Below are 56,052 nucleotides of genomic sequence, written 5' to 3' on the forward strand. Positions count from 1 at the left end.
CTGCGAGCGGGGCGCTCGCGAGGGCCAAGGCGATGATCAACGTCGAGCGATACGCCATGCTCAGTAAGTCGCCCCCTGCCGAACGGGCGCAGCCCGGCGCCCGCATCTTGCTGTGGCCGCCGATCCGCGCCACCCGCATCGTCCGATCACCCGATCCACATCGTCGAGCGGCGACGATAACGTCCCGATTCAGCCCCGCCCAGAGCGTTTCGCTGCGAAGCGGGGCGCAATACGCCCACGCTGCATACGACGCCGCTGGGGAATCGGCTCAACGGTCCGACGGTTGTCCACGTGCAATCCGACATTTCAGCGGCCATGACGCGCTGCACGCGTTGTCGGCGCGCACGACCCGCGCTAGAACTGCCTAAGACGCGCGCTCGCCTATCCGAAGGGCGCCGGCCGCCCGTGACCATGAGGGAACGACGCGAAGCGCATGGAATATTTTCTCCAGCAGCTCATCAACGGCGTCACGCTCGGCTCGATCTACGGGCTCATCGCCATCGGCTACACGATGGTCTACGGCATCATCGGCATGATCAATTTCGCCCATGGCGACGTGTTCATGGTCGGCTCGTTCATGGCGTTGATCGTGTTCCTGGCGCTGCTCGCGCTTGGCGTCACCTTCATGCCGCTCGCGCTGCTGATCGTGCTGATCCTCGCGATGGCGCTCACCTCGCTCTACGGCTGGACGGTGGAGCGCATCGCCTACCGGCCGCTGCGCGGCTCGTTCCGCCTCGCGCCGCTGATCTCGGCCATCGGCATGTCGATCTTCCTGCAGAACATGGTGCAGGTGGCCCAGGGGGCGCGCGTGAAGCCGCTGCCGCCCGTGATCACCGGCGGCTACCAGTTCGGCGCGGCGGACGGCTTCGTCGTCAACGTGTCGAACGTGCAGGTCATCATCGTGGTGACGACCATCGCGCTGATGGTGGCGTTCTCGCTGATCGTCTCCAAGACGCCGCTCGGCCGCGCCCAGCGCGCCTGCGAGCAGGACCGCAAGATGGCCGCGCTGCTCGGCGTCGACGTCGACCGCACCATCTCGCTGACCTTCGTCATGGGCGCGGCGCTCGCCTCGGTCGCAGGGCTCATGTACCTGCTCTATTACGGCGTCATCGACTTCTACATCGGCTTCGTGGCGGGCGTGAAAGCCTTCACCGCCGCCGTGCTCGGGGGCATCGGCTCGCTGCCCGGCGCCATGCTCGGCGGCCTTCTGATCGGCCTGATCGAGACGTTCTGGTCGGCGTATTTCACCGTCGAGTACAAGGACGTCGCGGCGTTCTCGATCCTCGCGATCGTGCTGATCTTCCTGCCCTCCGGTCTGCTCGGACGGCCCGAGGTCGAGAAGGTCTGATGGCGGACCCTCACGCCGGCGCCGGCGCGCCTTCCGTCTTCGCCGTCGCGTTCAAAGACGCGGCTTTCGCGGCGCTGGTCGCGCTCGGCCTCGCAGCCCCCATGCTCGGCCTCGTCACCGTCCAGACCCAGAGCGGCATCGAGCTCGAGCAGCACTGGGGCAAGGTCGCGATCGCGGTAGCGATCGTCTTCGCCGGACGCCTGCTGCTGAACCTCACGCTGTGGCGGCCCGGCCGGAAGAAGTCGCTGGGCTATGTGCCGCCGAAGGTCGAGGCCCGGCTCGCGCGCTTCGCCAAGTACCTCGCGCCGCTCGCCATCCTCGGCGCGGTGGTGATGCCGATGCTGCCCTTCACCGAGCGCTACGCGATCGACCTCGGCATCCTCGTGCTGACCTACGTGATGTTGGGCTGGGGCCTGAACATCGTCGTGGGCCTCGCAGGCCTGCTCGACCTCGGCTACGTCGCGTTCTACGCCGTCGGCGCCTACTCCTACGCCCTGCTCGCGCAGTATTTCGGCCTGTCGTTCTGGGTCTGCCTGCCGCTCGCCGGCATTCTCGCCGCCTTCTGGGGCGTGATCCTCGGCTTCCCCGTGCTGCGGCTGCGCGGCGACTACCTCGCGATCGTGACGCTCGCCTTCGGCGAGATCATCCGCATCGTGCTGCTGAACTGGTACTGGTTCACCGGCGGCCCGAACGGCATCTCCGGCATCCCGCGGCCGAGCTTCTTCGGGCTCGATTTCGACCGCGGCGACGACGGCTTCGCGGCCACCTTCGGCCTGACCTACTCGCCGCTGCACCGGATCGTGTTCCTGTACTATCTGATCCTGGCGCTCGCGCTGCTCACGAACGTCGTCACGATCCGGCTGCGCCGCCTCCCCATCGGCCGCGCCTGGGAGGCGCTGCGCGAGGACGAAATCGCCTGCCGGTCGCTCGGCATCAACACCGTCAACACCAAGCTCACGGCCTTCGCGCTCGGCGCGATGTTCGCGGGTTTCGCCGGCTCGTTCTTCGCGACGAGACAGGGCTTCATCAGCCCCGAAAGCTTCGTGTTCATGGAGAGCGCGCTGATCCTCGCGATCGTCGTGCTGGGCGGCATGGGCTCCCAGTTCGGCGTCGCGGTCGCGGCGGTGGTGATGATCGGCGGCTTCGAGCTGTTCCGCGAGTTCAGCGACTACCGCATGATCACCTTCGGGCTCGTCATGGTGCTGATCATGATCTGGCGCCCGCGCGGCCTGGTCTCGACGCGCAGCCCGTCGGTGTTCCTCAAGGAGAAGAAGGCGATCTCCGGCTCCCTCGTGCAGGAGGGCCACGGATGATCGACGACACGCCCGCCCTGCCGCCGGAGCTGCTGCTGCGGGTCGAACGGTTGACCATGCGCTTCGGCGGCCTGACCGCGGTGAACGACGTCTCGTTCGACGTCCGCCGCGGCGAGATCACCGCGCTCATCGGACCGAACGGCGCCGGCAAGACCACGGTCTTCAACTGCATCACCGGCTTCTACAAGCCCACCGTCGGCCGCCTGACGCTCGCGTCCAAGGAGGGTCCGCTGCTGCTGGAGCGGCTGCGCGACCACCAGATTTCGCGGAAGGCCAACGTCGCTCGCACCTTCCAGAACATCCGCCTGTTCGGCGGCATGACCGCGCTCGAGAACCTGCTGGTCGCCCAGCACGCGCCGCTGATGAAGGCCTCGGGCCTCACGGTGCTCGGCGTGCTCGGGATCGGCGGGTTCAACAAGGCCGAGCGGGCCGCGATCGAGAAGGCCAAGGTCTGGCTCGAGCGCATCGGCCTGATCGACCGCGCCGACGACCCGGCCGCCGACCTGCCCTACGGCGACCAGCGCCGGCTCGAGATCGCGCGCGCCATGTGCACCGAGCCGGTGCTGCTCTGCCTCGACGAACCCGCCGCCGGCCTGAACCCGCGCGAGTCGCTGGAGCTCAACGCCCTGCTGCGCTCGATCCGCGACCAGGACGACACCGCCGTGTTGCTGATCGAGCACGACATGAGCGTGGTGATGGAGATCTCCGACCACGTGGTCGTGCTCGACTACGGCAAGAAGATCTCCGACGGCGCGCCGCTCCACGTCCGCAACGACCCGAAGGTCATCGCCGCCTATCTCGGCGTCGAGGACGAGGAGGTCGAGAAGGTGGAGAGCGAGATCGCGGTGGAGGCGACGTCGTGACGGAGCCCCTGCTCTCGATCCGCGGCGTGACCGCCTACTACGGCGCGATCGCCGCCCTGAAGGGCGTGGACGTCGACGTCGGCGAGGGCGAGATCGTCACGCTGATCGGCGCGAACGGCGCCGGCAAGTCGACGCTGATGATGACGATCTTCGGAGCCCCGCAGGCTCGCGACGGATCGATCGTCTACGACGGGCAGGACATCACCCGAACGCCGACGCACAAGATCGCGCAGCTCAAGATCGCCCAGTCGCCCGAGGGGCGGCGCATCTTCCCGCGCATGAGCGTGATCGAGAACCTCAAGATGGGCGCGGCCGTCACCGGCTACGCCCATTACGAGGCGGACCTCCAGCGCATGTTCGACATCTTCCCGCGGCTGAAGGAGCGCGCGAACCAGCGCGGCGGCACGCTCTCGGGCGGCGAGCAGCAGATGCTCGCCATCGCCCGCGCGCTGATGAGCCGGCCGCGCCTGCTGATGCTCGACGAGCCCTCGCTCGGCCTCGCGCCGCTGATCGCCAAGCAGATATTCGCCGTGATCGCGGAGCTCAACCGCACAGAGGGTCTGACGGTCTTCCTCGTGGAGCAGAACGCCTACCACGCGCTCAAGCTCGCCCACCGCGGCTATGTGATGGTCAACGGCCAGATCACGCTGTCCGGCGCCGGCCGCGAGCTGCTGGAGCGCGAGGAGGTCCGCGCGGCCTATCTGGAGGGCGGGCGCTGATGGCTTCGACGAAGGCGCAGGCTCCCCTCCCCCTTGCGAGGATGGGTTGGGGGTGGGGGTCGTTCAGGATGAGCCGCGGTCTGCGCCGCATCTCGACGCCTGACCTCGCCGCCCTTTCCGGCGCCACCCCCACCCCGGCCCTCCCCGCAAGGGGGAGGGAGAAGGAAGGGCGCACGCCATGGGCCTGATCTGGGAAATCTCGCTTTCCGAATTCCTGTTCGTGACCGTGTTCCTCGGCGGCGGCGCGGCGTGGCTCGCGGGCCGGGCCGTCGCGGGCTCCTGGGAGCCGGCGTGGAAGGTCGCGGCCTGGATGATCCCGCTCGCGGCGGCGGTGCGCTTCATCCATTACGCGCTGTTCAGCGGCAGCCTGCTGACGCTGCACTATTACGTCGTCGACCTTGCGGTCCTCGTCGTTCTGGCGCTCGCCGGGCACCGTGTGCGGCTCGTGCGGCAGATGACGCGGCAGTACGACTGGCTCTACGAGAGCGCCGGTCCCTTCGGCTGGCGCGCCAAGGCCGGCCGATGACAAGATTCCGGCCGGCACTCACGCGATCGCTGCGTGACAGGCCGACGGCGACGCGCAATCAATGGACGGCGCGCGGGCGGCGAGATCCGCGGACGTCCGGAACAGCCTTTCGCATCAGGGGAGAATTCTCATGAAGACGCGTCTTTCGGCCGGTCTGGTGACCGGTCTCGCGCTGGCGCTAGCGACGCCGGCCTATGCGGACGTCACGATCGCGGTCGTGGGTCCGATGACCGGCTCCAACGCCGTCTATGGCGCGCAGATGCGCAACGGCGTCGAGCAGGCTGTCGCCGACATCAACGCCGCCGGCGGCGTCAACGGCGAGAAGCTGGTGCTGAAGGTCGGCGACGACGCCTGCGACCCGAAGCAGGCGGTCAACGTCGCGAACCAGATGGCCGGCGAAGGCGTCAAGTTCGTGGTCGGGCACTACTGCTCGGGCTCGTCGATCCCGGCCTCGGCGGTCTACGCCGAAGAGGACATCATCGAGATTTCGCCGGCCTCGACCAATCCGGTGTTCACCGACAAGCGCGCGGGACCGTCGATCTACCGCATCTGCGGCCGCGACGACCAGCAGGGCGCGGTCGCCGGCAAGTACATCGCCGAGAACTTCAAGGGCAAGAAGGTCGCGATCCTTCACGACAAGTCGGCCTACGGCAAGGGCATCGCCGACGAGACGCTGAAGGCGCTGCAGGCGGCCGGCGGCAAGGAGACCCTCTACGAGGCGATCACCGCGGGCGAGAAGGACTACTCCGCTCTCGTCTCCAAGCTGAAGCAGGCCGGCGTCGAGGTCATCTATCTCGGCGGCTACCACACCGAAGGCGGCCTGCTCGTCCGCCAGTTGCGCGAGCAGGGCGTGAACGCGCCGCTGATCGGCGGCGACGCGCTCGCCACCAGCGACTTCTGGGCGATCACCGGCAAGGCCGGCGAAGGCACCCTGTTCACCTTCCCGCCGGACCAGCGCAAGCTGCCCTCCGCGGCCGAGGTCGTCGCCAAGTTCAAGGCCAAGAACTTCGACCCGCAGGGCTACACGCTCTACAGCTACGCCGCCGTGCAGATCTACGCCGACGCGCTGAAGGCCGCGAAGGCTTCCGACACCGAGAAGGTGCTGGCGGAGATGAACAAGGCCGACTTCAAGACCATCGTCGGCGACGTGAAGTTCGACGAGAAGGGCGATCCGACCGTCGCCGGCTACGTGTTCTACGAGTTCAAGGACGGCTCCTACGTCGAGAAGTGACGTCGGCCGCCTGACCCTGTCGAGGCCCGCCTTCCGAGGCGGGCCTTTTCCTTTGGCCGAGGCTTCGTCCGCCTGCGGGCCGCAAGCGCCATTGCCAAGCGCGGCGAAGCGGGGAGAATGCGCGCCATGTCGCACGCCCCCTCCCGTTCCGCGCTCCTCCTCGTCATCCTCGCCGGCCTCTACGGCGCCGCCGGCGTCGCGCTCGCGGCGGTCGCGGCGCACCGCCTGGACAGTCCCCTGCTTGGCGCCGCGTCGAACTTCCTGATGCTGAACGCCGCCGCGCTCGTCGCGCTGGCGGCGGCGGCCCACGCCTTCGCGGCCGGCGCCCGGCTCGGCGCGCCAGCCTGGGCGATCGCTCTCGGCACGCTGCTGTTCTGCGGCGACCTCACGCTGCGCGCGTTGAACGGCGCGAGCCCTTGGCCCATGGCCGCGCCGACCGGCGGGACGCTGATGATCCTCGGCTGGCTCGGCGTCGCGATCGGCGCGGCTCTCGCCGCCGCCGGCCGGTCGCCGCGGGCGTGAGCGCGGCGACCGTAGCCGTTCTCGGCATCTTCGCCGCGGACCTGACCTTTCGCGCCCGCCGCCTGCCGCAGCTCGGCGAAACGCTGCTCGCCGAAGGGTTCGTCCTCGGGGCCGGCGGCAAGGGCTCGAACCAGGCGATCGCCGCCGCCAAGGCCGGCGCGGGCGCTGCGCTGATCACCCGGATCGGCGCCGACCCCTTCGCGGCGGTCGCGCGCGCGGAATGGGCGGCGACCGGCGTCGACGCCGGCTTCGTCGTCACGGACCGCGCCCGCCCGACCGGCGCGGCCTTCATCTTCGTTCAGTCCGACGGCGGCGAGAACGCCATCATCGTCGAGCCCGGCGCCGGAGGCGCGCTGTCGGCGGAGGACGTGGACGCCGCGCGCGGCGTCATCGCCGGGGCGCGCGTGTTCCTGACCCAGCTCGAACAGCCGATCGAAGCCGCGCGCGCGGGCCTCCGGATCGCCCGCAGAGCCGGCGTCGCGACACTGCTCAATCCCGCGCCCGCCGCGCCGCTCGACGACGACCTGCTGGCGCTGTGCGACTACCTCACGCCCAATGAGAGCGAGGCGCGGGCGCTGACCGGCGTCGCCGTCGTCACCCTCGACGACGCGCGGCGGGCCGGCGACGCCTTGATCGCCCGCGGCGTGGGCTGCGCCGTCGTGACGCTCGGGGCGCGCGGCGCGCTCGTCCATGGGCCGGGCGTCTCCGAGATCGCGCCGGCGCTCGACGCCGGCCCCGTCGTCGAAACCACCGGCGCGGGCGACTGCTTCGCCGGCGCATTCGCCGCAGCGCTCGCCGAAGGCCGCCCGCCGCTGGACGCCGCCCGCTTCGGCTGCGCCGCCGCAGGCCTCTCGGTCACGCGGCCGGGCGCCGGGCGCTCGATGCCGACGCGCGCCGAGATCGACGCGCTGCTCGATCGCAAGCCCCGGCTTGCGCCGAAGCCTGGGCTTGCGCCCTGCGACTGAACGCCGTCTCGTGGCGCAACGTCGATCGACACAGCAGGACCACGCGAGCCATGGCCGAGACCTCTTCCGCGCCGAGCCTTCTCGTCGAGCGCCGGGGCGCCGTCGCGCTGTTCACGCTCAACCGGCCGTCGCGCATCAACGCCTTCACGCCGGAGCTGCTCGCGGCGCTGGCCGCGGCCTTCGACGCGGCGGAGGCCGACGCTACGGTGCGCGCCATCGTGATCACCGGCGCCGGCCGCGGCTTCTGCTCGGGCCAGGACATCGGCCTGATCGCGACGCTCCCGCCCGAGGAGCGCGACGTCGGCCGCATCCTCCGCGAGTTTTACGAGCCGGTGATCGCCAGGATGCGCGCCTCGCCGCTGCCCGTCGTCACCGCCGTGAACGGCGTCGCGGCCGGCGCCGGCGCGAACTTCGCGCTGCTGGCGGACATCGTCGTCGCGGGGCGCTCGGCCGAGTTCGTGGAGGCCTTCGTGAAGATCGGCCTCGTGCCGGACGTCGCCGGCTCCTGGACGCTGCCGCGGCTCGTCGGCGCAGCCCGCGCCAAGGCGCTCGCGCTGCTCGCCGAGCCGATCAAGGCGGAGACGGCGGAGGGCTGGGGGCTGATCTGGAAGGCGGTCGACGACGACCGGCTGCTGGACGAGGCCTTCGCGATCGCCGAACGGCTCGCCGGCCAGTCGGCCAGCGCGACCGCCCTGACCAAGCGCCTGCTGAACGCCTCCCCCGGCAACGACCTCGAGGCCCAGCTCGCCCTCGAGCGGGAGCTGCAGACGGAAGCCGCCGCCTCCCCCGACCACGCCGAGGGCGTCCGCGCCTTCATGGAAAAGAGGCCGCCGGCATGGTCCGAGCGGAGTTGAGCGGCCGCACGCCGGCGTCCGCCTTGCGCCGGCCCGCGCCGCGGGCCTAAACCGAACGCCCTGATTCCCTCTCGTCCGACGGAGCTTCCATGCGCGCCGAGGATCCCCAGCTCGTTCGTCTCGCCGACTATCGCCCGTCGGACTTCCTGATCGACACGGTCGATCTCGACGTGAACCTCGACCCGCACGCGACGCGGGTGACGGCCCGGCTCAAGGTTCGGCCGAACCCGGAGGGGCGCGAAAACGCGGCGCTCGCGCTCGACGGCGATGAGCTGAAGCTGGTCTCGGTCGCGATCGACGGCGCCGAGCTTGAGGCCGACGCGATCGAGGTCTCGCCGGAGCGGCTCAGCATCGCCAACCCGCCGCGCGGACCGTTCGAGCTCACGATCGTCACCAAGATCGATCCCACCGCGAACACGCGGCTGATGGGGCTCTACCGCTCCAATGCCTCCTACACCACGCAGTGCGAGGCCGAGGGCTTCCGCCGCATCACCTACTTCCTCGACCGGCCCGACGTGCTGGCGGTCTACACCACCCGCATCGAAGGCCCGACGGACGAGACTCCGCTGCTGCTGTCGAACGGTAATCTGATGGAGACCGGGCCGGCCGGCCGCGGCCGGAGCTACGCGGTCTGGCACGACCCGCACCCGAAGCCGTCCTATCTGTTCGCGCTGGTCGCGGGCGACCTCGCCAAGGTCTCCGACACCTTCGTCACCCTGTCCGGCCGCACGGTCGCGGTGGAGGTGTTCGTCGAGCACGGCAAGGAAGATCGCGCGCCCTACGCCCTCGACGCCATCAAGCGCTCCATGCGCTGGGACGAGGAGGTGTTCGGCCGGGAGTACGACCTCGACGTCTTCATGGTCGTCGCCGTGTCGCACTTCAACATGGGCGCGATGGAGAACAAGGGCCTCAACGTCTTCAACGACAAGTACGTGCTGGCGTCTCCGGAGACCGCGACCGACGGCGACTACGCCAACATCGAGGCGATCATCGCCCACGAATACTTCCACAACTGGACCGGCAACCGCATCACCTGCCGCGACTGGTTCCAGCTGTGCCTGAAGGAAGGCCTGACCGTGTTCCGCGACCAGGAGTTCACCTCCGACACGCGGTCGCGGCCGGTGAAGCGCATCCAGGACGTCCGGGCCTTGCGCGCCGCGCAGTTCGCCGAGGACTCGGGGCCCCTCGCCCACCCCGTGCGACCGCAAGCCTACGCCGAGATCAACAACTTCTACACGCCGACGGTCTACGAGAAGGGCGCCGAGGTCATCCGCATGCTGAAGGTCCTGATCGGACCGGAGGCGTTCAAGGCCGGCATGGATCTCTACTTCGACCGCCACGACGGCCAGGCCTGCACCATCGAGCAGTTCATCGCCTGCTTCGCGGAGGTCTCCGGCCGCGATCTCGGCCAGTTCATGCTCTGGTACCATCAGGCCGGGACGCCCGAGGTGACGATCCGCACCGCCTACGACGCGGCGGCGAAGACCTTCACGGTGACGGCCGCGCAGCGCGTGCCGGCGACCCCTGGCCAGCCGACCAAGCAGCCCGCCGTCGTCCCGATGGTCACGGGGCTTGTGGGCCCGGACGGCGCGGACATGCCGCTGGTGATAGCCGGCGCGCCCGCCGGCCCCGTGTTCGCGCTGACCGAGGCGGAAACGACGCTGGTGTTCGAGCAGGTTCCCGTCCGCCCAGCGGCCTCGCTGTTCCGCAACTTCTCGGCGCCGGTGAAGCTCTCGACCGACCTCACGGACGACGACCTGCTGTTCCTCGCGAAGTCCGATTCCGATCCGTTCAACCGGTGGCAGGCCGGCCAGACGGTCGCGCTCCGCAACCTCGTCGCCCGGGTCGACGCGCAGCGCGCCGGCGCGCCCGCGCCGGAGGAGCCGCGGCTCGCCGAAGCGGTCGCCCGCGCCTTCGATCCGAGCGAGACCGACCACGCCTTCGCGGCGCAGGTGGCGGCGCTGCCGAGCGAGGGCGACGTCGCCCGCGAGATCGGAGAGGACGTCGACCCCGACGCGATCCACGCCGCCCGCGCGGCGCTGAAGCTCGACCTCGCCCGCCGGCTCGCGGGCCCGCTCGCGGCCGCCTTCGAGCGGCTGGTCGACGAAGGCCCCTATTCGCCGGACGCGGCCTCCGCCAGCCGCCGCGCGCTGAAGATCTCGGCGCTCGACTATCTCGCCGCCGGCGGCGCGCCGGACGGCGTGGCGCGCGCCAAGGCGCTCTACGACGGCGCGACCAACATGACCGATCGCATCATGGCGCTGCAGGTCCTGTCGCTCTCAGCGTCGGACGCGCGCGACGCCGCGCTCGCCGACTTCCACGACCGCTACAAGAGCGATCCGCTGCTGATCGACAAGTGGTTCCTGATCCAGGCCTCCGCGCCGCTGCCGGACACGCTGGACCGGGTCCGCGCGCTGATGACGACGCCCGCCTTCGACATCCGGAACCCCAACCGCGTGCGCTCGCTCGTCGGGGCCTTCGGCTCCGGCAACCCGACGCAGTTCAACCGGGCGGACGGGCTGGGATACGCCTTCGTCGCCGAGGTGGCGCGGGAGCTGAACGGGACGAACCCACAGGTCGCCGCCCGTCTTCTCGGCGCGTTCAAGACCTGGCGGGCGCTGGAGCCGGTCCGTCGCGGCAAGGCCGAGGCCGCGCTTCGGGCAGTCGCCGCCGCTCCCGGCCTGTCGCCGGACGTCGGCGACATCGTCCGGCGCGCGCTTGGATGAATCCATCATTCGGTCAAGTGATTCATCCGACTCACGTTTTTCGTCTGCGCTCTCAAAAGTAATTAACCGGGGGTTAATTCGCACTAGACAGCCACGGCAGGTATTGATTCTAATAGCCAAGTCGAATCGGGCTGTCGGGATTATCTCCGGTCGACGTCATCACTCGTCGATCGGAAGGACACACGCGATGGCGCGCGCCAACGTGGCAGGCATGCCTGCGCGCAGCTTCAGCGTAAAAGGCGTGGCGCGGTCCATCGGCCGCCCCGCCTACCGTCGCCTGCTCTCCGCCGAACCTTTCCTTCGCAAGCTTGTCCCCGCGCTGATCATCGCCTTCCTGCTGATCGTCGGCGTGGGCGCGGTGATGCAGACCATCGACGCCCGCGCCCGCGCCCTGCGCGCCGCCGCGGACGAAATGTCGATGCTGGCGGCCGTCGCAGCCTTCGAGGCGCCGCCGGTCATGGAGCGCGGCGGCGACGTCGGGCGACGCCTCGGAGCCGTGCTCCCCGGCAACGCCGGCGAGCGCGGCCGGCGCTACTACATCTCCGACGAAGGCGGCCGCATCGTCGCCGCCTACGGCGCGCCCGAGGGATCGCTGCCGGCCGACCTCGTCACCCTGCTCGGCGCAGCGCAGCCGCTGACCACCTTCGGCGAGCGCGCCGGCGTGATGACGCTGACGCTGCCGGACGGCGCGCCGGCGCTCGCGACGGTCCGCAATCTCGGCCAGGGCCGGCTCGGCCAGATCGCCATGGTCCAGGACGTCGAGGCGGCGCTGGAGCCCTGGCGTTCGGCTACCGCGAGCTCGGTCGCTCTCTACGCCTCCACCAGCTTCGTGCTGGCGCTGCTCGGCGTCGCCTTTCACTGGCAGTCCGCCCGCGCCCGGCAGGCCGACCAGATCTACGACCACGTCCGCCAGCGCATCGACACGGCGCTCTCGCGCGGCCGCTGCGGCCTGTTCGATTGGGACATCGCCCGCGGCCGCATCTTCTGGTCGCGCTCGCTGTTCGAGCTTCTCGGTTATCCCCCGCGCGACGAGCTGGTGTCGTTCGGCGAGTTCAACGCCCTGATCCATCCCGACGACGGCGACTTCTACGCCCTCGCCGACGAGGTCGCCCGCGGCGTCACCACCAACATCGATCGCATGTTCCGCGTGCGCGACGCCCGCGGCCAGTGGATCTGGCTCCGCGCCCGTGCCGAACTGGTCCGCAACCGCGGCGACGACGGCCCGCGGCTGATCGGCATCTGCGTCGACGTCACCGAGCAGCGAGCGCTGCAGGAGCGCACGGCCACCGCCGACATGCGCCTGCGCGACGCGATCGAGACCATCTCCGAGGCCTTCGTGCTGTGGGACAGCGAAAACCGCCTCGTCATGTGCAACTCGAAGTTCCAGCAGCTCTATGAGCTGCGCGAGGAGGCGATCCTGCCGGGCGCCCACCGCGAGGCGATCATCGCCGCGGGACGGCAGCCGGTGATCCTCAACCACGTGAAGCCGGACGGTCGCACCGAGGAAGGCGCGCGCACCTACGACGCGCAGATCGAGGACGGCCGCTGGCTGCACATCAACGAGCGCCGCACCAAAGACGGCGGCTTCGTCTCGGTCGGCACCGACATCACCTCGCTGAAGCGCCAGGAAGAGCGGCTGATGGAGAGCGAGCGCGCGCTGATGGCGAACGTCGCCGACATGCGCAAGTCGCGCCAGACGCTCGAGGTCCAGGCCCAGCAGCTCGCCGACCTCGCCGAGAAATACGCCGAGCAGAAGAGCCAGGCCGAAAGCGCCTCCAAGGCCAAGTCCGACTTCCTCGCCAACATCTCGCACGAGCTCCGGACGCCGCTGAACGCCATCATCGGCTTCTCCGAGATCATGGAGAGCGGGATGTTCGGGCCGCTGGGCTCCGACAAGTACCATGAGTACTGCCGCGACATCCGCGAGAGCGGCCAGCACCTGCTGGACGTCATCAACGACGTGCTCGACATGTCGAAGATCGAGGCCGGCCGCTTCCGCCTGACGCACGAGACGATCGACATCGACAAGGTCGTGCTGGAGGCCATGCGCGTCATCACGCCCCGCGCCGAGGAGAAGTCCATCGCGCTCAGGGCGGAGGCCGCGACCGGCGTGACGGTCGAGGTCGACCGCCGGGCGCTGAAGCAGATCCTGCTCAACCTGCTCTCGAACGCGGTGAAGTTCACGCCCGCCGGCGGCCGGGTGACGGTGCGCACCCGCGCGGTGGGCGGGGCGCTCAACCTCTACATCGAAGACACCGGCATCGGCATCCCGAAGGACGCGCTGCCGAAGCTCGGGCGGCCGTTCGAGCAGGTGGAGAGCCAGTTCTCCAAGAGCCACAAGGGCTCCGGCCTCGGCCTCGCGATCTCGCGCTCGCTCACCGAACTCCACGGCGGCACGATGCGCATCCGCTCGACCCTGCAGGTCGGCACCGTGGTGCTCGTTCGCCTGCCGGTCCGCGCCGACCGGGCGATCGAGCCCGAAGAGAAGATCGCCTGAAGCCGCATGGAGCGGCCGTGTTCGCGTGAACGCGACCTGCGTTCCACGCTCCGTCGGCGCACGGGCTTGTCCCGAGGGCCCATAAGCCCGACGCGCCCGGATGATCCCGCACCGGCGGAGCGATGGGCTCCCGGACAAGCCCGGAACGACGGCGAGGTTCCTCGCGTCATTCCGGCCGGAAGGGTTCAGCCCCCGGCCAGCACCCGCTTCGCCGCCGCCCGCACCGCCTTCTGCGCGTCCTTCAGAGTGGCCTGCAGCACCGCGAAGTCCGGCGAGTTGGCCGCGCGCGCCAGCCGCAGCTTGAGCCCGGCGGGCGAGTTCTTCGGGTCGAACTGGCCGTCGATGGCGAGCTTCACGATCTGGGTGAGGTCCTGCTGCAGGCGGCCGCCTGCGGTGAGCGCCTCGTAGTCGTCGTCGTCGAGAACGCCGAGACGCCGCGCCTCCGCGAGCGCCGCCAGGGTCGAGGCCCGCAGGATCTCCGGGCGCTCCTGAGCGTGAACGAGCTGCAGCGCCTGCGCGGCGAACTCGACGTCAACGAGCCCGCCCGGCGCGTGCTTCAGGTTCCACGGCCCGCCGCCGCCCTTCTCCTTGTCGAGCAACGCCCGCATCTCGCGGACGTCCGCGAGCGCTTTGGTCCTGTCATGGGGCGCGCAGAGCGCGGTCGCGATCGCGCCCTCGACCTTGCGGCGGAACGCCTTCGGCCCGGCGACGACCCGCGCGCGCGACAGCGCCATGTGCTCCCAGGTCTCCGCCTCCTCCGCCTGATAGGTCTCGAACGCCTTCAGCCGCGTCGCGAGCGGCCCGGCGCGGCCCGAGGGGCGCAGCCGCACGTCCACCTCGTAGAGCACGCCCTCGCTCGTGGGCGCGGAGAGCGCCGAGACGAGGCGCTGCGTCAGCCGCGCGAAATACTGGCTCGCGGCGAGCGGCCTCGGCCCGTCGCTCTCCGTCGCCTCCTCGGGGTGGTCGTAGAGCAGGATCAGGTCGAGGTCGGAGGCCGCCGTCATCTCCTCGCCGCCGAGTTTGCCGAGCGCGACCACCGCGGCCGCGCCGCCGGGGACGCGGCCGTGCGCCTTCCGAAGCTCCGTCTCCACCGCCGCGAACAGCGCCGTCGTCAACGCGTCCGCGATGCGCGAGAACGCGGCCGCGGCCTGCTCCACAGGCACGACACCCGCCGCCACCCGCAAGGCCACCAGCGTCTTGAGCTCCTGCCCCGCGATGCGCGCCCGGTCGAGCAGGTCTTCGTAGGAGCGCGCCTCGGAAAGCGCGTCCGCAATCCGGGCGTCGAGCTCCGCCCGGTCCGGCAGATGGCCGAAGAAGGCCGGGTCCGTCAGCGCGTCGAGCACCCGCGGCCGGCGCGCGAGCGTCTCGCCGAGCTTCGGCGCGGCGCCCAGCACGTCGGCGAGCAGTTCGAGGATGTTCGGGCTGGCGCGGATGAGCGCGAGCAGCGCGACGCCCGACCGCGTGCGCTCCAGAGCCTTGTCGAAGGCGAACAGCGCGGCGTCGGGACGGCCGGATCTCGAGAAGGCCACCAGCATGGCGGGCACGAGTTCGGTCAGGAGTTCCCGGGCGCGGGCGGAGCGCATGGCCTCGTAGCGGCCGTGGTGCCAGCCCCGCACGATGGCGGAGACCGACGACGGCTCCGCATAGCCCAAACCTTTCAGCGTCGCGAGCGTGCCGGGGTCGTCCGCCTCGCCGGTGAAGACCAGGTTGCCGACGTCGGCGGCGAGCGGCGGGGCGTCCTCGAACAGCTTGGCGTAGTGCCTCTGCACCGTCTTGAGGCGCTTCGTCAGCGCCTTCGCGAAAGCGTCGCGGGAAGCGAAGCCCGCGAAGCGGGCGAAGGCCGCAAGCCGCTCCGGGTCCTCCGGCAGGGAGTGGGTCTGCGCGTCGTCGACCATCTGCAGCCGGTGCTCGATCGTCCGCAGGAAGCCGTAGGCCTCGCCCATCTCGTCCCGCGCCGCATCGGTGATCCAGCCGGCCTCGTTAAGCTTCGCGAGGCCCTCGATGGTCCCGCGCGTCTGCAGCTCGGGGTCGCGTCCGCCCGCGACGAGCTGCTGGGTCTGCACGAAGAACTCGATCTCCCGGATTCCGCCGCGGCCGAGCTTGAGGTTGTGGCCCTCCACCGCGATCGCGCCGTGACCCTTGTGGGCGTGGATCTGGCGCTTCATGGCGTGGATGTCGGAGATCGAGGCGTGATCGAGCGAGCGGCGCCAGATGAAGGGCCGCAGCTCCTTCAGGAAGGACCCGCCGGCCGCCCGGTCGCCGGCGACCACGCGGGCCTTGATCATGGCGGCCCGTTCCCAGTTCTGGCCGACCGTCTCGTAGTACGACATGGCCGCGTCGCGGGAGAGCGCGACCGGCGTCGCGCCGGGATCGGGCCGCAGGCGCAGGTCGACGCGCGCGACGTAGCCGTCCGCCGTGCGCTCCTGCAGCAGCTTGGTCATGCTCTGGGTGACCCGGACGAACAGCGTGACCGCTTCCTCGCCCGCGGCCACCGGCGCGACCAGCGGGTCGAAGAACACGACGAGGTCGACGTCGGAGGAGTAGTTCAGCTCGCGCGCGCCGAGCTTGCCCATCCCGAGCACGAACAGCCCGGAGCCCGTCTCGGGATCCGCGATGTCCGGGAGGCGCAGCTTGCTCGAGGCCGCCGCCTCCCGAAGCGCGAAACGCAGCGCAGCGCCAATCGCCGCGTCCGCGACGTCGGACAAGGCGCGGGTGACCTCGGCGCAGCCCCACAGTCCGCCGAGATCGGCGAGCGCGATCAGCAGCGCCGCCTCCGCCCGGCCCCGACGCAGCGTGCGCGCCAGAGCGGCGCGCTCGTCGCCTGACGTGGCGGCCGCCGTGAAGCTTTCGACGATCTCGGTCAGCCGCCGTTCCGGCTCGGCCTCGAACAGCGCCGCGACGCGGTCGGGATCGCGCAGAATCAGGCCCCAGAGGAACGGCGAGCCGTCCGCGACGGCCTCGAGCAGAGCCTGGGCCTGGGCCGAGGACGCCGCCTCCGCGAGCGCCGGCGCGTCGCGCAGCAGCGCGGCGACCGCGGCGCGCGCGGCCTTCGGATCCGCCGGCCTGGTCGCGGGCGCGAGCCTCGCGGCGAGCGCGCGGTCGTCCTGCATAGCTGCGGGCGCGGCCGTCTTGCGTGCGGTCATCGCCTGTCCTCCCTTTCGCGCGACCTTAGCAGCCGGGCGCCCGAGCGAGACATAGCCAAAGGCGTGATTGCGGATGGCGGACGCTACTCCGCGGCCTGGGCGCCGGCGTTCGCCGCGGGCGCGGGCAAGACCGGAGGGGCCGGCGGCGGCAGCGCCTGCGTCTGGATCGGCAGGGTGAGGACGGCCCGCAGGCCCGGTTCGTTGTCGGCCAACGTCAGCGCGCCGCCATGGAGCCGGGCGACCGCGGACACCAGCGCAAGGCCGAGACCGGACCCCGGCCGCGAGCGCGAGGTGTCCAGCCGCACGAATCGCTCGACCGCGCGGGCCTTGTCGGCGTCGGGTATCCCGGGGCCGCGATCGGCGACCACGATGCGCGCGAGGTCGCCGTCGCCGTGGGCGGTCACCCGCACCTCGCCGTTGGAGCCGCCGTAGTTCAGGGCGTTTTCGATCAGGTTCGCCACCGCCTGGCCGATCAGCTCGCGGTTGCCCAGCGCCTGGATCGGCTCCGGCGTCTCGACGAGCAGCGCGACGCCGCGCTCCTCCGCCAGCGGCTCGTAGAGCTCGGCCACGCTGCCCGCGATGTCGGCGAGGTCGACCGCGGCGAGCTGGTCGCGGGCGCCGCCGGATTCGGCGCGGGCGATCAGCAGCAGCGCGTTGAAGATGCCGAGCATCGCGTCGGTGTCGGCGATCACCCGCTCCATCGCCCCCGCCCAGTCGTCCTCGCTCCGGGCGTCGCGCAGAGCGGCCTCGGCGCGGTTGCGCAGCCGGTTCAGCGGCGTCTTGAGGTCGTGGGCGATGTTGTCGGAGACCTCCTTCAGCCCCGCCATCAGCTCGTTGATGCGGTCGAGCATGGCGTTGGTGGCCTGGGCGAGGCGGTCGAACTCGTCGTCGGAGCCGGTGACGGCGAGCCGGCCGGAGAGATCGCCGGCCATGATGCCGCGCACCGTGTCGGTCATGGCGTCGATGCGGTTCAGCACCCGCCGCGCGACGAACACGCCGCCGGCGAGGCCGAGCACGATGACGAGCGCTAGCGACCACTGCACCGCGTTCGCGATGACGCCGGAGAGCCGCTCGCGCTCCTCGGTGTCGCGGCCGACGAGCAGGCGGTAGCCGCCGGGCAGCACGAACACCCGCACGACCGCGGGATAGGGCGCGACCGCGGTCTCGCCCGCGCGCTGGTAGGGCAGCTCCCGCTCGCCCTGCTCCGCGAGCGCCGCGTCCGGCAGGCCCACGACGTTGCCGGCCAGCACGTCGCCGGCGAAGGTGGTGAGGAGATAGAGCGTGCCGGCGCCGCGGTTGGAGCGCTCCTCCACCGTCGCCACCAGCTTGCGGATGCCGCCCTGGCGGTACTGCTCGGCGAGGCCGGTGATCTCGGCGTTGACGGTGGCGTTGAGCTGCGCGGCGATCAGCGCATTCGCGTGCCACGACACATAGGCCAGCACGACGACGGAGAGCGTCGCGAACACGACGAGATAGGCGAGCGCCAGCCGGAAGGCCGTGGTGCGGAGTAGCTTACCGAGCGCCGTCACGTATCACGTACCCCGCTCCGCGCACGGTGTGCAGCAGCGGCTTGTCGAAGCCCTTGTCGATCTTCGAGCGCAGCCGCGAGACGTGCACGTCGATGACGTTGGTCTGCGGGTCGAAATGATAGTCCCAGACGTTCTCGAGCAACATGGTGCGCGTGACGACCTGGCCAGCGTTGCGCATGAGGTACTCCAGCAGCCGGAACTCGCGGGGCTGGAGCACGATTTCCTGGCCGGCGCGCGCGACGGTGTGCGACAGCCGGTCGATCTCGAGATCGCCGACCTTGTACACCGTGTCGCCGGCGCCCGCCGCGCCGCGCCGCGCGAGCGCCTCGACGCGGGCCAGCAGTTCGGCGAAGGCGTAGGGCTTGGTGAGATAGTCGTCGCCGCCGGCGCGAAGCCCGTCGACGCGATCATCGACCTGGCCGAGCGCCGAGAGGATCAGGACCGGCGTCGTCGCGCCCTCGGCGCGCAGCCGGCCGATCAGCGACAGGCCGTCGAGCTTCGGCAGCATGCGGTCGACGACCAGCACGTCGTAGTTCGACGCGGACGCAAAGGCGTAGCCGTCGAGGCCGTCCGCCGCGTGGTCGGCCACATGGCCGGCCTCGGTCAGGGCCTTCACGACATAGGCCGCCGCTTCGCGGTCGTCTTCGACGATCAGGAGCTTCATGGCCGTGGTCATGGCGCGCCTTTCGGGCCGCCGCAAGCGCGTTCGCGAGCGCTGGCCCAGAACCTTGAACGGGGGTGAGAAAAAGGACCCTCCGGAGGAAGAGGGGTCGAGAACCTCCGGAGGGCCTATCGGCGACGAGGGGCGGACGGTCACGGGACACAACCGTCCGCCGGTCGCCTGCGGAAGACCCAAGCGTCGTCGACGGGGGGCGACTGACGCCTCGGGTCCCCGCGTCAGACGCGGGACTTATCCGCGGCCGATCTCGATGGCGACGAAGCGGGTGGCGTCGCCGCGCTTGACGCGGAGCAGCACCGACTTCTTGCCGCCCTTCTGGGCGGCGTCGAGCGAGGCGGTCACGTCGCGCGCGCTGGACACCTCGCGGTCGCCGACCTGCAGGATGAGGTCGCCGGACTCGAGCTTGCCGGCGGCCGAGCCGTCGTCGTCGACGCCGGTGACCACGAGGCCCTTGTCGCCGGAACCCGCGACTTTCGACGCCGGCGTCACCTGGATGCCGAGCTTGACGTTGGCCGAAGGCTCCCCGCTGTCCTCGTCGTCCTGGGTCTTGAGCGACGCCTCCTGGGTCTCGGGCAGCTTGCCGAGCGTGAGCTCGGTCGTCTGCTCGCGGCCGTCGCGCCAGTAGGTGAGCTGAACCTTGGTGCCGGGCGCCATGCCGCCGATCTTGCGCGACAGGTCGCGGGCGGCCTCGACGGTCTCGCCGTTGACCTTGAGGATCGTGTCGCCGGACTTCAGGCCGGCCTGCTCGCCGGGGGTGCCCTTCTGGGCCTCCGCGACCAGCGCGCCTTCCGCCTTCTTGAGGCCGAGGCTGTCGGCGATGTCCTCGGTCACCGGCTGGATCTGCACGCCGATGTAGCCGCGGGCGACCTTGCCTTCCGACTTCAGCTTCTGGACGATGTCGGACGCCACCTCCGACGGGATCGAGAAGGCGATGCCGACGTTGCCGCCGGACGGGGAGTAGATCGCGGTGTTCACGCCGACCACTTCGCCCTTCAGGTTGAAGGTCGGGCCGCCGGAGTTGCCGTGGTTCACGGCGGCGTCGATCTGCAGGAAGTCGTCATAGGGCCCGGCGCCGATGTCGCGGCCGCGGGCCGAGACGATGCCGGCCGTCACCGTGCCGCCGAGGCCGAACGGGTTGCCGACCGCGAGCACCCAGTCGCCGACCTTGGTGTCCTTGGCGCTGTCGAACTTCACGAACGGGAAGTCCTTCTTCGCGCCGTCGATCTTGAGCAGCGCGAGGTCGGTGCGGCTGTCGGTGCCGACCACCTTGGCCTTCAGCGTGTCGCCGCCGTCGGTCAGCACTTCGACGTCCTGGCCGCCCTGCACGACGTGGTTGTTCGTCACGACATAACCGTCGGCCGAGATGAAGAAGCCCGAGCCCTGCGACATGCCGAACTTGCGGGGCGAACGCTTCGGACCGCCCTGGCCTTCGCCCTGCTGTCCGAACTGCTTGAAGAAGCGCTTCAGCGGGTGGTCGTCGGGAAGCTGGTCGAGGCCGGGGATCGAGCCGGGACCGGACTGCGGTCCGCTGTCGTCGCCGCCGGCGACCTTGGTCGGGTCGACGCCCTTCACGCGCACGCTCACCACCGCGGGCTTCACCCGCTCGATGATGCCCGAGAAGCTCGGGAGCGCCGGCGCGGGAGCCGGGTTGATTTCGGTCGATTGCGCGAAGGCCGGCGCGACGGCGGTCGTCAGCGCCTGGCCGCCCAGCGCGCCGGCGACGCCCAACGCCAGCGCGGAAACGAGAAGGGTCTTGCGGCCGCGCATCCGGAAGCCGCGCGGCGTCTTGGTGGTGAAGTCCGGTTCAGTCGACATCGTGAGCGTCTCTCCGCAGAGGTGATCCTGCAGGGCCATATGGGCCTTCGGAGAGAGACATTCAGCCCGTTCGCCTTACGCGATCCTGTCGGGCGGATGAATTGTGCGTAAGCCGTGAAATCGCCTTGATTCAAACGGTCCGCGAGGCGTCGCGGTCTTCGGCGAGCAACACCTCCAGCCGCGCGCGCTCGTCCGCGGTCAAGGCGTCGGCGGGCGCGTCGCGCCGGCGCGAGCGGAGAGCCCAGACCAGATAGCCCGCGAGCCCCACGACCAGCACGCCCGGCGCGAACAGCCAGAGCAGCGCGGTGTCCGTGCGGAAGCGCGGCTTCAGCAGCACGAACTGGCCGTAGCGATCGACAAGGAAATCGAGGACCTGGGCGTCGCTGTCGCCGCCCTTGATCCGCTCCCGCACCAGCAGCCGCAGGTCCTTGGCGAGTTGGGCGTCGCTGTCGTCGATCGACTGGTTCTGGCAGACCATGCAGCGCAGTTCGTAGCTCAGCGCCCGCGCGCGGGACTCGAGCGCCGGGTCGGCGAGCTCCTCGCCCGGCTGCACGGCGACGGCGGGCGACAGGGAGAGCGCGAGGACCAACGCCGTCATCCCGGCCGCAGCGCAGCGGAGAGCCGGGATCGTCTTCCGCACGCGGCGTCCACCAGGCGCCTGCGCCGGACGACGATCCCGGCCCGGCCTCTGGCCGTCCGGGATGACGAGCTTGCTCACCCTCATTCCGCCGGCTGCATCGCAGGCGAAGGCCGCGCGGCCTTGCGCGGCGCTCCGACCCTGAGGCGGCGGTCGGCGAGCGACAGCAGGCCGCCGAAGGCCATCACGATCGAACCGAGCCAGATCAGCGTGACGAGCGGCTTGTAGGAGATCCGCAGGGCGGTCTTGCCGTCGCCGCGCGCCTCGCCCATCGCCGCGTAGAGCTGCGACACGCCGAAGGTGGCGATGCTCGATTCCGTCAGGTCCATCTTGCGCGCGGTGTAGAGCCGGCGCGCCGGCTCCAGCCGGGCGACCTCGACCCCGCCCTCGCGGACCACGAGTTCGGCCGCGGTCGTGCGGTAGTTCGGTCCCGGACGCTGCTCCACGCCCTGGAACGCGATCTGCCGGCCCGCGAAGTCGATCTGCTCACCCGGCCGCATCGCCAGCACGACCTCGCTCGACCACGCGGTGGCGGCCACGACGCCGAGCAACGTGACGCCCATCCCGGCGTGGGCGAAGGCCCCGCCCCAGCTGGACGACGGCAGGCCCTTGGCGCGCCGGAAGCTTTCGGCCAGCGGCGCGCGGAACAGCTTGGTCCGCTCCATGACCTCGGCGAAGGCGCCCACGATCGCGAACAGCGCGAGGCCGACGCCGAGCGCCGCGAGCGTCGGGCCGCCCTGAACGAAGCCCGCGACCAGCACGGTGGCGAGCACCGCGACGCCGACCGCGCCCACCATGCCGCGCGCCGCCCTCGTGGCGTCGCCGCGCTTCCAGGCGAGCAACGGCGCGAACGGCATCACCAGCATGATCGGCAGCATCAGCGGGCCGAAGGTGTTGTTGAAGAACGGCGGCCCGACCGAGATCTTCTCGCCCGTCGCCGCCTCGAGCGCTAGCGGGTAGAGCGTGCCCACGAAGACGGCCGCGGTGGCGGCGGTCAGGAACAGGTTGTTCAGCACCAGCGCGCCCTCGCGCGACACCGGCGCGAAGATGCCGCCCTGCTTCAGCGCCGGCGCCCGGATGGCGTAGAGCGCCAGGCTGCCGCCGACGAAGACCGCGAGGATGATCAGGATCGCCACGCCGCGCGCGGGGTCGACCGCGAAGGCGTGGACCGAGGTCAGCACGCCGGAGCGCACGAGGAAGGTGCCGAGCAGCGACAGCGCGAAGGTCAGCAGCGCGAGCAGGATCGTCCAGACCTTCAGCGCGTCGCGCTTCTCCATCACGACGGCCGAATGCAGCAGCGCGGTGCCGGAGAGCCACGGCATCAGCGAGGCGTTCTCGACCGGATCCCAGAACCAGAACCCGCCCCAGCCGAGCTCGTAATAGGCCCAGTACGAGCCCATCGCGATGCCGAGCGTGAGAAACAGCCAGGCCATCAGCGTCCACGGCCGCACCCAGCGCGCCCAGGCGGCGTCGACCTTGCCCTCGATCAGCGCGGCGACGGCGAAGGAGAACGCCATCGAGAAGCCGACGTAGCCGATGTAGAGCAGCGGCGGATGGATCGCGAGGCCGGGGTCCTGCAGCAGCGGGTTGAGGTCCTGGCCCTCGAGCGGCGACGGATCTACCCGGGTGAAGGGGTTCGACGTCAGCAGCACGAACAGCAGGAACGCGACCCCGATCATGCCCTGCACGCCGAGCACGTCCGCCTTGAGGCGGTCCGGCAGGTTGCGGCCGAAGGCGGCGACCAGCGCGCCGAACAGCGTGAGGATCAGCACCCAGAGCAGCAGCGAGCCCTCGTGGTTCCCCCAGACGCCGGAGATCTTGTAGATCAGCGGCTTCGCCGAATGGGAGTTCTCGATCACGTTCTGGAGCGAGAAGTCCGAGGTGACATAGGCGTGGGTCAGCGCCGCGAAGGACAGGGCGACGAGCGCGAACTGGCCGAGCGCGAGCGGGCTCGCGAGCCCCATCAGCGCAGCGTCGCGGGCGCGGGCGCCCCACACCGGCAGGACGGACTGCAGCAGGGCGAGCGCCAGCGCCAGCACCAGCGCGTAATGGCCGATCTCAGCGATCACTTGGACGCTCCCGTCGCGGCCGCGGGCGTCGGACCCGGCGCCTGGCCCTCATTCCAGAGCCCCTGCGCCTTCAGGCGATCCGCCACGTCCTTCGGCATGTAGTTCTCGTCATGCTTGGCGAGCACGTTGTCGGCCTTGAAGCCGCCCTCTGGCTGCACGAAGCCCTCGGTCACCACGCCCTGCCCCTCGCGGAACAGGTCCGGCAGCAGGCCGGAGTAGGTCACCGTCATGTCGCTGGCGTTGTCGGTCACGACGAAGCGGACCGTGGAGCCCTCGTGGACGATCGAGCCCTGCTTCACGAGGCCGCCGAGCCGGAAGCGCTGGCCGGGCGTCACGTCCATCTTGGCGATCTCGCTCGGGGTGCGGAAGAACACGATGGTGTCGTCGAGCGCATAGAGCACCAGCGCCGTCGCCGCCGAGAGCACGAGGCCGACCAGCGCGAACAGCGCCATCCGGCGGCGCTTGCGGGACGAGCCGCGGCGGCGGGGCGAGGGAAAAGCGGAGGGCGCGGCGTCGATCGTCATCTCGGTACCCTTTACGCGCCTCGGCCTTCGAGACCAAGCCCGAGGGCCAGCGCCTCCAGCCGGGTCTGGGCCTGCGGATCGGCGGCGAACTTCGCCCGCGCCGAAGCCAGCGCCTCGCGCGCTTTGGCCTCGTCGCCCAGCGCTGTGCGCGACCGCACAAGTTTGAGCCATTCGCCGACGTCGCCGCCGTCGGCCGCGAGCCGTTCGCCCAGACGATCGACCATGCCGCGCACCAGCGCCATGCGCTCTTCGGCGGTGCGGGCGACCTGCGCCTCCTCGGGCGACGGCATCGGCAGCGCCGGCGGCGCGGCGAGCCGCTGGAACTCGTCCCTGAGACCCTCGAGATAGGGCGAATCCGCCGGCGCCTGCACGTAGAGCGGCTTCAGCCGGTTCAGCGCCCCGGCGCGGTCGCCGTCCTGCGCCGCGGCGCGGGCGAGATAGACCGCCGCCTTGATCGAGGGCGGCGCGCTCGCGGCCGCACGCTCGAGGGCGGCGCGGGCGTCGTCGGTGACGACGCCGTCGGCCTTGGCCACCAGCGCCTCGCCGAGATTGGCTTCGCGGTCGCCGGAGGGGCCGAGCAGGCGGATCGCCTGGGCGAAGGCCTCCGCCGCGTCGTCATAGCGGCCCAGCCGCATGTAGATCGGGCCCACCACCGACCAGCCGCGGCCGTCGTCGGGGTTTTTCTCCAGCGCCGCTTCGACGCGCGCGACCATATCGGCGACGTTGTTCCTGTCGACGGGCGCCTGCAGCCGCGCCGCCAGCGGGCGGTCCGGAACATCGGGCCGGCCGAGCGCGCCATAGACGCCCAGCGACACGGCTGGGAGCACCACGAGCGCGATCGCCGCGGCGATCCGGCGGCGACGCACGGCGGCGGCGGAATCCTGCGCCGCGCCGGCCTCCTGCGCCGCCGAGGCCGCGAGCAGGCGCCGGGCGACCTCCGCCCGTGCGGCCTCCGACTCCCGGTCCCCGATCAGCCCGCGCGCGTGGTCACGCCCGAGCTCATCGAGCTGGTCGCGGTAGACCGCCACGTCGCCGTCGCCGGCGCCGGCGTCCGCGGCGGCGCGGCGACGCGCGAGCGGCGCGATCGCCACGAGCGCGGCTGCGCCCGTCATGAGCGCCAGTACGATCCAGAGGGCCATCTTCGGGTCCGTTTCTCCCTGTGGGCCACGACATAACGACGCAAGCGGCCCGCGAGAAGCGACATGGGGTCGCGCCACGGCCGTCCCCGCCGTGGAGTCGTCGAGGTTTTCCGCTCCCTTTTAAAATGACTCCGAACGGGGCTGAAGGCGACGAAAGCTCAGGTTAGGATGGCGCGCAGGCTCTCCCCCCGCCGCATCGTCCCGTGGCCCACGCCGTTGACGACAGAGCATTGACCCTTCACTCGCTGATCGCCCGGTTCCGCCCTCCCCTACCGTCTCTTTCGCTGGAGCCCGCTCCTGCCTTGGCCGACGGCTACGACGTCGTCGTGATCGGAGGCGGCGTGCTGGCGCTCGCCATCGCCCGCGCCTGCGCGCGCCAGGGCGCCGGCGTCGCTCTGCTGGCCCCCGGCGAGATCGCCGCCTCCGCCGCCGAGCGGGCGTTTCCGCTGGTGCGAGGCGTCCATCACGATCGCGCGCGCGCCGAAATCCAGGCCGACGCTCCCGCGCAGCTCGGAAAGCTGGCGCGGCGGCTGTCGCCGTCGCCCTGGCCCGACGTCGTCGGCTGCCTCACGCTCGCGCCCGACGGCCTGACGCTCGAGGCGCTGCGGCGCGCCTCCGCCGCCGCGAAGCCGCTGGGCGCCCGGTCGTGGATGGTGCCGGCCCAAGAGGCGCAGGCCCTGTCTCCCATGCTTCACGACAACGCCGCGCCCGCGCTGTTCGAGCCCGCCGCGACGGTGCTGTGGCCCGACGCCCTCGCCGCGGCGCTCGGACGGGACGCCCGCGCCGCTGGAGCGACCCTGCGCGCGAACGCGCCCGCCATGGCGCTGGCGCGGGACGGCGCGGCCGCGGTCGGCGTCGAGATCGACGGCCGCTTCATCCGCGCCGGCGCGGTCGTGCTGGCCGACGACGCCTCGGCGATCCGGCTCGTGCGGGAGGGGCGCGGACGGCTGTCGCTGATGCGGGACGAGCGGATGACCCTCGTGACGCAGCCGGGCGCGGCGCCGATCGGCGCGGCGCTGGTCGCCGACGATCTCGCGATGGCGCGCGACCTGACCGGCGCGATCACGCTGTCCGGCCCGCTCGGCGCCGAAACGCTCGCCGAGCAGGCGATGCGGCTCGCCCCGTCGCTCGGCCGCCTCGAGATCGCGAGCGCCGAACCCGTGACGGTGTGGCGCGGGGTCGACGGACGCGCTCAGGTGGGTCCGGCCGAGATCGACGGCCTTTGGCTGGCGCTCGGCTTCGGCCGCGACGCGCTGTCGCCGGCGCTGGCGGTCGCCGACCATCTCGCGGCCGAACTTGCGGGTCGCACAGGCGACGCGGCGTTCGAGGCCTTCGCGCCGACCCGTCGCGCCTCCGCGCGCAATCTGGAGTTCGTCCGATGAGCGGCCCCCACCGCCTTCCCGAGACGGCGCCGGCCCGCTTCGGCGCCGCGATCGACCGCACCGAGCCGATCGGCTTCCGGCTGGACGGACGGCCGCGCACGGGCCTCTACGGCGACACGCTGGCGAGCGCGCTGCTTGCGGGCGGGCGGACGGTCTTCGGCCGCAGCCCCCTGCTCGGGCGCCCGCGCGGCCTGACGGCGCTCGGCTTCGACGACGCCGCCGCCTGGGCCGCGGCGGAGGGAGAGCGCGACCTGCGGCCCGCGGACGAGTTGGTCCTCAGCGAGGGCGCGACGTTCCGAACCGTCCCGGCGTGGAGGGCCGGTCCGTCGCTGGCGCTCGGCGCGCGGGCGGGTTTCGGCCCCGAAAGCCGGCTGCCGAGCCTCGGGCGACGGCTGTTCGAGCGCGTGAGCCGGCAGGCGGCGCTGCCGATCGCCACGACGCGGGAGCTTCCTCCCCGGATGGCCGCCCGGTTCGAAAGCTGCGACGTGCTCGTCGTCGGCGCCGGTCTCGCCGGCCTCGCCGCAGCGAAAGCCGCCAGATCCGCAGGGCTCGATGTGCGCGTCGCCGAGGCGAGCCTCCGGCCGGGCGGGCTCGCGGACCTTTACGACGGGACGATCGACGGCCTGCCCGCCGCCGCCTGGGTCGCCCAAACCGCTGGCGACCTGGCGGACGCGGGCGCGCTCTGGCTGGGAACGCGCGCCCTCCAGGTCGACCGCTCCGGCTCGGCCCATCTGCTGGAACGCGTGCGCGGCCAGCTTGGGCTCCTGCGCGTCGCGGCCCAGCTCGTGGTGGTCGCGAGCGGCTGGCGCGAGCGGCCGCTGCCGTTCGCGGACAACGACCGCCCCGGCGTCATGCTGGCGACGACCGCGCGCGCCCTCCTGCGGCGCCACGCCGTGGCGCCGGGCGTGCGGGTGGTGGTCGCGACCACCGGCGACGAGGGCTACCGGACCGCCGTCGACCTGAAGGACGCAGGCGTCGAGGTCGAGATGATCCTGGACGCGCGCGACGACCCGCAGGGGCCGGCGGTCGACGTCGCCAAGGCGGCCGGGGTCTCGATGAGCTTTGCGAGCGTCGCGACCGGGGTCGAGACCGACAAGAGCGGCGAGCGGCTGAAGGCGGTGCGCGCTGCGAACCGCGACGGAGCCGGCTTGGGCGCGCGGACCCTGTTCGCGGACGCGCTCGTCGTGTCGGGCGGGCTTGCGGCCCGATCGGAGCTCGGAGAGGCCGGCGATCGCGTGATCGTGGCCGCGGCCGGCTTCAACGCGCGCGACGCGCTGGCCGGCGGCGCGGCGGCGGGCGCCGAAGCCGCGCGGCGGCTCGAAGTCGGGCTGGCCTCGGCCCCGCCCGTCGCTGAGATCCCCGCGGACGAACCCGACGGCGGCCTCGATCTCTACATGGCGGGGCTGGATGCGCAGGCCGCCCGGACGGCCTTTGTCGATTTCGGCGCCGACGTCACCGCGGCCGACGTGGCGGAGGCCGCGGCGATGGGCGTCGACGGACCGCAGGTCATGGCGCGCTGGCTCGGGCTCGGCCGCGGGCTCGACGGCGGCGGCGCGGCGGCCGGCCTCCCGCAGGCCGCCTTCGGCCGGATCCACGGCGAGGCGCCCTCGCCCGCCGGCCCGGTCCAGGGACCGCGCTGGACGCTGGCGGCGCTGGCCGCCGCCGCAAGCGTCGAACCCTACTGAACAAAAGCGCCTGCGAGGGGTCCCCGCAGGCGCTTTCAAATCATCCGCGCGTCGCGGACGTCAGTCCAGCGGGACCCACCGGCCGCCGGGGCCGCGGCAGGACTCGCCGCGCTCGACCACCGTGCGGTTGCGGAGATAGATTCGGCGCTCGTAGGTGCGGCAGCGATCGTAGCGGGCGCGGGCGTAGGTCGGGCCGACCATCACCGTGCCGCTGTAGCTCTCCGAGCGCCACTCGTAGGGCCGCCCCTCGTCGCCGCGCTCCAGCGCGTCGTATTCGGCCTCTTCGGCGCGCGCCCGGGCGTCGTCGTCGATCGCCGCGCCGATGCGGTTGCCGAGCAGGCCGCCGAGACCCGCCCCGATCACCGTCGCCGCCACGCGGCCGCTGCCGCCGCCGATGGTGGAGCCGATGAGGCCGCCGCCGACCGCGCCCGCCACCGTGCCGAACCCCTCGCCCTCGCGGCCAGGGCCGCAGGCCGCCAGCGAGAGCGCGAGAACGCCTGCGGCCGCAAGGGCCGCCGCCTTCGAAAACAACATGAAACCTCCCCGTTCGCCGCCGAATCAGCCCCCTCGAGCGGTCCGGCGGGACGTGCAGTGAAACGGTGGATTTGGGCGAAACCGGGGACGGAGCGGTCAGACGCCCGGCAGCAGGAGATCGCAGCGCAGGCCGCCGAGCGGCGCGCGGCCGAGCGTGAAGCGGCCGCCGTAAAGCCGGGCGAGATCGACGACGATGGCGAGCCCAAGTCCCGAGCCGGGCTTGGTCTCGTCCAGCCGCCGGCCGCGCTCCAGCACCGCGGCGCTCTGCTCGTCGGCGAGGCCCGCCCCGTCGTCGTCCACGACGACCCGGAGCGTGGCGCGGCCGCCGGGCAGCCGCTCGCCTTCGGCGACAGCGATCGCGACGCGCGAGCCGGCCCACTTGCAGGCGTTGTCGACGAGGTTGCCGACCATCTCCTCGAGGTCCTGCTTCTCGCCGCGGAAGCGCAGACCCTCGGCGACGTCGACGTCGATCGCGAGGTCGCGCTCGCGGTGCACCTTCGCCATGGTGCGGGCGAGCGCCTCCACCACCGGCTTCACGGGCGTCGTCTCGCCCGCGAAGGCCACGCCGGCGGCGAGGCGCGCCCGTTCCAGATGGTGGTCGATCTGGCGCTGCATGATCGCCGCCTGCTCGCGCACCTTGTCGGCGAACGGCCCGTCGCCGACCGCGGCCTCGTTCTTGATGACCGACAGCGGGGTCTTCAGGCCGTGCGCGAGATTGCCCACATGGGTGCGCGCCCGTTCGACGATCTCGCGGTTCGACTCCAGCAGACCGTTGAGCTCCACCGCGAGCGGCGCGATCTCCTCCGGGAAGGCGCCGTCGAGCCGGGAGCGCTCGCCGCCGCGGATCTCCGCGAGCTGCTGGCGGATGCGGACGAGGGGGCGCAAGCCGAAGCGGACCTGGAAGCCGGTCGTCACCACGAGGCCGAGACCCAGCAGCAGGAAGCTCACCAGCAGCGCGACGTTGAAGTCGGCGATGTCGTCGTCGATCTCGGTGGCGTCGCCGGCGATCGCGATGAGGTAGCGCCCATCCTGCCCAAGGTCGATCGTCCGCTCGACCACGCGGAGCCGCTGCCGCTCGGGCCCCTGCGCATAGCCTTCGCGGGTGCCGACAAGCGTCTCCTCGATCCCGAGATCCGCCAGGCGGGGCAGCTGCTCCTCGAACAGCGACTTCGAGGTGGTCGCCTCGGGGGGATCGCGGTCGATGCGGGTGATCTGCCAGTACCAGCCGGACAGCGGCAGCTCGAACCGCGGCTCGCCGAAGGAACCGGGGTCCTCGCGGTCGAAGGCGCCGGCGGCGACCGCGCCGACGAGCGTCTTGAGGTAGACGTGAAGACGCTGGTCGAAACCGCGTTCGACCGAGCGGGTGTAGTAGGACGACAGCGTGACGCCGCCGATCAGCAGCATGGCGAGCGTCCACAGCGCCGCCGAGCCGAACAGGCGGGCGGCGATGGACGCGGTCTTACGCCGCCGGAGTTCCGGCGCCGCGCCTTCACGCGTCGAGGCGCCGTCCGCCGCGGCGTCGGCCGGCGCGCCGTCCTCGGCGCGCGCGGTCATGCGGTCTCGGGCGCGAGCAGCAGATAGCCCAGCCCGCGCACCGTCTGAATCGCGTCGGAGCCGAGCTTCTTGCGCAGCCGGCCGACGAACACCTCGATGGTGTTGGAGTCGCGGTCAAAGTCCTGATCGTAGAGATGCTCGACCAGTTCGGTCCGCGACACGACCCGGCCCTGGTGGTGCATCAGATAGGCGAGCAGCCGGTACTCATGGCTCGTCAGCTTGATGGCGTGGCCGTCGATGGTGACGCGGCCGGCGCGGGTGTCGAGCCGGATCGGCCCGCACAGCAGCTCGCTGGACGCGTGGCCCGTGGCGCGGCGCAGCAGCGCGCGCAGGCGGGCCAGAACCTCCTCCATGTGGAACGGCTTCGCCACGTAGTCGTCGGCGCCGGCGTCGAAGCCCTGCACCTTGTCCGACCAGCGATCGCGCGCGGTGAGGATCAGCACCGGAGTCGTGCGGCCATCGCGACGCCACTGCTCCAGCACGCTGATGCCGTCCATCTTCGGAAGGCCGATGTCGAGCACGATGGCGTCGTAGGGCTCGGTGTCGCCGAGGAAGTGGCCCTCCTCGCCGTCGAAGGCGCGGTCGACGGCGTAGCCCGCCTCTTCGAGCGCGGCGACGATCTGGCGGTTCAGGTCGGGATCGTCCTCGACGACGAGCAGGCGCATGACGTTTCCTCGAAAGGCTTCAAGCGACGCGTTCTAGCGCACGTTCACGAGTTTGCCCGTGCCGGCGTCGACGCGGGCGCGGGCGACCTTGCCGTCGGCGTTGAGCAGGGTGAGATCATAGGTCAACAGCCCGCCGACGTCGCAGAGCTTGTAGTCAATCACCTCGCCGTCCCACGCCTCGCGCGCGGCGCGCGCCGCCTGGGCGAGCGTCACCGCGCGCTTCGAGCCGATGGCGCCGCGGGCCTCGCGCGCCGAGAGGCATTCGCCCCGCGCGGCCTTGCGGGCGCCGTCGTCGTCGCGCTCGCGGCGCGGGCGGTCCTCGGGCGGGGGGGCGGGGCGACGGGCGGGGGCGATCTGCAGATATTCCGTCTGCGGAGGGGTTTCGCCCTCGCGCAGCGGCGTGACGCGCTTGTAGAGCCCGGGGGGCGGTCCGTCGTTCTCCTGGCCGGGCGGCCGGGGCGGCACGATCTTGAGCTGTTCGTCCGCCTGCGGCGCCGGCACCAGTATCGTGCCCGGCACGGAGCCCGCGCGCGGCTGGTCGTCGGCTGCGGCCGGAGCCGCGCCGAGGCAGACCGCCAGCGCCAGAAGCACGGCTTGGGCTACGCGAAACGACGTCATGACCGCTTATATGCCCCGGACGCCCTGAACCCGCGATGAATGCGGGCTCTTCGACGCCGCTCTCGGTCGTAAAGTGGGCGGGCCCCCGGGTCCGGCAAGCGCCCGCGTCACCGCTCGCCGCCGCGCTCCAGCCGGTCGAGCCGGTCGTTGAGCCGGTCGAACGCCCGCCCTTCCGCCTCGCGACGGGAGAGGAGATCGTCCCGCGCCGCCCGCCGGTCGTCGGCGTAGGCGCCTTTGAACTCGGCGAAGGTCGACAGCGGCGTCGCCGCGAGATCGAGCCGCAGCACGTCGCGCTCCAGCCGCGCGAGCGCGTCGTCAATCGGGCTTTTCGCGAGTTGCCCGCCGGCCACCGCGAGCGCCAGCACCACGCCCATCGCCGAGACGATCGTGGCCCAGGGCGTGCGCGAGCGTTCGTCGAGCTTGGCGCCGAGCCCTGAAAGTTGAGCGGAGACCTCGCCGATCCGGCCGCTGAACAGCTGGTTGAGGTCCTGCACCATGCGCTCGAGCCCGTAGACTCGCTGCTCGAGCGCGGCGAAGCTCGCGTCGTCGGGGAGCGCCCGGCGCGCCTGCTGCGGGGCGGTCACGGCGCGCGCCTCACGCCAGCGGGCGAGTGGTGGTCTCGCGGCCGAACCAGGCGTAGGCCGCGCCGGCGAGCGAGAGCAGAGTCGCGACCACCGTGGCCGCGTCCCCTTCCGCGATCTCGACGCCGGAGAGCCGTCCGAGCGCGACCAGCAGCGGCGCCCCAGCCGCGATCACGATGCCGCGAAGGGTCTGGCTCTCGAAGCGGGAGACGGGCGTGAGCGCCGGCGCGAGCCGCGGGTCGGCGGCGACCCGCTCGGCCACGCGCCGCGCCTCCGACTGCGCCTGATCGAGCGTCGCGCGCTCGGCCAAGGCGGCTTCTGCGGCCTCCGCGACGACGTCCGCGAGCTTGGTTCTGGTGATGGCCGTCCTGGCTTTCAGCGTCATGGGATCCTCCGTCAGGCTTCGTTGAGGGACAGCTCGCCCGCCGCCGTCGAGGCGACGCGGCCGCGCGCGGGCGCCGGCGCCGTCTTCGGCCAGCGCACGGCGAGCAGGCGGGCCTTCGCGATCCAGCTTTCGGTGACGGCGTTCGACTGGTTGCCGCCGAGCACGCGCAGCCGCGTCGCGTCCTCGCCGACGTAGAAGCCGACGTGGCCGCCGGTTCCGCGGGAGAACACGAGGATCGCGCCCGGCGACGGCGTCGCGAGACCGACGCCGAACTGCGCCCAGCCCCGCGCCCAGAGCGCGTTCGCCGGCAGCGGCTCGTCGGGCAGCGTCGCGGCGATCTGGGCGTGGACGAAGGCGCCGCACCACGGCGTGTCGTCGTCGCGGTACCAGTCCGCGATCGCCCGGCCCCAGCGCAGGATCGTGGCGTTCGATCGCGCGCCGGCGATCTCCGAGAGCCCCATCCACCGCCGCGCCTCGGCGAGCCAGACCGGCTCGGCGGGGGTCGCAGGCGTCGCGGACAGGCGCGCCACGGTCGCGGCGTCGGCGAGGCCGGTGGCGGGGAGCCCCTCCCGCGTCTGGAAGGCGATCACCGCCGCCCGGGTGAGGCGTCCGAAGATCCCGTCGAGAGGGCCGGGCGCGAAGCCGCGCTGCCTGAGCGCGCGCTGGAGGTCGAGAACCGTCATGGGCGTTCCCTCACATCGCATAGGAGATGATCACGCAGGCGCCCGCCGCGCCGGCGCCGCCCGCGCCGGAGCCCGCGGCCGGTCGGCCCGCTCCGCCCCCGCCGCCTCCACCGCCGCCGGCTCCGCCCTCGCCGCCCGCGCCCGCGGCGCTGGTCGGGTGCGATCCGCCGCCGCCGCCTCCGCCGCCCGCGCCGCGCGCCCAGGCTCGCGCCGTCCCCGCGCCGCCCGCCGTGGCGGCGGCCCCCGACGCGCCGCCCGTGGACTGGCGCAGGGTCGAGCCGATGACGAAGCCCGTGGCCCCCGCGCCGCCGACGAAGCCGGACGCGGTGGCGCTGGTCGGCAGGCCGCCGCCCCCGCCGCCGCCGCCCGGCCCCGAGGGCGCGACGGCGTTGGACGCGCCCGCGCCCGCGCCCGAGATCGAGCCGGCGCCGCCCGCGTTGGAGGCGCCGCCTGCGCCGGACCCACCCGCGCCGCCGGCCGCCGCGCTGGACGAGCCCCCGACGCCGCCGGACCCTCCCGGCACGCGCAGAGCCTGCAACGACGCGCCCGAGCCGTTCAGCCGGAAGGCGCTGACGCCGCCGTCGCCGCCGGCCCCGCCCGATCCTGACGAACCGGCCGCGACGCCCGCGCCGGCGGTCCCGCCCGCACCGACCACGACGCCGCAGTCGGTGGTGATCTCGTCGCCGAGGAACTCCATGGCCGCGACGGCGCCCGCCCCGCCGCCGCCCCCGCCGCCGCGCGCGGCGGTCGCGTCGCCGCAGGCCCCGCCTCCGCCGCCGCCGCCTCCGCCGGTGAGCAGCACGACGACGCGGCCGGCCCAGGCGGGCTTCGTCCAGCTGGCGTTCGCCGTCAGCACGTCGACCTGCGCGCGCTGGGGCGAACGGGCGAAGCTCGCGACGCCCGTCGCCCCGGCGATCTCCAGCGCCGTCGTCCAGCTCGCCCCGTCCGCCGAAACCTTCAGCGCCAGCGCGTCCGAGCCGATCAGGCCGAACTCAGCCCGCCCGCCGTAGGCCGTCTGCAGCAGCAGGCTGGCGGTGTCGGCGGCGGTCGCCTTGTTGAGCTTGAGCTGCACGCCGGCGCCTGCGTGGGTGAACAGCGCCGCGGCGGAGGCGACCACGAGGCGGTTGACCTCGTCCGCGGTGGCCGAGATTCCCAGCCGCGCCAGCCCGTCGAGGCTCGCAAGCGCACCGACGGCGTTGACCCAGGCGCCGCCGAGCCAGACCACCAGCTCCATCGTCGCCGCGTCGTAGGCGAGCCAGCCGGGCTTCGGCTCCACGAAGGTCCAGGCGCCGTCGAGGAACGCGGCGATCTGGCCGTCGCGCGTCGCCCAGGCGCCGGTCGCGCCGGCGCCCACGATGTGGCGCTCGCCCTCCGCGGGGGCGGACGGCGGCGCCGCGCGGTCCCGGTCGAGCACGCCGAGCTGCACCAGCGCGTCCAGACGCCGGAAGGCCTCGTTGACGGTGACGTGCTTCTGCGCCTGCGACGGCGCGAGATAGCCGAGGCCGAGATGCGGGCTCGCGCTCATGGGGGTCTCCTGAGACGGTCGGAAAACTTCGAGAGAGGCGCTGGCTTTCACCTCTCCCCGGCGGGGAGAGGTGAAAGCCAGCGCTCGGTCGGATGGGAGCGATGAACGTCCCGATGTCAGGCCTCGAAGCGGCCCGCGGCCGGAAGCCCGAGGCCGACGACGGCGGAAAGCTGCCGGACCTCGAAATCGAAGGCCGCGGGCAAGGCCCCGAAGTCCGCGGTCTGGTCGGCGGCGGCGTAAGTGGCCGTCGGCGTGGCGGCCGCGAGCGTGCGGAGCACGGCGCCGGCGCCGTCGAGGATCGCGACCTCGTAGGCCTCGCCGTCCTCAGCCAGCCGCACCTCGCGGGCGTCGAAGTCGTCGCCGCCCACGCGGGCGCGGCGGATCCAGCGCAGCGCCACGTCGCCGCCCGTGGACCGACGCGCGGCCAGCCCCACCGGGGCGAGCGGCCTCAGGCCCCGCGCTCCGGCGCCGACGACGTAGCTTTCGTAGGTCGCGTCGTCCCGCGGTTTGGTGGAGGGGCCCACCCGCCAGGTCACGTCGAGCCCCCGGTCGCCCTCGGGCAGGTTCGAGACCGACGTCGCGGCCGTGATGAGGACGAAAGCGGCGTTTTCGGGCGTGGGCCGACCGATCGCGTCCTCCGTGCCGCACTGCCCGCGCAGAAGCTCCGTCAGCCGCCAGAGGTTCGGCCCCAAAAGCTCCGCCGCACGGAACTGCAGCACCTCCCAGGCGCCCGACGGCCCCTTCACCGCCGCGACGTTGGCGCCCGCGAACAGCGCCGCCTCCGTGACGCTTTCGAGCGCCCGGTCCGGCCCAAGCTCCACCACCAGCGCGTTGGTCCGGTCGAACCGGCCGGAGGCATGGAACCCCAGCGACTGGTCGAGCCGGCCGATGGTCGCCGGCGTCCGCAGGACCTGGTCGAGCGCGAAGCCCGCGCCGTCGCGGGAGCGGTAGACCGCGACCGGCGTCCAGGGCCGGGCGTAGGCGGCGAGCCGCGGCGCATGGGGCGCCTCGTCGCCCGCGATCAGCGGCAGGTCGAGCGCTTCGAACACAGGCGCGACCGGCAGCGCGCCGGCGGGCGGCGGCCGAGTTTCGCCTGCGACCGGCTCTACGTTGCGGGCGTCGGGGTCGGCGCGGGTGGCCTTGGCCGGCCGGACGTACTCGTCGCCGACCTCGTCGAGCCGCATCAGCGTCGTGCGGCCGTGAGCGGTGAAGGTGACGAGGTCGCCCGGCTCCAGCGCGAGACGGCCCGGCGGCAGGGTCCACTCCGCCCGCTCGCGCTGGACCGAGGCCTCGATCAGCATGCCGTCCGCGATCGCCTGCGCCTCGACGGGCGAGAAGGCGATCGGCAGCGAGCGCTCCGCCACCGCGCGCCCCTCGCCGCCCAGCCGCCGGGCCTCGACCGCGCTGGAGCGGTAGTCGAGCGTGGGCTCGACGTAGCGCAGCTTCAGCACCGCCGGCACCTCGGAGGCCTGTGCGCGGGTCAGCCGGAAGGCCGCCTTCCGGTCGCCCGGATCGACCAGGTCGTCCGGCGTCAGCTCGGCCAGCGGCGTGTCCGCGCGGTTGGCGATCTCGATCGCGGCGCCCCGCGCCCGCGCCCGGGCGCCATAGGCCTCCAGCAGCGGCTCGATCGCGTCGCGGGCGCTCATCACCTGATCGAGCGCGTAGCCGCGCACGAGCCCGTCGAGGTTCTGGAGCGCAAGCGGCGCGTCGACGGGCCGTCCGAGATCGGCGACGACGTCGCGCAAGGGGACCTGCCCCAAGCGGCCCGACAGCCAATGCCCGCGCCGCCAGTTGTCGGCGTCGGCCCAGACGTCGCTGCGAACGGGAAACACGGGGAACGGCCGGGCGTCCCAGGTCCAGACGTAGCGCCGGACCGGGTCGATCATCCGCTCGCCGGTGACCTCCGACAACGGGTTGTTCCCGCTCCAGCGGCTCCAGTGCGTGAGCTGCGCCGTGAGATAGGCGCGCTGGGCGAGGTCGTCGCGGCGGCCGTTGGAGAACCACGGCGTCGCGCTTTCCGACGACTTGCCGTCCACGAACACGTTCGGCTGGTTGGCGCCCTTGTCCACGCCCGCGCAGCCGATCTCGCAGAACACGATCGGCTTCGACTGCGGAACCCAGGCCGTGGGCGTCGCCGACCGAACGCCGCCGGGACGGTCGTGGTGCGGGTTCGCCCACCAGTTCCGGAAGTCCTTGACGCGAAACAGCCAGTGCTCGCCGTGGGCCGTGTCGACGATCGGCGTGCGGGCCTGCGCCGCCCGGTCGGCGGGGCTTGCGTAGAACCAGTCGTAGCCCTCGCCGCCTTCCACGTTTTCGTCGAGATAGGCGAGGTCGTACGGGCTTTTGGCGCCGCCAAGGGCGTCGAGATGGCCCGCGCCCTCGCGCCAGTCGGCGAGCGGCACGTAGTTGTCGACGCCGACGAAGTCGATGTTCGGGTCCGCCCACAGGGGGTCGAGGTGGAAATGCACGTCGCCCGTGCCGTCGGCCGGCCGGTGGTTTGAATATTCCGTCCAGTCCGCGCCGTAACCGATGCGGGCGTCGGGCAGCAACGTGCGCGCCTCGGCGGCGAGCGCCCGCAGCGCTTCGACGGCGGGGTAGCTCGACGGCCCGTCGCGGAGCGTCGTCAGCCCCACCATCTCGGAGCCGATCAGGAAGGCGTCGACGCCGCCCGCCTCCTGAGCGATCCGCGCCATGTGCAGCACGAAGCGGCGGTAGGACCACTCGTCCGGCCCGTCGTAGTCCACCGTTCCGTCGTCGTGGTCCCACCCGAAGTCGCTCGCTTCCGCCGCGCCGAAGAACGCCGCCAGGTCGCCCGCGACCGCGGCCGTCCCGTCCGGCGAGCCCATGCGTCCGGGCGCCGGGTGGCAGGTGATGCGCCCGCGCCAGGGATAGGTCGGCTGCTCCGCGGCCCCGTAGGGGTCCGGCAGGCCGTTGCCGGCGGGCACGTCCATCAGCACGAAGGGCGTCAGCATCACCTTGAGGCCGCGGTCGTTCATCTCGCGGATCGCCTGCAGGATCGCCCGGTCCGCCGGTGCGCCGCCGAGCGCGGGGGCGCCGTCGAACTGCGACACCACCTCGACCTCATCCCGCTTGCGGCCCGAGACGCGCCAGCTCCACGGCCGCGTCGGCTTGTCCGCGGTCTCGACCTTGGGGCGGATCGCGCAGTGGCCGACCCGCAGGTCCGCGCCGTGCCAGGCCACGATCAGCGAGACGCAGGACGCCTCGGGCGCCGCGGTCTCCAGCTCGTCGAGCGCGACCAGCAGGTCGGCCTTCTCGGCGCCGGTGTGGACGTTCTCGGAGGCCCAGGCGCCGAAGGCGACGCGGCGCTCCACCGGCTCGGTCGCATAGGCGAATTCGGCCGCGCCGGGGATCAGCGTCACGCCGGTGACGAGGTCCTCCAGCGCCGGCTCCTCGGACGGCGGGCGGCGAAGCACCTCCACCGTGATCTGCGGCACGCGGTTGCCGAAGTCCTCGAGCGGCAGCTCCTCGAACACGAGATAGGCGAGCCCGCGGTAGGCCGGCGCGAAGTCCGCGCCCTCGACCGCGACGATCTTGGGGTCCGGCTCCTGGTCCTCGCTCCCTCGGTAGAGCCGGATTTCGACGTCGTCCTTCGCGATCTCCCGCCCGTCCGCCCAGATGCGGCCGATCCCGTCGATCGGGCCTTCGCAGAGGCCTAGCGCGAAGCTCGCGTAATAGGCGTAGGTCGTGACCTCGGCCTTAGGGCCGCCGCCCTTGCCGCCCGAGCTTTCGGTGTTCGCGTCCTCCCGGAAGCGCGCGGCCCAGATGACCTGACCGCCGAGGCGCATGCGCCCGTAGAGCCGCGTCACGGCCGCGCCCTCGGTGGAGGCGGTGACGCGCAGGTCGTCGAGCCGCGGGCCCTTGGTCCGCTGCGTCGTCCCGAACAGCGCCTGGTCGAGCGCGGAGCCCGCCAGCCCGCCGATCGCCGAACCGATGGCCGCGCCCGACAGCGTGGCGCCGAGCAGGGTGATCCCCGTCGGCAGCAGCGAGCCGCCGATCGCGGCCCCGATCGCGGTGAGCGCAAGCACGGCCATGGCGGGGTGTCCTGGGGTTAGGGCACGAGGGAATTGACGCGCGCGCCCTTCCCTTCTCCCCTGCGGGAGAAGGTGGCCGGCGGCGCAAGCCGCCGGCCGGATGAGGGGCCGCCTGGACATCCTCGACGAGGCCGGAGGACGTCCCAGACGACCCCTCACCCCAGCCCTCTCCCGCAAGGGGAGAGGGGGCTAAGACGGCGAGCTGGGTTCGACGAGGAAGGGCCCGATCGAGCTCGCCTCACGCCGCCGGAAACCGGAAGCGCGCGACCAGCCGCCTTCGCCAGACGTCGGGGATCGGGGTCTCCGCCACCGCGTGGCCGTCGTAGGCGTGGACCATGGCGGCGGGGCCGGTCGCGACGCCCGCGTGCCGCGCCGGGCCGTCGCGGCGCACGCGGAACAGCAGCACGTCGCCGGGCGTCACAGCGTCCGGCGGCAGCTCGACGAGGCGCCGGCGGGCGGCGGCGAGCAGCATCTCGGCGCCGCCGTCCTCCGCCCAGCTGCGGGCGTAGGGCGCGAGCGGCTCCGGCTCCGGGCCGATCAGCTCGCGCCAGACGCCGCGGACGACGCCGAGGCAATCGGCGCCCGCGCCGATCAGGCTCGCCTGGTGGCGGTAGGGCGTGCCGATCCAGCCGCGCGCCGCCGCCACAACCCTGTCCCCGTCGAGCGTTGCCGGCCATTCTTCATCCGGGATCTCAGACAAGCCGGCCTCCGTCGTTGTCGCCGTCGGCGCGGGCGGAGCCGGTCAGCCAGTCGTTGCCCGGCATATGCGGGAAGCCGCGGAAATTTTTATGGTTAATGAAGCGTTTACGGCAGGTCGTGAAGCTCTTGTCGCAACCCGCCGTGACGGTGAAGGCGTCGCCGACCGCGATCTCCATGGCGGGCGTCTCGGCGCACTCCGCCTCCGCCCCCTCGTAGCGCCTCAGCTCCGAGGTCGAGCCCGCGTTCGCGCCCTCGACCCAGAGGAGCCGCCCGCGCGTGAACACCGTTCCGCGCCCGCTAAGCGCCTCGGCGCGGAAGGCGCGGGCGCTGACGATCTCGGTGACCACGCCCTCCGCGCGGTGGGCGGGCGCGGCGAGGTCCACCCCGCAACGGGCGTCGCCCAGCTCCGCGTCGCAGGCGCGCTGGTAGAGCCGGCCCTGCGGCTGCTGCAGCGCGGAGGCGAGGCCGCGCAGCTCGGCCGTGAACAGGCTGCGCTCCCGCGCCACCTCGCCGAGGACGCCGGCGAACAGCAGCAGCGGCGCGCCCGCCGCCCGCCAGTCGACCAGCGAGAGCGTGACCGAGGCGCCGTCGTAGAGCCCGCGCGCCAAGTCGGTTTCGCTGAGCCCCGCGTCGTCCAGCGCGCCGACCACGTCGAGCCCGCCGGCGGCGAGGCCGAGCGCGGCTTCGGCGGCGGACGCCGTCATGCCGCTTTCCGCCCGGTAGGTCTCGCCGGAAACGACCAGGTCGCGGTCGTGGTCGGTGAAGCCCAGCACCGCCCCGTCCCGCCGCGCGAGCCGCCACAGCCGCGCGAAGGTAGTGGCGCCGGAGGCGAGCGCCGCCGCCATGGGTTCGGGAATCTCGCGCATGGGGACGCCTCTTCGACGAAGGACCGGGGTGATCTTGGGGACGCCGCGCAACCCTCTTGGCCACCCTCGGACGTCATGGTCCGGCTTGACCGGACCATCCATGTCGGGCGCAGAGCGCGACGTCGGAGATGGGTCCTCCGGTCAAGCCGGAGGACGACGGAGATGGTGGCGCGGAGGCAGACAGCGAGGCGCGGCTATCGCAGCCGGATCTCCACCACCGGGATCGACGGGATCGCCCCCGCCTCGAAGGCGGCGAGGTCGATCTCCAGCCGGTCCATGTCGAACCGCACGGGCACGTCGAACCGGAAACCCGCGGAGACCGCGGCTCCGGCCGTCGGGGCGACGTCGAGCGCGACCGCGGCCTCGGCGAGGTCGAGCGCGAAGGCCGTGGTCGGGACTCCGGCCACCGCGACCACGACCGAGTCCGCCACGGGCTTTGCGATCGGCCGGACATAGGGGTCGAAGGCGCCGCCGTAGGTCTTGGTGAGGGGGAACCGCCGGGTGGTCCCGTCGCCGGTCCCGATCGGCTGGTCGGTCGCGGAGACCGCAGCGCCCGGCGCGGAGGAGGCGTGGTCCAGGGGGTCCTTGAAGCGGAAGCCGTGGAGCCGCCCGCGCCGCTCTTCGAAGAAGGCGACGACGGCCGCGAGCTGGGCCAGCGTGCGCACGCCGAGCCCCGCGTCCCACCGCCGCCGCGAGTGCGCCCAGACGGCGTTGCGCTCCTCGAAGCCGGAGCCCAGCGTCGCGATCTCGGTCTTCCGTTCCGGCCCGCCCCGCGCGCCGCGGGCGATGTCGGTGGGGAAGCGGACGTCGTGGAAGGCGGTCACAGCCCCCGCCTCCCGCGCGCCACGGCCCGCGCAAGGGCGGCGGAGACCTGGCCTTCGGAGCGGCGGAAGCCTTCGACGTCCGGCGTCGTGATGTTGACGGTGACGGACCCGCCGCCTCCCCCGCCGCCCGACGCCACGCCGAGCCGTCCGTCCGCGCCGCGCGTCAGCGGCAGCACGGCTTCCGGCCCCGCCTCGCCGGCGAGCGCGAGCGCCGCGCCGCCGGCGGACAGCACGGTCGGCGCCGAGAGCACGCCGCCCTTCGCCATGGGCGTGACGCCGCCGAGGAGGCTCGACACGAGGTTCGAGAACATGCCCCCGACCGCCTTTTCGGCGGGCCTGAGCGCGGCCGACAGCGCGAGCTCGGAGAGCCTCGAGCCGAGCCCCTTCAGCACGTCGGACAGCGAGCGCCCCTTAACGACGCCGCCCTCCAGCGCGTCGCCGATCGCGGAGCCGAAACCGCGGGCGAGGCGCTGGGCGTCGGTCATCTCGCGGCGGAAGCCGGTCAGGTCGACCCGGACGTCGAGGGACACAGGTTCAGGTCCGGCCATGGGACGTCTCCTCGTCGGGGAAGCGGGCGATCAGGGCGGCGAGTTCGGCCTTGGCGAGCGGCTTCGGGCCGGCATGACGACGCGTCAGGCCGTCGGCTGCGGCCGCGATCTCCCGCGGGGTCGCGCGCCAGAAGGCGTCGGGGCTCAGCCGCAGCACGCCGAGGCCGAAGCCCATCAGCTCGTCCCAGGGAAAGGGCCGGTCGCCTCGCCCGGCGCGCCCTCCCCCGCCCCGCCGAAGGTCGCCTGCAGGAGGTCGGCCACCGCGCGGACGTAGCCGGCGGCGCCCTCCGCATGGGCGAGCCGCGCGACCTCGGCGTCGGCGATCTCCTCGCCCGCGCCGCGGAGGCCGCCTGCGAGGATGAGGGTCGCGTCGCGGGCGGAGAGACGGCCGCTCTCGAAACGCTCGGCCAGCGCGGTCAGGTCGGCGACGCCGAACGCGGCTTCGAGCTCCGCCAGCGCGCCGAGGGTGAGCACCAGGCGGCGCGGGCGGCCGTCGAACACGGCCTCCGTCTCGCCGCGGCGATGGTTCGCGGGCATGGGGTCGCTCCGGATTGGGGAGGGTATGGCGATTGCGGACAACCACGCCGCCGTCGTGGTCCGGCTTGACCGGACCATCCATGTCGGACGTGGAGTTCGACGCCGGGCATGGGTCCTCCGGTCAAGCCGGAGGACGACGCGTGGGGAGTGGGAATGACGGCGTCCGTCAGATCGTCGTGAAGGCCAGCGCGCCGGCGCTCTCGAGCGCGAGGTCGTAGGCGACCTCGCCGGCGTGGTCGCCCTTGTAGTCGAGGCCCGTCACCTGGAACGGCCCCTCGACGCGGCCGAAGTCGGGGATCACGATCTGGAACACGGCGGCCGCGCCGTCGAACACGAGCCCGCGCACCAGCGCGTCGGAGGCGTCGTCGCGGAAGACGCCGGCGCCGGAGACGCTCGCCTTCTTCACCCCCGCCCCCGCCAGCAGCTCCCGCCACCGGCCGGCGCTTTCGGAGTGGGTGACGTCGACCAGCTCCGCGTTGAACGACAGCGAGCGCGAGCGCAGCCCCGCGACCGTCGTGAAGCCGCCCGCGCCGTCGGCGATCTTGAGCAGCAGGTCCTTGCCCTTCTGGATGGCCATGCGGGTGTCCTTTGATGGAAAGTAGACGGGAAGGCCCCTCACCCGGCCCTGCGGGCCGACCTCTCCCCGGCGGGGAGAGGTCGGAGGGCGCCAGCCCTCCGGGTGAGGGGGTGCTTAGCCCGAAGGCTCAGCCCAGCGGTTCGGTGACCGCGCGGAACGAGACGGTCGCGCGGCGGAGGCCGTTGTCGGCGGCGCGGCCGGAGTCGGTGAAGCGCCAGGCGAGGCTCGCGAGGCTGTGGCCTTCGGGCGCGAGCGCGGCGCCGTCGAGCCGTCGCACCAGCCGGTCGGCGATCTTGAGCGCCTCGGCCAGCCCGCCCTCGCGCGAGACCACCTCCAGCGCGAACAGGTGCTCCTGGACGGGCGCCGCATCGCCCGAGAGGTCGCGGGTCTCGACGCCGCCGAGCGCGACGTAGGGCGCCGCGGCCGCGCGGGGCGGCTCGTCGTAGACGCGGGCGGCGCTGAGCAGCGCGATCAGCGCCACGTCGGCCACCACGTGCTGATACACGGCGGCGCGAAGCGACAGGGTGGAGGAGATGTCGCTCATGGCGTGGTCTCCTCGCAGAGCAGCTCCTCGAACCGGCCGTCGGCGTCGGCGAGCCGCACCGAGAGCACCTCGAACGTCCGCTCGCGCCAGAGCACGCGATGGCCGCCGGTGAGGTCGCCCCGGGCGCGCAGCGTGATCCGGTAGAGCCGCGCGAGGCCGAGCGCGAAGCCGCGCTGCGTCTCTGCGGCGTTCAGCGGCTCGACGCTCGCGAAGGTCTCGCCGGCGGAGGCGAAGCTGCGGGCGACGCCGCCGGCGCCGTCGGGCGTCTCGACCGGCGCAAGGATCTCCACCCGCCGCCGCAGCGCGCCGAGGGGAAGCGCGACCACGCCGCTCACAGCCGCAGCTCCCGGTAGGGCGCGAGGAGGCCGGCGACGTCGGCCGGCGGCCCGTCCCCGGCGCTCCGCCGCTCGAAGCCGTCCGCCACCAGCCGCCGCAGCGCGAGCCGCAGCGACTCCGGAACCTCGTCCGGCTCGCCGTAGCCGCAGGCCATGTCGATCTCGACGATCCGGCCGACAGGCAGGCGCCGCAGCAGCGTCAGGCGCTCGGCCGCCCAGTCGAAGCGCCAGTCGGCGGGGTCGAGCGCGTCGAGCCCGCCGTCGGGGCGGCGCACGCGCACCTCCTCGACGTCGCGCACGGGGCGGGGCTTCAGCGCGATGACGCCGTCCCCGGGCGCCGCCACGTCGAGCCGCCAGCGCTGGGCGACCAGCACCCGCCGCGTGAGGCGCTCGACCGCGTCGCGGGCCGAGGCGGCGAGCGCGAGCACGAGGTCGTCCTCGGCGTCGTGCTCCAGACGCAGGTAGGCCTTCGCGTCCGCCAGACCGAGAGGCTCGGCCGCGGGCGCGGTGAGAAGAACGGCGGGCATGGGCTTGGGTCTCTCGAAGCGGCGCGGCGGATCTGCGGAGGACGCGGGCGTCCCTCCCCGGGAACTGGGGAGGGTGGACGGGCGGAGCCCGGCCCGGTGGGGTGGGCGGCCGGGCGAGGCTCCACACGAACGTCGCGCGCTACGCCAAAGACCCCACCCGACCCCGGTCTGACGGCCGAGGCCACCCTCCCCGCGCTTCCGCGCGAGGAGGGATGAAGAGCCTCAGCTTGCGCTGAACCGCAGCGTCTTGATGGCGTCGAAGTCCTGCACGCCGCCGCCCACGCGCTTGGTGGTGTAGAACAGCACGTAGGGCTTCGAGGTGAAGGGATCGCGCAGCGTGCGCACGCCGATCCGGTCCACCACCAGGTAGCCGCGGCGGAAGTCGCCGAAAGCGATGGCGTGGGCGTCGGCCGCGACGTCCGGCATGGCCTCGGCCTCGACGAGCGGGAAGCCCATCAGCGTGGCCTCGGCGCCCGCCGTCGCCGGCGGCTCCCACAGGTAGCGGCCGTCGGCGTCCTTGAGCTTGCGGACGGTCGCCTGCGTGCGTCGGTTCATCACGAAATGGGCGTTGCGCCGGTAGCCGGAGCGGAGCGCGTAGACGAGGTCCAGCAGCCGGTCCGAGGGGTTGCTGGCCGCGAAGGCGCCGGCGGCGCCGGTCGCCACATAGCCGATGGAGCCCCAACTCCAGCTCGCGTTCGCCACCTTGTCGGGCGTGAGGAAGCCCTGCGGCCGGGTCACGCCGTCGCCGGTGACGAAGGCGACGCTCTCCTGCTCGGCGAAGGCGGTCTCCACCTCCTGGGCGATCCACTGGTCGAGGTCGACCGCGGCGTCGTCCAGCAGCGTCTGCGTCGCCGCCGGCATGGCGAACAGCTCCATGGCGGGGAACGCCAGCTCGTCCAGCGCCGGCGTCGCGGACTGGGCGCGGGCCGCGGTCTCCGCCGCCCAGCCGGAGGCGAAGCCCTCGGTCGCGAAGGGCTTACGGAACACCGAGGACGTTACCTGCTGCACGCTGGCGATGGCGCGGATCGGCGAGACCTCCGCCAGCTTGCGGCCGATCTCGCGCTCGGTCTCCTCCGGCACGAGGTAGCCGCCCTGGGCGTCGGTCCCGGCGACCAGCGCCTTGGATTCCAGCCCTTTCAGCGAGGACACCTCGCCGCGCCGGACATAGGCGTCGAACGCCGCCTTGTGCTCGCGGGTCACGAGCCGCGCAGGCGCGCCCGCCGCCTCCAGCGCCGGCCGGCGGCCCTTGAGCGCCAGATCGTCCAGCAGTCTCTGCTGCCGGTCCAGCGCGTCGTCCAGCCGGGCGAGCTTCTCGCTGGTCACCGGGTCCGGCGACAGCCGCTGCTCGATCTCGGCCAGGCGCTCGTCGTTGACCTCCTTGAAGCTCTCGAAGGCGCGCATGAAGTCGTCGAAGGCGTGGACCACCTCGAGGCTGGAGGGCGCGGCGCCCGCCGCCTTGGTTTCGGGCGAGGCGAAATCGGAAAACGTCATGGACGAAGACCTTTCGGGCTGAGGAAGCAAGGCGCGCCTTTCCCGATCCCGACCTGGAGGTCGGGGCGAGGCTTGCGCAAATGAGATCGAAAAGCGGCCGGCGCCGTCCCCCGCGCCGTCATGGTCCGGCTAGTCCGGACCATCCATCTAGGGCGTCGAGCCCGACGCCGACTGTGGGTCCTCCGGTCAAGCCGGAGGACGACGGAGAGCTTGGGGACGCCGATCCGGGTCAAGCCGGCGTGGGTTGGAGGAAAGGAGAAGAGCCCTTCACCGCGCCGACGCGGGCGTCGGGCAGCATCGGGAAGGTGACGACCGAGATCTCCCAGAGGTCGACCTCGACGAGACGGCGCACGCCGCCCGGCTCGCGGGCATGGCGGACGGGGCGAAAGCCGATGGACAGGCCGTCGAGCCCGCCCTGGCGCAGCAGGGCGTGCACCTCGCGGGCGCGGGCCACGGCCATGTTGAGCCGGCCGCGGACGCGCAGGCCGCGCCGGTCCTCGGCGAGGCTTTCCCAGGCGCCGATCGGCTCGGCCGGATCGTGCTGGAACAGGAAGCGCACCCCGCGGGCGCCGCGCCGGGCGAGGCTCGCCGCAAAGGCCCCGCGCGCCACCCGGTCGCGGCCGAGATCGACCACGTCGAACAGGCTGGCGTAGCCCTCGATCGTCCCGTCCGCGGAGACGGCTGGGGCGACGGGCAGGCGCTTCAGTTCGGGCGCGACGGCGCGCGGCCGGCGCAGAGCTGGCGTCATGGAAAGCTCCTGATGATCGGAGGCGGAGAACCGCAGGACGATCGCAGCGACCGAAGATCGAACCGCAGGCGGCGTGGCCGTCGGCTCACCCCGCCCCGTACCCCACCGCCGCGCGCTTCTCGTCGGCGGTGAGGAAGTCCGCCGCGCCGACGCGGCGCCAGAGCGACTCGCGCTCCTCGGCCAGCGCCTCGATCGCGTCGAGGTCGGGCGTCAGCGTCAGCGCCGCGCCATAGGCCGGCGACAGCCAGCCGGCGAGATTTTCGGCCAGGCGGCCGAGCAGCGGCAGCACGGTCTGGCGCCACAGCGCGCGGTTGGCCTCGCGGTAGTTGGCGTAGGTCGCGTCGCCCGGGATGCCGAGCAGCATCGGCGGCACGCCGAAGGCGAGCGCGATCTCGCGCGCAGCCCCGTTCTTGGCGGCGAGGAAATCCATCTCCTGCGGGGAGAGCGACAGCGGCTTCCAGTCCAGCCCGCCGTCGAGCAGCAGCGGCCTTCCGGCGTTGGCGGCGCCGGAGAACTGCGCCTCAAGCTCCTCCTTCAGCCGCTCCACCTGGTCGTCGGAGAGGCCCGCGCCCTCGGCGCCTTTGTAGACCAGCGCGCCGGAGGGCCGGGCGGCGTTGTCGAGCAGCGCCTTGTTCCAGGCGGAGGCGGCGTTGTGCAGGTCGAGGGCGGTCGCCGCAGGCTCCAGCGAACTCAGGCCGTAGTGGTCGTCGAGCGGGTGGAACAGCGTCAGGTGCAGGATCGGCGGGACCGGCTCGGCGCGTTGGTCGAAGCGCACGACCTCGGCCCCGACGCGGTACTCGTAGGCCTCGGGCCAGCCCTCGGCTCCGGGGACGACGCGCATCCGGTCCGGCCGCAGCGCGTGAAGCTCGCGGACCTCGTCGCCCAGCGTCACCGCCTCCACATAGGCGTTGCCGGCGATCAGCAGCTGCGACGCCAGCGTCTCGACGAGGCCCGCCCGCCCCTGCCGCGGGTTCGGGCGGTCCAGCAGCGCCGCGAGCGGATGGCCCTCGAGCTCGCGCCCGGCCTCCATCAGCGTCAGCGGCGTGCCTCCGGCGGCCTCCGCGACCAGGCGCACCGCGCGGTGGACGATCGGGTTCCGCTGGTAACCCTCGCGGGCGAGGCTGGTCGGATCGCGCGGGCTCCACACCGCCCGGCCGCCGCCGTGCAGCGCGAGCAGGCCGCCGGCGCGGGAGGCCTTCGCCTCGGGCGCGCGGCCGAGAAGGCGAGCGAAGGGAAACGCCATGGCGCTCTCCATCTGGTGGGCGGAAACGGGAACCCCTCGCGACCGGTCGGAACGATCGGTTCCGGCGGCGCGTTTTTTCGTCAGGACGCGGCTCCGGCATGGGCGGCCGCGTCGGCCACGATCAGAGGAGCCAGCCATGAAACGGCGCATCGCACTGGCGCTCGCCACCGCGGCGCTCTTGAGTTTCCCCTTCGAGGCCTACGCGCAGAGCGGAGGCTCCGGCGGCGGATCCTCCGGCGGGTCGTCGTCGTCCGGGTCCGCCGGCGGCGGATCGTCGACGAGCGGCTCGGGCGCCGCGGGCACGACGGCGCCGGGCGCCACGGCCCCGCGGACCGGCGGGACGGTGGGGACCGGCGCCGACGAAGCCCCGGCGAAGCAGGGCGGCCTCGAACGCGGCTCGGGCGGCGTCGCGGGGCGCAACGGCCAGGGCGGCGGCTCGACCGTGGGGTCGAGCGAGAACAAGGCCGACGATCCCTCGCTGAACCAGGGCATCTACCGCGATCCGAAGAAGGCCGGCCGCGGCGAGCGCTGACGGCCGGCTTACAGCCGCAGCACCCGCGGGCCCCTCCCCCGGGCGCCGAGCATCAGATGCGTCACAGCCCAGACGAGGGCGTCGACGCGGTCGGGCGAGCGGCCGTTGGCGAGGCCGTCGAGGCCGAACGCGGCCATCTCGTCCTCGAGCGCAGGATGGGCGCCGACATGGGCCACCCGCCCTTGCGCGTAGAGAGCTGCGACCGGCTCGGCCCTCAGCCATTTGCCCCGCGTGGCCCTGACGGCGACGACGGGCACGCCGGGGTCGACCTGCGCGATCACGGAACGCACCATCTCGCCGCCCTGGTTCACCTCCGCCACCAGCGCGTCGGCCTCGAGCCGGCGGTGCAGCGCGACCGCGCGGGCGGCCCAGAGCTCCGGCCGGGCGGCGTGGGCGGTTTCGTCCGCCAGCACATAGGCCCGGTCGTTCGCGCCCAGCCCCACCGCCACCAGCCCGCAGGCGTCGGAGCGTTTCCCGCCGCCCGCCGGCGGATCGACGGCGACCACGATGCGCTTCAGCTCCGGCGCCTCCCGCACCCGGGAGCGCTCGATCGCCTCGCGGCTCCAGAGCGCGTCCTCGTCGTCCTCCAGCAGCTCGCCGTCGAGCTCCTGCCGGCCGAGCCGGGTGCCGGCGTAGGTCCCGACCACCGCTTCGAGAAAGCGCGGCGCGAGGTTCGCGGCGTTCATCCGCGTGGTCGCCCGCGACACCGCGGTGGCGGGGTCGGCCAGCAGCCGCTTGATCAGCGGCACGGCGCGCGGCGTGGTGGTCGCGAGCTGGCGCGGCCGCTCGCCGAGGCGAAGTCCGAACTGCAGCATGTCCCATGTCTCCTGCGGGTGGCGCCATTTGGCGACCTCGTCGCACCAGGCGGCCTCGAACTGGGGCCCGCGCAGCGCCTCCGGATCCTCGGCGGAAAAGCCCTGCGCGATCGCGCCGTTCGGCCAGACGAGGCGCTTGCGCGTCGGCTCGTAGCTCGGCCGTTCGGCCGGCGGGCTCACCGCCAGCAGGCCGGACACGCCGTCGATCATCACCTCGCGCAGGTCGGCGTAGGTCTCCGCCACCAGCGCGATGCGGCCGACCGGAGCGGCCGCGAAGCCCTCCCGGCCGAAGACCAGCCCCCGCACCCACTCGGCGCCGGCGCGGGTCTTGCCCGCGCCCCGCCCGCCCAGCATCAGCCAGGTCGTCCAGTCGCCGGCCGGGGGCGTCTGGTCGGTCCGCGCCCAGATCGGCCAGAGGCCCGCCAGAGCCTCGACGTCCCTAGGCCTCAGGGAGGCCAGGAACCTGTTCGTCGTGCTCGGCGCGCATGCGAGCAAGTCGGCGCGCAAGCTCGTCCCGGAGGGCGTCGACATCGACGGGTCCGCCATTCTCGTCCCCCCGTCCGCCGGCGCGCGCCTCGTCCCGATCGAGCGCGGCCAAATCCTTCAGCGTGCGCACCAGCGCGCCGAGCGTCTTGGCGGCCCGCTCCGCCTCGTCGAGCCCGCTCCCGCCGGATTTTGCGAGCAGCGGCTCGATGGCGGCCAGCCGTTCGTCGACCCGCAGCCGCAGCCGGCGCACGGTCTCCAGCCGATCGACCGCCGGCCGGCCCCAGCCTTCGCGCGCCACCATGCGGCAGAGCGCCTGACCGGAGACGCCGATCCGCTGGGCGATCTCCGCCTGGGTCAGGCTCGTGGTCTCGATCAGCCGCCGCGCCTCGGCGATGGTCTCGGCGGACGCACGCGGCTTCGGCCCGGCTTTGGGCGCAGCGTCGAACTCCGTCATGGAAGGCCTCCCTCTCGGGGCGTGGAAGGCGTCGCCGCCGTCCCTCGCCCGCAGTTCTGGAGCATGGGAGAAACCTACCCGAGCAGCGTCACGCTGTCAATGCATATTTTCCTAGTTAGGATTTTTAGCTGATCAGGAGCGGAGCTTTGTGGGAGGGCCGGCGGCGCGCTGGGTCATGGCTCCGATGACTTGGCGGAGCCGGCTTAGGCCAATCTGGAGGCCCGCTGCGACGCGCGCTACGTCACGCACTCCGCGCCGGACCGGTAGGCAATGCGCGGTCTCGCCCGTTAACCGCCCGTGAACCGTCTGAACCGGAGATGAACCTTATTATTAGAATAAATTCAGAATGGCTGAGCTAACGTCGCGCCGCGTCCAGGGTGTCCCCCGTCCGAAAGACGCTGCGCCGGAATTCCGCCCCTCTCCGGTTCAGGCCCCTTAGACGATGCTCAACCGTTGGGGAGCGGTTGAGCGCCTTTTCCGCTCCCTGCGTTTGGGTTCACCCCGTCCGGATCGTCGCGGGCCAGCGGTTCTCGAGCCTTGTGGAAGCCTACCCAGCGAGCGTCGGGCGTTCGGGTCTAGCCAGTCACGGCAAGCACCCGCGCGCGGATGTCGACGCGCGGGTCACGCGCGAGCCGGGGGCGAAGGTCAGCGGCCAGCGCTCGGGCGCGGGCGGCGGCGCCCGGCTGGGCGTAGGCGTCGCGGACGGCCGCGCGGAAGGCCTCCGCGCTGCGCTCCTCGCGGGAAACGACCCGCATGACGCCCGCCTCCGCAGCCCGGCGGGCGTGGTAGCCCTGCTCCAGATGCTGGGGCGCCGCCACCTGCGGCAGGCCGGCGCCGAGGCCGAGGCACAGGATGCCATGCTGGCCCGCGCTCAGCAGCAGGCGGGTGCGGCGGGCGATCAGATCGACAGGCACGGGGGCGGGCTCGACGGTCACGCCGCGGGCCGCGAGTCGCGCGGCGTCTGCGGCGTCGAGGCCGGGGATGAAGGCCCGGGTCGGGGCGCCGAGGTCTTCCAGCGCCTCCATCAACGCCGGGTTGCCGCGCTCGGTGGTGGAGAAGTAGACGAAGATCTCCTCGCCGGAGCCGTCGGAAGGGGCGGTCGGGAGATCGGCCACCGGCGGCAGCAGCGGACGCCTCCTCAGCCCGTCGTAGGGATCGAGCATCGGCAGCGTCCGCGCGAGCTGGTCGTCGGACGCATAGACCGCCGGCAGCCGGTCGATCTCGGGAACGCCGAGCGGCGTGGCGGCGCGGTTGACGGCCGCGACGATGTCGCGCTCGTCGTAGAGCCGCTCGGCGTGCTCGGGCATGAAGATCGGGAACGCGGCCATGTCCGGCGGCGGGCAGGAGTAGCCGACGCCGATCGCGACCGCGGTAACGCCGAGGCCACGCGCGGCCATCAGCGCGCAGGGCGCGAAGTCGCCGACCACCAGCGAGATTTGGCGGCAGCGGATCACCTCCTGCCACCAGGCGATCTGGCGGCTCAGAAACCCGTCGTCGCGGAAGCCGAGATCCCCGAGGAACTCGCCCCAGGTGGCGGTGGGGACCCTGCCCGGTCCACGACGGCGGGACTCGTCGGGCTGGAAACTCGCGCCGGGAAACACAAGCTCGCAGACCGGATCGAGCTCGGCCGCGTGCTCCATCCGGCACAGGGCCGCGTCGAAGACGAAACGGTCGCCGAGGGCTTCGGCGACCGTTTTCAGCGTGACGACATGGCCGCGCCCGGCCCCGCCTTCCCACGCGAGCAGCGCGCGGCGCATGGCTTACTGCGGGTAGCAGGGACCGCAGGAGCTTTCGCCGCCGCACGTCGGAGGCGGCGGCGGCGGCGTGACGCCGGCCGACCTGCGCTTGCGCGAGGAGGTCGCGAACAGGTCGTCCTTCAGCCAGTTCGGCGGGTCGCTCTCGCGGTGACGGGCGATCAGGGTCTTGTCGCCGCCGCCGAAGTAGACCTTCAGGCCGCCCCAGACCGCCTTGTAGTCCTTCTCGCCGAGGCGCCCCTCGACGAAGGCCGAGGAGTCGAAGCCGGCGACCGGCAGCGCGATCTCCGTGCCAAGCGCCGCGGCGTGCTTGCGGCCGGTGTAGCGGTGGCCGGCCGAGACCTTCCAGTCGTCGGTGACGTAGTAGCTCACGTCGACATAGTCGAAGAACGAGCCGCCCTTGCGGGTCCGCTCGGTCGCGCTCGAACCGCCGCCGATGCGCTCGTAGCCCAGCACGCCGGACAGGGTCAGCCGGCCGAAATAGGCCTCGCCCTCGGCGCCGATCTTGGCGTTCCACGAATTGAGCCGGTCGTCGAAGCCGATCCCGGAGCCATAGACGCCGAACAGGTAGCTCGCCGGGTCGCGGGTGAAGAGATGGCCGGCGCCGCCGCCGACGAAGTCGCCACGCTTCGACGCCGCGATGCCGTCGACCTGCGCGCCGAAGCGCTCGCCGAGCGGCAGCGTGACCGAGGCCAGCCCGCCGCCGACGAAGTCGCCGCTGCGGCCGAAGCGGCCATCCGCCCAGCCGCCGAAGCCTTCGACCTTGCCGTTCAGCACGTCGACCGCGGGAGCGAGCCCGGCGCTCTCCGAAAACATGTCAGCGGCCCGAACCGGCGCCCCCGCGCCGAGCGCAAGCCCAATCGCGGCGCCCGACAGGAGCGCCGTCTTCAATCTCATGTGCATGTGATCTCGCTCCCCCCGGGCGAATCGTCAGAGCCAAAAAGAGACCACACTCCTCGTGCGCTGACCAGCGTCCGATCGGATGATCCGGGGGTCGTCGGTCAGCCCCTCGCCCCGCCGCTCGCGCTGCGCAGCTCGGGGGCTTGGCCGCCGGTCAGGAGGCCCAGGAGGTCGGGCTCGGAGAGCGGTCGCGCGAGGTAGAATCCCTGAACCTCGTCGCAGGAATCGACGCGGAGCAGCATGAGCTGCTCGGGGGTTTCGACGCCCTCGGCGGTGACGGTAAGGCCCAAAGCGCGGCCAAGGCCGAGGATCGCCTGCACGATGGCGCGCGCCTCGCCGCGGGGCCCGAGATCCGCCACGAAGCGGCGGTCGATCTTGATGGCGTCGAACGGGAAGCTGCGGAGATAGCCGAGGGAGGAGTAGCCGGTTCCGAAATCGTCCATCGCCAGGCGGACGCCGAGGGCCTTCAGCTCCAGCATCACCGCGCGGGCTCGGTCGGCGTCCTCGATCAGCACGCTTTCGGTGATCTCGATCTCGAGCCGGCTGGGCTCCAGACCGGAGCTGAGAAGCGCGTCCGCCACGACGGCCGCGAGCTGGTCGTCGCGCATCTGGACAGCGGACACGTTCACGGAGACGCCGATCTCCGGCCAGCGCGCGGCGGCGGCGCAGGCGGCCCGCATCACCCATTCGCCGATCGGGACGATCAGCCCGGTCTCCTCGGCGAGCGGAATGAATTCCGACGGGCTGACCAGCCCGCGGGTCGGATGGCGCCATCGCAGCAGCGCCTCGGCCCGACGGACGCGCATCGAGCGCGTGTCGTAGCGCGGCTGGAAGTCCAGCGTGAACTCGCGCCGCTCAAGCCCCTGCCAGAGCTCGGCCTCGAGCTTCCGGCGCCCGAGGATCTTCTCGTTCATTTCGCTTGCGAAGAAGCGGTAGGTGCCCCGGCCGGCCTCCTTGGCGCGGTAGAGCGCGAGGTCGGCGTGCCGCATCAGCTCGCCCGCGTCGCAGTCCGGCTCCGGCATCGCCACGCCGATCGACAGGCCGACGCGGACCTCGCCAAAGGCGTGCCGGATCGGCGCCGCCACGGTCGCGATCAGCCGCCGGCAGAGCCGCTCGACGCCCTCCTGGTCGAGGCCTGCGGCCACAACCACGAACTCGTCGCCGCCGACCCGCGCGACGAGGTCGCCCTCGGGCAGGCTGCGGCGCAGCCGCTCCGCGACCTGCTGCAGCACCTCGTCGCCGGCGGCGTGGCCATGGGCGTCGTTGACCGGCTTGAAGCGGTCAAGGTCGAGGAACAGCAGCGCCGGGCGCGCCGCCGGGTCCTGCAGGCGCTCCTCCATGTGCCGGTCGAGCATCAGCCGGTTCGGCAGCCCGGTGGTGGCGTCGTGCATCGCCTTGCGCTCGACGTCGCGGTAGGCGGCCTGGAGCCGGCGTTCGCTCGCGCGGATCAGGCCCGTCGCGCGGCGGGAGTCGTGCACGAACAGCGCGAGCAGGAAGGCCATGGCCGCGCCCGCGCAGAACACCAGCGGCAGCACCATGTCCACCAGTCGCCGGCCGGGGCGCTCCGGGTCCCAGCGCAGCGTGATGGGAGAGCCGTTCTCGAGGGCGAGACGGACGGACGGCGCGGCGGCGGCGTCCGCCGCGTCCCGCGCGACGCGGAGGTTGTCGACGAAGTAGCGCGACCCGAGCGCCTTCAGCCGCGCCGGCGTCATGCGCTCCGCGAACAGCATCACGGAGGCCGGCCCCGGGACCGGCGTCACCGTCCAGTCGGCGCCGGTCGAGATCGCCGCGGCCGAGACGATCGCCGGATGGCCGCCGACCGTCAGCAGGCCGGGCGTCGGCGCCGTCGCGTTGTCGCCGGCGGCCTGACGCGCGCGGGCGATCAGGTCGGCGACCGAGGGGCCAAACGTGTCCTCGACCGTGGAGGAGCTCAGGGCGCCGTCGACGAGCGCGTAGCGCGTCTCTCCCGCCGGTCCCACCACGAAGACATGGGTGAACCCCAGCCGGTTGAACACGGTGTCGCCGAGGTTGGCCTGGGTGTAGGCCCAGTCGATGTCGACCCGGACATGCAGGTTGGCGTAGGCCGCGCCCCAGGCGGCGTAGTCCTCGAGCGTCGTCGCGAGCAGGTCCCGCCGCCCCTGCCAGGCGTGGCTCTCGAGCGCGATCGAGCGCCGTTCGGCGGTGACGTCCTGGTCGTCGGCGATCCAGGTCAGCAGCGCGAAGGCGACCACGAAGGCGAACACGATCGCCCCGACCAGCGCCGTCATGGCGCGGCGCCCCAGCGCGGCCGCCGCCGCGGCGTCCTGATCATGCGACATCTTCGCTCGCCCCCGATGCGGGGGGCATCCTGGCGCCAAAGACTAAAGATTTCGGCGCCGCGACCCGCTCGGCGGCCTGTTTCGCCGGGAGCTTGAGGGCGGATCGCCCAACGGCGTCGCAGATTGCGCGGGCGCCCGGCAGAAAGTGCCGGGCCGGTTAACCCGTCGTTAACCACGGGAGCGTCAACTCAGCTGGCAACGCTTCGTTAACCCTCCTGATTCCGGGACCGCTCGTGTCGCAAGCCGCTCTCCAGATCGTGCCGAAGCCGGCCGACGCCGTCTCCGAGACCGCCGCCAAGCGGCGTCCCATCCGTTTCCGCGGCCGCTCCTTCATGGCGCTGGTGCTCGCCCCCGAGCAGCCGCTCGAGGAGTGGTACGCCGAGCTCGACGGCCTCACCGCAGGCTCGCCCGGCTTCTTCGGCGAGCGCCCGGTCGTGCTCGACGTCTCCGGCATCAAGCTGTCCCCCCGCCTGCTCGCCGCCCTGCTGGGCGAGCTCGACATCCGCAAGGTGCGGATCATCGGGGTGGAGGGCTGCGACCCGAAGTTCCTCGACGGCCCCAACGCCCGGCTCGCCATGCCGGTCGGCGGACGGGCGGCCGGCGAGATCTCGGCCAAGGAAGCGGCCGCGGCCTCGACCACCTCGCTCGTGATCGACCACCCCGTGCGCTCGGGCCAGAGCATCTCGTTCCAGGGCGACGTCACCATCTGCGGCTCGGTCGCCTCCGGCGCCGAGATCGTGGCGGGCGGCTCCATCCACGTCTACGGCGCGCTCCGCGGCCGGGCGATCGCGGGCTCCGCCGGCGACGGCAAGGCGCGCATCTTCTGCCGCAAGCTCGACGCCGAACTGCTGGCGATCGACGGCGTCTACATGACCACCGACGAGCTGGACAAGGCGCTCCGCGGCAAGCCCGTCCGCGCCCAGCTCGACGGCGAAATCCTGCGCGTTCACGCGCTCGACTGATCTTTCGACGAACGACACGACACAACGATTTTTGGAGAGAAGTCACATGGCTGAGGTTCTGGTCGTCACGTCGGGCAAGGGAGGCGTCGGCAAGACGACGTCGACCGCGGCCCTCGGCGCGGCTCTCGC

Annotated in this window: 52 protein-coding genes (2 of these 52 cut by a window edge); 16 read left to right on the forward strand and 36 right to left on the reverse strand. The window is 72.6% G+C overall.

The genetic code is table 11. From position 1 onward, the window contains the following. Positions 1–58: the 5' portion of a penicillin-binding transpeptidase domain-containing protein gene (locus tag JOD31_RS11500; RefSeq protein WP_204950504.1), read on the reverse strand. The gene continues 761 nt to the left of window position 1, outside the view; only the first 58 of its 819 coding nucleotides appear in the window; the start codon lies at positions 56–58; its stop codon lies beyond the left edge, outside the window. A gap of 375 nt (positions 59–433) precedes the next feature. Between JOD31_RS11500 and JOD31_RS11505 the strand changes: the two genes are divergently transcribed. The 11 genes from JOD31_RS11505 (at position 434) to JOD31_RS11555 (ending at position 13,564) form a co-directional block, all read left to right on the forward strand. Continuing rightward, positions 434–1,348 carry an ABC transporter permease subunit gene (locus tag JOD31_RS11505; RefSeq protein ID WP_204950505.1) on the forward strand — a complete coding sequence of 305 codons (915 nt, stop codon included), beginning with the start codon at positions 434–436 and terminating at the stop codon, positions 1,346–1,348. Continuing rightward, positions 1,348–2,661, forward strand: a complete 1,314-nt coding sequence (livM, locus tag JOD31_RS11510) for a high-affinity branched-chain amino acid ABC transporter permease LivM (RefSeq protein ID WP_204950506.1) — start codon at positions 1,348–1,350, stop codon at positions 2,659–2,661. Before JOD31_RS11505 ends, livM begins: the two co-directional genes overlap by 1 nt. Continuing rightward, a complete protein-coding gene (locus JOD31_RS11515) occupies positions 2,658–3,524 on the forward strand; it encodes an ABC transporter ATP-binding protein (RefSeq protein ID WP_204950507.1) in 867 nt (288 codons plus the stop codon). Before livM ends, JOD31_RS11515 begins: the two co-directional genes overlap by 4 nt. After that, positions 3,521–4,243: an ABC transporter ATP-binding protein gene (locus JOD31_RS11520; protein WP_204950508.1), complete on the forward strand. Its 723-nt coding sequence runs from the start codon at positions 3,521–3,523 to the stop codon at positions 4,241–4,243. Before JOD31_RS11515 ends, JOD31_RS11520 begins: the two co-directional genes overlap by 4 nt. Before the next feature lie 178 nt (positions 4,244–4,421). Continuing rightward, positions 4,422–4,769: a DUF6867 family protein gene (locus JOD31_RS11525; protein ID WP_204950509.1), complete on the forward strand. Its 348-nt coding sequence runs from the start codon at positions 4,422–4,424 to the stop codon at positions 4,767–4,769. A gap of 130 nt (positions 4,770–4,899) precedes the next feature. Continuing rightward, positions 4,900–6,000 (forward strand): branched-chain amino acid ABC transporter substrate-binding protein, encoded by a 1,101-nt coding sequence (locus JOD31_RS11530; protein ID WP_204950510.1) that lies wholly within the window; start codon positions 4,900–4,902, stop codon positions 5,998–6,000. A gap of 126 nt (positions 6,001–6,126) precedes the next feature. After that, entirely contained in the window at positions 6,127–6,522 is a 396-nt protein-coding gene (locus JOD31_RS11535) for a DUF423 domain-containing protein (RefSeq protein ID WP_309299049.1), read from the forward strand. Continuing rightward, positions 6,519–7,487 (forward strand): ribokinase, encoded by a 969-nt coding sequence (locus JOD31_RS11540; RefSeq protein WP_204950512.1) that lies wholly within the window; start codon positions 6,519–6,521, stop codon positions 7,485–7,487. Before JOD31_RS11535 ends, JOD31_RS11540 begins: the two co-directional genes overlap by 4 nt. 50 nt (positions 7,488–7,537) lie before the next feature. Continuing rightward, positions 7,538–8,341 (forward strand): enoyl-CoA hydratase-related protein, encoded by an 804-nt coding sequence (locus JOD31_RS11545; protein ID WP_204950513.1) that lies wholly within the window; start codon positions 7,538–7,540, stop codon positions 8,339–8,341. A gap of 89 nt (positions 8,342–8,430) precedes the next feature. Next, entirely contained in the window at positions 8,431–11,067 is a 2,637-nt protein-coding gene (gene pepN, locus JOD31_RS11550) for an aminopeptidase N (protein ID WP_204950514.1), read from the forward strand. 187 nt (positions 11,068–11,254) lie between these two features. After that, a complete protein-coding gene (locus JOD31_RS11555; protein ID WP_204950515.1) occupies positions 11,255–13,564 on the forward strand; it encodes a PAS domain-containing sensor histidine kinase in 2,310 nt (769 codons plus the stop codon). A 185-nt stretch (positions 13,565–13,749) separates the two neighbouring features. Here the strand turns inward: JOD31_RS11555 and JOD31_RS11560 are convergent, their stop codons facing one another. From JOD31_RS11560 to ccmI, 8 genes are all read right to left on the reverse strand, one after another. Beyond that, the gene (locus tag JOD31_RS11560) at positions 13,750–16,707 is read right to left on the reverse strand and encodes a bifunctional [glutamine synthetase] adenylyltransferase/[glutamine synthetase]-adenylyl-L-tyrosine phosphorylase (protein WP_204950516.1); all 2,958 of its coding nucleotides are present in this window, start codon (positions 16,705–16,707) and stop codon (positions 13,750–13,752) included. An 83-nt stretch (positions 16,708–16,790) separates the two neighbouring features. Continuing rightward, the gene (locus JOD31_RS11565; protein ID WP_204950517.1) at positions 16,791–18,236 is read right to left on the reverse strand and encodes a sensor histidine kinase; all 1,446 of its coding nucleotides are present in this window, start codon (positions 18,234–18,236) and stop codon (positions 16,791–16,793) included. Next, positions 18,220–18,912: a response regulator transcription factor gene (locus JOD31_RS11570; protein ID WP_271206173.1), complete on the reverse strand. Its 693-nt coding sequence runs from the start codon at positions 18,910–18,912 to the stop codon at positions 18,220–18,222. The genes JOD31_RS11565 and JOD31_RS11570 overlap by 17 nt, the downstream gene beginning before the upstream one ends. Positions 18,913–19,146: 234 nt before the next feature. Then, positions 19,147–20,730, reverse strand: coding sequence for a Do family serine endopeptidase (locus JOD31_RS11575; RefSeq protein WP_246482475.1), 1,584 nt, complete (start codon positions 20,728–20,730; stop codon positions 19,147–19,149). Between the two features lie 130 nt (positions 20,731–20,860). After that, a complete protein-coding gene (locus JOD31_RS11580; protein ID WP_204951387.1) occupies positions 20,861–21,328 on the reverse strand; it encodes a cytochrome c-type biogenesis protein in 468 nt (155 codons plus the stop codon). Positions 21,329–21,450: 122 nt separating this feature from the next. After that, positions 21,451–23,436 (reverse strand): heme lyase CcmF/NrfE family subunit, encoded by a 1,986-nt coding sequence (locus JOD31_RS11585; RefSeq protein WP_204950519.1) that lies wholly within the window; start codon positions 23,434–23,436, stop codon positions 21,451–21,453. After that, positions 23,433–23,960, reverse strand: a complete 528-nt coding sequence (ccmE, locus tag JOD31_RS11590; RefSeq protein WP_204950520.1) for a cytochrome c maturation protein CcmE — start codon at positions 23,958–23,960, stop codon at positions 23,433–23,435. The genes JOD31_RS11585 and ccmE overlap by 4 nt, the downstream gene beginning before the upstream one ends. An 11-nt stretch (positions 23,961–23,971) precedes the next feature. Next, the gene (ccmI, locus tag JOD31_RS11595; RefSeq protein ID WP_204950521.1) at positions 23,972–25,099 is read right to left on the reverse strand and encodes a c-type cytochrome biogenesis protein CcmI; all 1,128 of its coding nucleotides are present in this window, start codon (positions 25,097–25,099) and stop codon (positions 23,972–23,974) included. Positions 25,100–25,401: 302 nt separating this feature from the next. Between ccmI and JOD31_RS11600 the strand changes: the two genes are divergently transcribed. Then, entirely contained in the window at positions 25,402–26,481 is a 1,080-nt protein-coding gene (locus tag JOD31_RS11600; protein ID WP_204950522.1) for an NAD(P)/FAD-dependent oxidoreductase, read from the forward strand. Beyond that, positions 26,478–28,166: a 2Fe-2S iron-sulfur cluster-binding protein gene (locus JOD31_RS11605; RefSeq protein ID WP_204950523.1), complete on the forward strand. Its 1,689-nt coding sequence runs from the start codon at positions 26,478–26,480 to the stop codon at positions 28,164–28,166. The genes JOD31_RS11600 and JOD31_RS11605 overlap by 4 nt, the downstream gene beginning before the upstream one ends. A gap of 60 nt (positions 28,167–28,226) precedes the next feature. Here JOD31_RS11605 and JOD31_RS11610 read toward each other — a convergent pair whose 3' ends face one another. The 22 genes from JOD31_RS11610 to JOD31_RS11715 form a co-directional block, all read right to left on the reverse strand. Next, on the reverse strand, positions 28,227–28,700 hold the full coding sequence (locus JOD31_RS11610; protein ID WP_204950524.1) for a glycine zipper 2TM domain-containing protein: 474 nt from the start codon (positions 28,698–28,700) through the stop codon (positions 28,227–28,229). 96 nt (positions 28,701–28,796) lie between these two features. Then, entirely contained in the window at positions 28,797–30,254 is a 1,458-nt protein-coding gene (locus JOD31_RS11615; protein WP_210341487.1) for an ATP-binding protein, read from the reverse strand. Continuing rightward, the gene (locus JOD31_RS11620; protein ID WP_204950525.1) at positions 30,251–30,919 is read right to left on the reverse strand and encodes a response regulator transcription factor; all 669 of its coding nucleotides are present in this window, start codon (positions 30,917–30,919) and stop codon (positions 30,251–30,253) included. Before JOD31_RS11620 ends, JOD31_RS11615 begins: the two co-directional genes overlap by 4 nt. A gap of 33 nt (positions 30,920–30,952) precedes the next feature. Next, positions 30,953–31,537: a PepSY domain-containing protein gene (locus JOD31_RS11625; RefSeq protein WP_204950526.1), complete on the reverse strand. Its 585-nt coding sequence runs from the start codon at positions 31,535–31,537 to the stop codon at positions 30,953–30,955. A gap of 107 nt (positions 31,538–31,644) precedes the next feature. Then, positions 31,645–32,121, reverse strand: coding sequence for a hypothetical protein (locus tag JOD31_RS11630; protein ID WP_204950527.1), 477 nt, complete (start codon positions 32,119–32,121; stop codon positions 31,645–31,647). Between the two features lie 10 nt (positions 32,122–32,131). Beyond that, positions 32,132–32,503 carry a hypothetical protein gene (locus JOD31_RS11635; RefSeq protein WP_204950528.1) on the reverse strand — a complete coding sequence of 124 codons (372 nt, stop codon included), beginning with the start codon at positions 32,501–32,503 and terminating at the stop codon, positions 32,132–32,134. Positions 32,504–32,514: 11 nt separating this feature from the next. Beyond that, positions 32,515–33,186, reverse strand: coding sequence for an NlpC/P60 family protein (locus JOD31_RS11640; RefSeq protein ID WP_204950529.1), 672 nt, complete (start codon positions 33,184–33,186; stop codon positions 32,515–32,517). A gap of 10 nt (positions 33,187–33,196) precedes the next feature. Beyond that, positions 33,197–34,711, reverse strand: coding sequence for a DUF2793 domain-containing protein (locus JOD31_RS11645; protein ID WP_204950530.1), 1,515 nt, complete (start codon positions 34,709–34,711; stop codon positions 33,197–33,199). Between the two features lie 116 nt (positions 34,712–34,827). Then, the gene (locus JOD31_RS11650; RefSeq protein ID WP_204950531.1) at positions 34,828–38,763 is read right to left on the reverse strand and encodes a baseplate multidomain protein megatron; all 3,936 of its coding nucleotides are present in this window, start codon (positions 38,761–38,763) and stop codon (positions 34,828–34,830) included. Between the two features lie 238 nt (positions 38,764–39,001). Further along, entirely contained in the window at positions 39,002–39,463 is a 462-nt protein-coding gene (locus JOD31_RS11655; protein WP_204950532.1) for an NlpC/P60 family protein, read from the reverse strand. Then, positions 39,456–40,328: a DUF2163 domain-containing protein gene (locus JOD31_RS11660; protein WP_204950533.1), complete on the reverse strand. Its 873-nt coding sequence runs from the start codon at positions 40,326–40,328 to the stop codon at positions 39,456–39,458. Before JOD31_RS11660 ends, JOD31_RS11655 begins: the two co-directional genes overlap by 8 nt. A gap of 194 nt (positions 40,329–40,522) precedes the next feature. After that, positions 40,523–41,152 (reverse strand): DUF2460 domain-containing protein, encoded by a 630-nt coding sequence (locus tag JOD31_RS11665; RefSeq protein ID WP_204950534.1) that lies wholly within the window; start codon positions 41,150–41,152, stop codon positions 40,523–40,525. Beyond that, entirely contained in the window at positions 41,149–41,700 is a 552-nt protein-coding gene (locus JOD31_RS11670) for a phage tail tape measure protein (protein ID WP_204950535.1), read from the reverse strand. The genes JOD31_RS11665 and JOD31_RS11670 overlap by 4 nt, the downstream gene beginning before the upstream one ends. Beyond that, entirely contained in the window at positions 41,687–41,875 is a 189-nt protein-coding gene (locus JOD31_RS11675) for a phage tail assembly chaperone (RefSeq protein WP_204950536.1), read from the reverse strand. The genes JOD31_RS11670 and JOD31_RS11675 overlap by 14 nt, the downstream gene beginning before the upstream one ends. After that, positions 41,875–42,237 (reverse strand): gene transfer agent family protein, encoded by a 363-nt coding sequence (locus tag JOD31_RS11680; protein WP_204950537.1) that lies wholly within the window; start codon positions 42,235–42,237, stop codon positions 41,875–41,877. Before JOD31_RS11680 ends, JOD31_RS11675 begins: the two co-directional genes overlap by 1 nt. Positions 42,238–42,403: 166 nt before the next feature. Beyond that, positions 42,404–42,814, reverse strand: coding sequence for a phage major tail protein, TP901-1 family (locus JOD31_RS11685; protein WP_204950538.1), 411 nt, complete (start codon positions 42,812–42,814; stop codon positions 42,404–42,406). A gap of 127 nt (positions 42,815–42,941) precedes the next feature. Continuing rightward, on the reverse strand, positions 42,942–43,358 hold the full coding sequence (locus JOD31_RS11690) for a DUF3168 domain-containing protein (protein ID WP_204950539.1): 417 nt from the start codon (positions 43,356–43,358) through the stop codon (positions 42,942–42,944). After that, on the reverse strand, positions 43,355–43,693 hold the full coding sequence (locus tag JOD31_RS11695; protein ID WP_204950540.1) for a phage head closure protein: 339 nt from the start codon (positions 43,691–43,693) through the stop codon (positions 43,355–43,357). Before JOD31_RS11695 ends, JOD31_RS11690 begins: the two co-directional genes overlap by 4 nt. After that, positions 43,690–44,220, reverse strand: coding sequence for a head-tail connector protein (locus JOD31_RS11700; protein ID WP_204950541.1), 531 nt, complete (start codon positions 44,218–44,220; stop codon positions 43,690–43,692). Before JOD31_RS11700 ends, JOD31_RS11695 begins: the two co-directional genes overlap by 4 nt. Before the next feature lie 222 nt (positions 44,221–44,442). Next, positions 44,443–45,711 (reverse strand): phage major capsid protein, encoded by a 1,269-nt coding sequence (locus tag JOD31_RS11705; RefSeq protein WP_204950542.1) that lies wholly within the window; start codon positions 45,709–45,711, stop codon positions 44,443–44,445. Between the two features lie 229 nt (positions 45,712–45,940). Beyond that, positions 45,941–46,459, reverse strand: coding sequence for an HK97 family phage prohead protease (locus JOD31_RS11710; protein ID WP_246482476.1), 519 nt, complete (start codon positions 46,457–46,459; stop codon positions 45,941–45,943). Positions 46,460–46,544: 85 nt separating this feature from the next. Then, complete coding sequence (locus tag JOD31_RS11715; protein WP_246482477.1) at positions 46,545–47,702, reverse strand: phage portal protein; 1,158 nt, start codon at positions 47,700–47,702, stop codon at positions 46,545–46,547. A 136-nt stretch (positions 47,703–47,838) separates the two neighbouring features. On the opposite strand from JOD31_RS11715, the gene JOD31_RS11720 reads away from it, so the two are divergent. Continuing rightward, the gene (locus tag JOD31_RS11720; RefSeq protein ID WP_204950544.1) at positions 47,839–48,234 is read left to right on the forward strand and encodes a hypothetical protein; all 396 of its coding nucleotides are present in this window, start codon (positions 47,839–47,841) and stop codon (positions 48,232–48,234) included. Positions 48,235–48,242: 8 nt separating this feature from the next. Here JOD31_RS11720 and JOD31_RS11725 read toward each other — a convergent pair whose 3' ends face one another. From JOD31_RS11725 to JOD31_RS11745, 5 genes are all read right to left on the reverse strand, one after another. After that, a complete protein-coding gene (locus JOD31_RS11725; protein ID WP_428980908.1) occupies positions 48,243–49,580 on the reverse strand; it encodes a DNA-packaging protein in 1,338 nt (445 codons plus the stop codon). Further along, a complete protein-coding gene (locus JOD31_RS11730; RefSeq protein WP_204950545.1) occupies positions 49,489–49,989 on the reverse strand; it encodes a hypothetical protein in 501 nt (166 codons plus the stop codon). The genes JOD31_RS11725 and JOD31_RS11730 overlap by 92 nt, the downstream gene beginning before the upstream one ends. A 575-nt stretch (positions 49,990–50,564) precedes the next feature. After that, the gene (locus JOD31_RS11735; protein WP_204950546.1) at positions 50,565–51,746 is read right to left on the reverse strand and encodes a glycosyltransferase; all 1,182 of its coding nucleotides are present in this window, start codon (positions 51,744–51,746) and stop codon (positions 50,565–50,567) included. A gap of 3 nt (positions 51,747–51,749) precedes the next feature. Then, complete coding sequence (locus JOD31_RS11740) at positions 51,750–52,646, reverse strand: hypothetical protein (RefSeq protein ID WP_204950547.1); 897 nt, start codon at positions 52,644–52,646, stop codon at positions 51,750–51,752. Positions 52,647–52,744: 98 nt separating this feature from the next. Next, on the reverse strand, positions 52,745–54,961 hold the full coding sequence (locus JOD31_RS11745) for a putative bifunctional diguanylate cyclase/phosphodiesterase (protein WP_204950548.1): 2,217 nt from the start codon (positions 54,959–54,961) through the stop codon (positions 52,745–52,747). Positions 54,962–55,194: 233 nt separating this feature from the next. On the opposite strand from JOD31_RS11745, the gene minC reads away from it, so the two are divergent. Both minC and minD read left to right on the forward strand, forming a co-directional pair. Beyond that, positions 55,195–55,923: a septum site-determining protein MinC gene (gene minC, locus JOD31_RS11750; protein WP_204950549.1), complete on the forward strand. Its 729-nt coding sequence runs from the start codon at positions 55,195–55,197 to the stop codon at positions 55,921–55,923. Positions 55,924–55,969: 46 nt separating this feature from the next. Beyond that, positions 55,970–56,052 carry the 5' portion of a septum site-determining protein MinD gene (gene minD / locus JOD31_RS11755; RefSeq protein WP_020185972.1) on the forward strand. 733 nt of this gene lie beyond the right edge of the window, so only the first 83 of its 816 coding nucleotides appear in the window; it begins with the start codon at positions 55,970–55,972; the stop codon falls past the right edge of the window.

This window comes from Methylopila capsulata (assembly GCF_016907975.1).
Classification (GTDB): Bacteria; Pseudomonadota; Alphaproteobacteria; order Rhizobiales; family Methylopilaceae; genus Methylopila; species Methylopila capsulata.

Excerpts from the sequence above, each read along its gene's own strand:
- JOD31_RS11505 (WP_204950505.1), top strand. The coding sequence starts at position 434 with ATGGAATATTTTCTCCAGCAGCTCATCAACGGCGTCACGCTCGGCTCG.
- livM (WP_204950506.1), top strand. The coding sequence starts at position 1,348 with ATGGCGGACCCTCACGCCGGCGCCGGCGCGCCTTCCGTCTTCGCCGTC.
- JOD31_RS11515 (WP_204950507.1), top strand. The coding sequence starts at position 2,658 with ATGATCGACGACACGCCCGCCCTGCCGCCGGAGCTGCTGCTGCGGGTC.
- JOD31_RS11525 (WP_204950509.1), top strand. The coding sequence starts at position 4,422 with ATGGGCCTGATCTGGGAAATCTCGCTTTCCGAATTCCTGTTCGTGACC.
- JOD31_RS11530 (WP_204950510.1), top strand. The coding sequence starts at position 4,900 with ATGAAGACGCGTCTTTCGGCCGGTCTGGTGACCGGTCTCGCGCTGGCG.
- JOD31_RS11535 (WP_309299049.1), top strand. The coding sequence starts at position 6,127 with ATGTCGCACGCCCCCTCCCGTTCCGCGCTCCTCCTCGTCATCCTCGCC.
- JOD31_RS11545 (WP_204950513.1), top strand. The coding sequence starts at position 7,538 with ATGGCCGAGACCTCTTCCGCGCCGAGCCTTCTCGTCGAGCGCCGGGGC.
- pepN (WP_204950514.1), top strand. The coding sequence starts at position 8,431 with ATGCGCGCCGAGGATCCCCAGCTCGTTCGTCTCGCCGACTATCGCCCG.
- JOD31_RS11555 (WP_204950515.1), top strand. The coding sequence starts at position 11,255 with ATGGCGCGCGCCAACGTGGCAGGCATGCCTGCGCGCAGCTTCAGCGTA.
- JOD31_RS11560 (WP_204950516.1), bottom strand. The coding sequence starts at position 16,707 with ATGACCGCACGCAAGACGGCCGCGCCCGCAGCTATGCAGGACGACCGC.
- JOD31_RS11570 (WP_271206173.1), bottom strand. The coding sequence starts at position 18,912 with ATGACCACGGCCATGAAGCTCCTGATCGTCGAAGACGACCGCGAAGCG.
- JOD31_RS11575 (WP_246482475.1), bottom strand. The coding sequence starts at position 20,730 with ATGTCGACTGAACCGGACTTCACCACCAAGACGCCGCGCGGCTTCCGG.
- JOD31_RS11580 (WP_204951387.1), bottom strand. The coding sequence starts at position 21,328 with ATGACGGCGTTGGTCCTCGCGCTCTCCCTGTCGCCCGCCGTCGCCGTG.
- ccmE (WP_204950520.1), bottom strand. The coding sequence starts at position 23,960 with ATGACGATCGACGCCGCGCCCTCCGCTTTTCCCTCGCCCCGCCGCCGC.
- ccmI (WP_204950521.1), bottom strand. The coding sequence starts at position 25,099 with ATGGCCCTCTGGATCGTACTGGCGCTCATGACGGGCGCAGCCGCGCTC.
- JOD31_RS11605 (WP_204950523.1), top strand. The coding sequence starts at position 26,478 with ATGAGCGGCCCCCACCGCCTTCCCGAGACGGCGCCGGCCCGCTTCGGC.
- JOD31_RS11610 (WP_204950524.1), bottom strand. The coding sequence starts at position 28,700 with ATGTTGTTTTCGAAGGCGGCGGCCCTTGCGGCCGCAGGCGTTCTCGCG.
- JOD31_RS11615 (WP_210341487.1), bottom strand. The coding sequence starts at position 30,254 with ATGACCGCGCGCGCCGAGGACGGCGCGCCGGCCGACGCCGCGGCGGAC.
- JOD31_RS11620 (WP_204950525.1), bottom strand. The coding sequence starts at position 30,919 with ATGCGCCTGCTCGTCGTCGAGGACGATCCCGACCTGAACCGCCAGATC.
- JOD31_RS11625 (WP_204950526.1), bottom strand. The coding sequence starts at position 31,537 with ATGACGTCGTTTCGCGTAGCCCAAGCCGTGCTTCTGGCGCTGGCGGTC.
- JOD31_RS11635 (WP_204950528.1), bottom strand. The coding sequence starts at position 32,503 with ATGACGCTGAAAGCCAGGACGGCCATCACCAGAACCAAGCTCGCGGAC.
- JOD31_RS11640 (WP_204950529.1), bottom strand. The coding sequence starts at position 33,186 with ATGACGGTTCTCGACCTCCAGCGCGCGCTCAGGCAGCGCGGCTTCGCG.
- JOD31_RS11645 (WP_204950530.1), bottom strand. The coding sequence starts at position 34,711 with ATGAGCGCGAGCCCGCATCTCGGCCTCGGCTATCTCGCGCCGTCGCAG.
- JOD31_RS11650 (WP_204950531.1), bottom strand. The coding sequence starts at position 38,763 with ATGGCCGTGCTTGCGCTCACCGCGATCGGGGCCGCGATCGGCGGCTCG.
- JOD31_RS11660 (WP_204950533.1), bottom strand. The coding sequence starts at position 40,328 with ATGCGCGAGATTCCCGAACCCATGGCGGCGGCGCTCGCCTCCGGCGCC.
- JOD31_RS11670 (WP_204950535.1), bottom strand. The coding sequence starts at position 41,700 with ATGGCCGGACCTGAACCTGTGTCCCTCGACGTCCGGGTCGACCTGACC.
- JOD31_RS11675 (WP_204950536.1), bottom strand. The coding sequence starts at position 41,875 with ATGGGCTTCGGCCTCGGCGTGCTGCGGCTGAGCCCCGACGCCTTCTGG.
- JOD31_RS11680 (WP_204950537.1), bottom strand. The coding sequence starts at position 42,237 with ATGCCCGCGAACCATCGCCGCGGCGAGACGGAGGCCGTGTTCGACGGC.
- JOD31_RS11685 (WP_204950538.1), bottom strand. The coding sequence starts at position 42,814 with ATGGCCATCCAGAAGGGCAAGGACCTGCTGCTCAAGATCGCCGACGGC.
- JOD31_RS11690 (WP_204950539.1), bottom strand. The coding sequence starts at position 43,358 with ATGAGCGACATCTCCTCCACCCTGTCGCTTCGCGCCGCCGTGTATCAG.
- JOD31_RS11700 (WP_204950541.1), bottom strand. The coding sequence starts at position 44,220 with ATGCCCGCCGTTCTTCTCACCGCGCCCGCGGCCGAGCCTCTCGGTCTG.
- JOD31_RS11705 (WP_204950542.1), bottom strand. The coding sequence starts at position 45,711 with ATGACGTTTTCCGATTTCGCCTCGCCCGAAACCAAGGCGGCGGGCGCC.
- JOD31_RS11710 (WP_246482476.1), bottom strand. The coding sequence starts at position 46,459 with ATGACGCCAGCTCTGCGCCGGCCGCGCGCCGTCGCGCCCGAACTGAAG.
- JOD31_RS11715 (WP_246482477.1), bottom strand. The coding sequence starts at position 47,702 with ATGGCGTTTCCCTTCGCTCGCCTTCTCGGCCGCGCGCCCGAGGCGAAG.
- JOD31_RS11720 (WP_204950544.1), top strand. The coding sequence starts at position 47,839 with ATGAAACGGCGCATCGCACTGGCGCTCGCCACCGCGGCGCTCTTGAGT.
- JOD31_RS11725 (WP_428980908.1), bottom strand. The coding sequence starts at position 49,580 with ATGTCGACGCCCTCCGGGACGAGCTTGCGCGCCGACTTGCTCGCATGC.
- JOD31_RS11730 (WP_204950545.1), bottom strand. The coding sequence starts at position 49,989 with ATGACGGAGTTCGACGCTGCGCCCAAAGCCGGGCCGAAGCCGCGTGCG.
- JOD31_RS11735 (WP_204950546.1), bottom strand. The coding sequence starts at position 51,746 with ATGCGCCGCGCGCTGCTCGCGTGGGAAGGCGGGGCCGGGCGCGGCCAT.
- JOD31_RS11740 (WP_204950547.1), bottom strand. The coding sequence starts at position 52,646 with ATGCACATGAGATTGAAGACGGCGCTCCTGTCGGGCGCCGCGATTGGG.
- JOD31_RS11745 (WP_204950548.1), bottom strand. The coding sequence starts at position 54,961 with ATGTCGCATGATCAGGACGCCGCGGCGGCGGCCGCGCTGGGGCGCCGC.